This window comes from Bradyrhizobium sp. LA6.1, from assembly GCF_040547805.1.
GTDB classification, from domain to species: Bacteria; Pseudomonadota; Alphaproteobacteria; order Rhizobiales; family Xanthobacteraceae; genus Bradyrhizobium; species Bradyrhizobium barranii.
This window is the reverse complement of sequence record NZ_JBEPQK010000007.1, coordinates 284,689-342,237: the sequence shown is the minus strand read 5'-3', so window position 1 is coordinate 342,237 and position 57,549 is coordinate 284,689. Positions and strand designations below refer to the sequence as shown.

General features: G+C 64.1%; 50 protein-coding genes and 1 tRNA gene (2 of these 51 cut by a window edge). 31 read left to right on the top strand and 20 right to left on the bottom strand.

Annotation, left to right across the window (positions count from 1 at the left end; all coding sequences use genetic code 11):
* The 3 genes from ABIB99_RS20695 to ABIB99_RS20685 all read right to left on the bottom strand — a co-directional run.
* On the bottom strand, positions 1-35 hold the 5' end (the start) of the coding sequence (locus tag ABIB99_RS20695) for a sulfate transporter family protein (RefSeq protein ID WP_063980234.1). Its footprint begins 706 nt before the window's first position; only the first 35 of its 741 coding nucleotides appear in the window; its start codon is at positions 33-35; its stop codon lies beyond the left edge, outside the window.
* A 191-nt stretch (positions 36-226) separates the two neighbouring features.
* Complete coding sequence (locus tag ABIB99_RS20690; protein WP_354177355.1) at positions 227-2,254, bottom strand: S8 family serine peptidase; 2,028 nt, start codon at positions 2,252-2,254, stop codon at positions 227-229.
* Between the two features lie 63 nt (positions 2,255-2,317).
* On the bottom strand, positions 2,318-3,490 hold the full coding sequence (locus ABIB99_RS20685; protein ID WP_354177353.1) for a phosphorylase family protein: 1,173 nt from the start codon (positions 3,488-3,490) through the stop codon (positions 2,318-2,320).
* Between the two features lie 287 nt (positions 3,491-3,777).
* Here ABIB99_RS20685 and ABIB99_RS20680 point away from each other — a divergent pair, with 287 nt between their 5' ends.
* Complete coding sequence (locus tag ABIB99_RS20680) at positions 3,778-5,421, top strand: S53 family peptidase (protein WP_354177351.1); 1,644 nt, start codon at positions 3,778-3,780, stop codon at positions 5,419-5,421.
* A 173-nt stretch (positions 5,422-5,594) separates the two neighbouring features.
* Here the strand turns inward: ABIB99_RS20680 and nikR are convergent, their stop codons facing one another.
* Together nikR and ABIB99_RS20670 are read right to left on the bottom strand one after the other, a co-directional pair.
* Positions 5,595-6,041: a nickel-responsive transcriptional regulator NikR gene (nikR, locus tag ABIB99_RS20675; RefSeq protein ID WP_166347220.1), complete on the bottom strand. Its 447-nt coding sequence runs from the start codon at positions 6,039-6,041 to the stop codon at positions 5,595-5,597.
* A 57-nt stretch (positions 6,042-6,098) separates the two neighbouring features.
* A complete protein-coding gene (locus ABIB99_RS20670; protein ID WP_354177350.1) occupies positions 6,099-8,564 on the bottom strand; it encodes a heavy metal translocating P-type ATPase in 2,466 nt (821 codons plus the stop codon).
* Positions 8,565-8,614: 50 nt separating this feature from the next.
* Here ABIB99_RS20670 and ABIB99_RS20665 point away from each other — a divergent pair, with 50 nt between their 5' ends.
* Positions 8,615-8,890, top strand: coding sequence for a metal-sensitive transcriptional regulator (locus ABIB99_RS20665; protein ID WP_007598521.1), 276 nt, complete (start codon positions 8,615-8,617; stop codon positions 8,888-8,890).
* Between the two features lie 157 nt (positions 8,891-9,047).
* Here ABIB99_RS20665 and ABIB99_RS20660 read toward each other — a convergent pair whose 3' ends face one another.
* Entirely contained in the window at positions 9,048-10,019 is a 972-nt protein-coding gene (locus ABIB99_RS20660) for a YiiX/YebB-like N1pC/P60 family cysteine hydrolase (RefSeq protein WP_354177348.1), read from the bottom strand.
* 192 nt (positions 10,020-10,211) lie between these two features.
* Here ABIB99_RS20660 and ABIB99_RS20655 point away from each other — a divergent pair, with 192 nt between their 5' ends.
* A complete protein-coding gene (locus ABIB99_RS20655; protein WP_354177346.1) occupies positions 10,212-11,600 on the top strand; it encodes a flavin monoamine oxidase family protein in 1,389 nt (462 codons plus the stop codon).
* A gap of 178 nt (positions 11,601-11,778) precedes the next feature.
* Here the strand turns inward: ABIB99_RS20655 and ABIB99_RS20650 are convergent, their stop codons facing one another.
* Genes ABIB99_RS20650 through pheS form a run of 3 tightly spaced genes read right to left on the bottom strand, consistent with a single transcriptional unit; the run spans position 11,779 to position 16,033 of the window.
* The gene (locus ABIB99_RS20650) at positions 11,779-12,549 is read right to left on the bottom strand and encodes a sulfite exporter TauE/SafE family protein (RefSeq protein WP_354177345.1); all 771 of its coding nucleotides are present in this window, start codon (positions 12,547-12,549) and stop codon (positions 11,779-11,781) included.
* Complete coding sequence (pheT, locus tag ABIB99_RS20645) at positions 12,546-14,954, bottom strand: phenylalanine--tRNA ligase subunit beta (protein ID WP_354177343.1); 2,409 nt, start codon at positions 14,952-14,954, stop codon at positions 12,546-12,548. Before pheT ends, ABIB99_RS20650 begins: the two co-directional genes overlap by 4 nt.
* A complete protein-coding gene (gene pheS, locus ABIB99_RS20640) occupies positions 14,951-16,033 on the bottom strand; it encodes a phenylalanine--tRNA ligase subunit alpha (protein WP_038932708.1) in 1,083 nt (360 codons plus the stop codon). The genes pheT and pheS overlap by 4 nt, the downstream gene beginning before the upstream one ends.
* A gap of 136 nt (positions 16,034-16,169) precedes the next feature.
* On the opposite strand from pheS, the gene ABIB99_RS20635 reads away from it, so the two are divergent.
* Complete coding sequence (locus tag ABIB99_RS20635; protein WP_028148823.1) at positions 16,170-16,577, top strand: hypothetical protein; 408 nt, start codon at positions 16,170-16,172, stop codon at positions 16,575-16,577.
* Between the two features lie 26 nt (positions 16,578-16,603).
* On the opposite strand, the gene rplT is transcribed toward ABIB99_RS20635, so the two are convergent.
* Together rplT and rpmI are read right to left on the bottom strand one after the other, a co-directional pair.
* Entirely contained in the window at positions 16,604-16,963 is a 360-nt protein-coding gene (gene rplT, locus ABIB99_RS20630; protein WP_014490867.1) for a 50S ribosomal protein L20, read from the bottom strand.
* Positions 16,964-17,051: 88 nt separating this feature from the next.
* Positions 17,052-17,252: a 50S ribosomal protein L35 gene (gene rpmI / locus ABIB99_RS20625; protein WP_008539890.1), complete on the bottom strand. Its 201-nt coding sequence runs from the start codon at positions 17,250-17,252 to the stop codon at positions 17,052-17,054.
* Positions 17,253-17,523: 271 nt separating this feature from the next.
* Between rpmI and ABIB99_RS20620 the strand changes: the two genes are divergently transcribed.
* On the top strand, positions 17,524-17,928 hold the full coding sequence (locus ABIB99_RS20620) for a hypothetical protein (protein ID WP_085404991.1): 405 nt from the start codon (positions 17,524-17,526) through the stop codon (positions 17,926-17,928).
* 63 nt (positions 17,929-17,991) lie between these two features.
* Here ABIB99_RS20620 and infC read toward each other — a convergent pair whose 3' ends face one another.
* A complete protein-coding gene (gene infC, locus ABIB99_RS20615; protein ID WP_071917037.1) occupies positions 17,992-18,531 on the bottom strand; it encodes a translation initiation factor IF-3 in 540 nt (179 codons plus the stop codon).
* A gap of 248 nt (positions 18,532-18,779) precedes the next feature.
* On the opposite strand from infC, the gene ABIB99_RS20610 reads away from it, so the two are divergent.
* The gene (locus ABIB99_RS20610) at positions 18,780-19,580 is read left to right on the top strand and encodes an alpha/beta hydrolase (RefSeq protein WP_354177340.1); all 801 of its coding nucleotides are present in this window, start codon (positions 18,780-18,782) and stop codon (positions 19,578-19,580) included.
* 150 nt (positions 19,581-19,730) lie between these two features.
* Positions 19,731-20,198, top strand: a complete 468-nt coding sequence (locus ABIB99_RS20605) for a nuclear transport factor 2 family protein (RefSeq protein WP_014490871.1) — start codon at positions 19,731-19,733, stop codon at positions 20,196-20,198.
* 148 nt (positions 20,199-20,346) lie between these two features.
* Here the strand turns inward: ABIB99_RS20605 and ABIB99_RS20600 are convergent, their stop codons facing one another.
* From ABIB99_RS20600 to ABIB99_RS20590, 3 genes are all read right to left on the bottom strand, one after another.
* Positions 20,347-21,144 carry an acyl-CoA thioesterase domain-containing protein gene (locus tag ABIB99_RS20600; RefSeq protein ID WP_354177338.1) on the bottom strand — a complete coding sequence of 266 codons (798 nt, stop codon included), beginning with the start codon at positions 21,142-21,144 and terminating at the stop codon, positions 20,347-20,349.
* Positions 21,145-21,288: 144 nt separating this feature from the next.
* Entirely contained in the window at positions 21,289-22,524 is a 1,236-nt protein-coding gene (gene queG, locus ABIB99_RS20595; protein WP_354177336.1) for a tRNA epoxyqueuosine(34) reductase QueG, read from the bottom strand.
* Positions 22,473-23,165 carry a glutathione S-transferase family protein gene (locus tag ABIB99_RS20590; protein ID WP_063980220.1) on the bottom strand — a complete coding sequence of 231 codons (693 nt, stop codon included), beginning with the start codon at positions 23,163-23,165 and terminating at the stop codon, positions 22,473-22,475. Before ABIB99_RS20590 ends, queG begins: the two co-directional genes overlap by 52 nt.
* 169 nt (positions 23,166-23,334) lie before the next feature.
* On the opposite strand from ABIB99_RS20590, the gene ABIB99_RS20585 reads away from it, so the two are divergent.
* The 3 genes from ABIB99_RS20585 (at position 23,335) to ABIB99_RS20575 (ending at position 26,312) form a co-directional block, all read left to right on the top strand.
* Positions 23,335-24,141, top strand: coding sequence for an undecaprenyl-diphosphate phosphatase (locus ABIB99_RS20585; protein WP_354113198.1), 807 nt, complete (start codon positions 23,335-23,337; stop codon positions 24,139-24,141).
* A gap of 101 nt (positions 24,142-24,242) precedes the next feature.
* The gene (locus ABIB99_RS20580; protein WP_354177334.1) at positions 24,243-25,568 is read left to right on the top strand and encodes an FAD-binding oxidoreductase; all 1,326 of its coding nucleotides are present in this window, start codon (positions 24,243-24,245) and stop codon (positions 25,566-25,568) included.
* Between the two features lie 3 nt (positions 25,569-25,571).
* Positions 25,572-26,312, top strand: a complete 741-nt coding sequence (locus ABIB99_RS20575; protein WP_354177333.1) for an SDR family oxidoreductase — start codon at positions 25,572-25,574, stop codon at positions 26,310-26,312.
* A gap of 185 nt (positions 26,313-26,497) precedes the next feature.
* On the opposite strand, the gene ABIB99_RS20570 is transcribed toward ABIB99_RS20575, so the two are convergent.
* A complete protein-coding gene (locus ABIB99_RS20570) occupies positions 26,498-27,463 on the bottom strand; it encodes a complex I NDUFA9 subunit family protein (RefSeq protein WP_063985966.1) in 966 nt (321 codons plus the stop codon).
* Positions 27,464-27,626: 163 nt separating this feature from the next.
* On the opposite strand from ABIB99_RS20570, the gene ABIB99_RS20565 reads away from it, so the two are divergent.
* A tRNA-Leu gene (locus tag ABIB99_RS20565) sits at positions 27,627-27,713 on the top strand.
* Positions 27,714-27,845: 132 nt separating this feature from the next.
* Here ABIB99_RS20565 and ABIB99_RS20560 read toward each other — a convergent pair.
* Positions 27,846-28,976 (bottom strand): PepSY-associated TM helix domain-containing protein, encoded by a 1,131-nt coding sequence (locus ABIB99_RS20560; RefSeq protein ID WP_354177331.1) that lies wholly within the window; start codon positions 28,974-28,976, stop codon positions 27,846-27,848.
* Positions 28,977-29,607: 631 nt separating this feature from the next.
* Here ABIB99_RS20560 and ABIB99_RS20555 point away from each other — a divergent pair.
* The 4 genes from ABIB99_RS20555 to ABIB99_RS20540 all read left to right on the top strand — a co-directional run bounded on the left by ABIB99_RS20555 (position 29,608) and on the right by ABIB99_RS20540 (position 37,066).
* On the top strand, positions 29,608-31,647 hold the full coding sequence (locus ABIB99_RS20555; protein ID WP_354177330.1) for a TonB-dependent receptor: 2,040 nt from the start codon (positions 29,608-29,610) through the stop codon (positions 31,645-31,647).
* Positions 31,648-32,448: 801 nt separating this feature from the next.
* Positions 32,449-35,403: a formate dehydrogenase subunit alpha gene (locus tag ABIB99_RS20550; RefSeq protein ID WP_354177328.1), complete on the top strand. Its 2,955-nt coding sequence runs from the start codon at positions 32,449-32,451 to the stop codon at positions 35,401-35,403.
* 12 nt (positions 35,404-35,415) lie between these two features.
* Entirely contained in the window at positions 35,416-36,018 is a 603-nt protein-coding gene (gene fdh3B, locus ABIB99_RS20545) for a formate dehydrogenase FDH3 subunit beta (RefSeq protein ID WP_063980201.1), read from the top strand.
* Positions 36,019-36,067: 49 nt separating this feature from the next.
* A complete protein-coding gene (locus tag ABIB99_RS20540; RefSeq protein ID WP_354177327.1) occupies positions 36,068-37,066 on the top strand; it encodes a formate dehydrogenase subunit gamma in 999 nt (332 codons plus the stop codon).
* 35 nt (positions 37,067-37,101) lie between these two features.
* On the opposite strand, the gene ABIB99_RS20535 is transcribed toward ABIB99_RS20540, so the two are convergent.
* Positions 37,102-39,087: a 4Fe-4S binding protein gene (locus ABIB99_RS20535; RefSeq protein ID WP_354177326.1), complete on the bottom strand. Its 1,986-nt coding sequence runs from the start codon at positions 39,085-39,087 to the stop codon at positions 37,102-37,104.
* 247 nt (positions 39,088-39,334) lie between these two features.
* Here ABIB99_RS20535 and ABIB99_RS20530 point away from each other — a divergent pair, with 247 nt between their 5' ends.
* The 5 genes from ABIB99_RS20530 to ABIB99_RS20510 all read left to right on the top strand — a co-directional run bounded on the left by ABIB99_RS20530 (position 39,335) and on the right by ABIB99_RS20510 (position 41,566).
* Positions 39,335-39,796, top strand: coding sequence for a DUF3305 domain-containing protein (locus tag ABIB99_RS20530; protein ID WP_354177325.1), 462 nt, complete (start codon positions 39,335-39,337; stop codon positions 39,794-39,796).
* A gap of 20 nt (positions 39,797-39,816) precedes the next feature.
* Positions 39,817-40,452, top strand: coding sequence for a DUF3306 domain-containing protein (locus ABIB99_RS20525; RefSeq protein WP_354177324.1), 636 nt, complete (start codon positions 39,817-39,819; stop codon positions 40,450-40,452).
* 66 nt (positions 40,453-40,518) lie between these two features.
* A complete protein-coding gene (locus ABIB99_RS20520) occupies positions 40,519-41,100 on the top strand; it encodes a TorD/DmsD family molecular chaperone (RefSeq protein ID WP_354177322.1) in 582 nt (193 codons plus the stop codon).
* Between the two features lie 74 nt (positions 41,101-41,174).
* Entirely contained in the window at positions 41,175-41,300 is a 126-nt protein-coding gene (locus ABIB99_RS20515) for a hypothetical protein (RefSeq protein ID WP_256376444.1), read from the top strand.
* 56 nt (positions 41,301-41,356) lie between these two features.
* Complete coding sequence (locus tag ABIB99_RS20510; RefSeq protein ID WP_063980195.1) at positions 41,357-41,566, top strand: hypothetical protein; 210 nt, start codon at positions 41,357-41,359, stop codon at positions 41,564-41,566.
* Between the two features lie 32 nt (positions 41,567-41,598).
* On the opposite strand, the gene ABIB99_RS20505 is transcribed toward ABIB99_RS20510, so the two are convergent.
* The gene (locus ABIB99_RS20505; RefSeq protein ID WP_354177320.1) at positions 41,599-42,768 is read right to left on the bottom strand and encodes a GAF domain-containing sensor histidine kinase; all 1,170 of its coding nucleotides are present in this window, start codon (positions 42,766-42,768) and stop codon (positions 41,599-41,601) included.
* Between the two features lie 103 nt (positions 42,769-42,871).
* Between ABIB99_RS20505 and ABIB99_RS20500 the strand changes: the two genes are divergently transcribed.
* Positions 42,872-43,255, top strand: a complete 384-nt coding sequence (locus ABIB99_RS20500; protein WP_354177318.1) for a response regulator — start codon at positions 42,872-42,874, stop codon at positions 43,253-43,255.
* A 22-nt stretch (positions 43,256-43,277) separates the two neighbouring features.
* Here the strand turns inward: ABIB99_RS20500 and ABIB99_RS20495 are convergent, their stop codons facing one another.
* Positions 43,278-44,549, bottom strand: a complete 1,272-nt coding sequence (locus tag ABIB99_RS20495) for an MFS transporter (RefSeq protein ID WP_354177316.1) — start codon at positions 44,547-44,549, stop codon at positions 43,278-43,280.
* A 300-nt stretch (positions 44,550-44,849) separates the two neighbouring features.
* On the opposite strand from ABIB99_RS20495, the gene ABIB99_RS20490 reads away from it, so the two are divergent.
* The 10 genes from ABIB99_RS20490 to ABIB99_RS20445 all read left to right on the top strand — a co-directional run.
* Entirely contained in the window at positions 44,850-46,175 is a 1,326-nt protein-coding gene (locus ABIB99_RS20490) for a UbiA family prenyltransferase (RefSeq protein ID WP_354177314.1), read from the top strand.
* Between the two features lie 117 nt (positions 46,176-46,292).
* Positions 46,293-46,907, top strand: a complete 615-nt coding sequence (locus ABIB99_RS20485) for a ribonuclease D (RefSeq protein ID WP_071908880.1) — start codon at positions 46,293-46,295, stop codon at positions 46,905-46,907.
* Positions 46,908-47,053: 146 nt separating this feature from the next.
* Positions 47,054-47,785, top strand: coding sequence for an LPS export ABC transporter periplasmic protein LptC (gene lptC, locus ABIB99_RS20480; RefSeq protein ID WP_063985962.1), 732 nt, complete (start codon positions 47,054-47,056; stop codon positions 47,783-47,785).
* A 5-nt stretch (positions 47,786-47,790) separates the two neighbouring features.
* Positions 47,791-48,507: an LptA/OstA family protein gene (locus ABIB99_RS20475; RefSeq protein WP_167767942.1), complete on the top strand. Its 717-nt coding sequence runs from the start codon at positions 47,791-47,793 to the stop codon at positions 48,505-48,507.
* Between the two features lie 246 nt (positions 48,508-48,753).
* Positions 48,754-49,764 (top strand): LPS export ABC transporter ATP-binding protein, encoded by a 1,011-nt coding sequence (gene lptB, locus ABIB99_RS20470; RefSeq protein WP_354177312.1) that lies wholly within the window; start codon positions 48,754-48,756, stop codon positions 49,762-49,764.
* A gap of 90 nt (positions 49,765-49,854) precedes the next feature.
* Positions 49,855-51,468: an RNA polymerase factor sigma-54 gene (gene rpoN, locus ABIB99_RS20465; protein WP_063980190.1), complete on the top strand. Its 1,614-nt coding sequence runs from the start codon at positions 49,855-49,857 to the stop codon at positions 51,466-51,468.
* Positions 51,469-51,552: 84 nt separating this feature from the next.
* Complete coding sequence (gene hpf / locus ABIB99_RS20460) at positions 51,553-52,152, top strand: ribosome hibernation-promoting factor, HPF/YfiA family (protein ID WP_028149778.1); 600 nt, start codon at positions 51,553-51,555, stop codon at positions 52,150-52,152.
* 221 nt (positions 52,153-52,373) lie between these two features.
* A complete protein-coding gene (gene ptsN / locus ABIB99_RS20455; RefSeq protein WP_008141251.1) occupies positions 52,374-52,835 on the top strand; it encodes a PTS IIA-like nitrogen regulatory protein PtsN in 462 nt (153 codons plus the stop codon).
* 323 nt (positions 52,836-53,158) lie between these two features.
* Positions 53,159-54,847 (top strand): ShlB/FhaC/HecB family hemolysin secretion/activation protein, encoded by a 1,689-nt coding sequence (locus ABIB99_RS20450; protein ID WP_354177309.1) that lies wholly within the window; start codon positions 53,159-53,161, stop codon positions 54,845-54,847.
* Between the two features lie 19 nt (positions 54,848-54,866).
* On the top strand, positions 54,867-57,549 hold the 5' portion of the coding sequence (locus ABIB99_RS20445; protein ID WP_354177308.1) for a two-partner secretion domain-containing protein. 830 nt of this gene lie beyond the right edge of the window; 2,683 of the gene's 3,513 nt are visible here — the first part of the coding sequence; it begins with the start codon at positions 54,867-54,869; the stop codon falls past the right edge of the window.

The following is a 57,549-nucleotide window of genomic DNA, read 5'->3' as shown; positions in this document are numbered from 1 at the left end:
AATTGCGACAGCGCCTTTACGGCGGCATCCAGCATCGGAGTACCTCTCAGCAAAACCACCCGCGAGAGGTAGACATGCGCGGAAGGTTCGACAAGAGGTCGAGCTTTCCGGGACAGATTGCCGCGCCTGGAGCTTGGGTTCTGAGTGAATCAGAACGGAAGCTCAAGGCGCTTGTTTTGACGCGTTTTCTTCGCGCGAGCCGGCAGCCACTTCGCTTGAAGACGCTCTAGCTCACCCTGATGACGAGGGCATAGTTCTGCGGCGCGACCGCGATGGAATGAGCGATGACCGATATCACCGCTTCGCCGGCCGGCAGATTCGCGAAGATGACCTGCTCGACATTGTTCCTGCGGTCGAAGTCCTTCGAACCGGCCGGCATGTTGCCATGGCGTTCCTGCTTGTTGGCCACCACGACGAGATCGAGGTCGCTTTGCAGGCCTTCGCCGGGCGGATCGGTCCAGACCAGCGTGACCTTCAGGCGGCTGCTTCCCGCCGGTATCGTGACCGTGCGGTCTTCGCGTTCGCCTGCTTCGAGCTTCTTCTTCTCGTCGAAGAACTGCAAGGCTTCCTTCGCAGCAAGGGGGCCGACCACGGCCTGGACGTCGACTCGGCCGAAACCCTGACTGTTGTTTGCGACAGAGCCCGCCTCCGAGGGAATGTATTGGCCAGCAATGCTACGAGCTCCGTTGATGATGAGTGCCTTCAGCAGTGCGGCGCTCGGCGACTTCAGCCCGTGGCTCTTCCTCAGGAACGACCGGACCACCGCGACGCATCCGGCCACCAGCGGCGTGGCCATGCTGGTACCGCCTTCGAACATGTAGAGCGGGTCCTTCGAGAGCTTCCATCCCTTCGATTTCGTGACGCGGGAGCGCGTCGACAGGATGAAGGATCCTGGCGCCACGACGTCGGGCTTGATGCGATCGTCGTTGGTGGGTCCCCGGCTGCTGAACGCCACCATCCCTTCGGGATCGTTGGCGACGGGATCGGGGTTGATGGGAATGGCCGGAAAATCGCGCGGCCAGGCCTCTCCGTAGGTCATGGGCTCGTTGGGGCGATTGTTCTCGCATGCGCCGATGGTGAGGCAGTTCTTGGCCGTACCAGGCGGCGTCACGGAGTTGGGGTCGACCTGGCCATTGCCATCCTTGTCGCTGCCTTCATTTCCCGCGGCAAAGCAGATCAGCATGTCGCGATGCGCGTAGACGAACGTGTCGAGCTCGTTGGCCTGGGAGTCATACACGCCGAAATTTCCGACGCTGCCCCAGGAGTTGGAATGAATTCGTGCCTTGTCCGTCTTATAGGGCGGGCCGAACAGCGCATCGAGGCTGTCGGGCAGGCCGCCGAGATTGCCGCCGCTGTCGAGCACGGATTGCAGAACCAGCTTGGCGCCGGGAGCCGTGCCGCGGATCGGGCCGTCGCTTTTCGATACGCCGTCGCCGAGGGCAGAACCCGCGACATGGGTGCCGTGACCATCAGGATCGTCTTTGCGTCCCGGCCGGCCGAGCGCGTAGAGCTTCTTGACGCGCCCCTTGAAGGCCGGGTGCGTGTTCGTGGTCGATCCCTTGTCGAAACCGGTATCGGCGATCGCGATGATCTCGCCCGCGCCTTCGCCGCCATTGCTCGGCGTCGCCGCGGGAACGCGAAGAATGCCCCGCGCGATGTTGTTGAGCAGCTTGCGTGGAAAGACCTTCTCGACGCTGCGCACCTCGTCGAGCGCCGCGACGTCGGCAAGACGGCGCATCTTCAGCGTCACACGCACCTTGGCCGTGCCCGGAACGACGTCGTCGAGCTGCACATGCGCCGCTTCCGCGATCTTCTTTGCAGCGGCCTTCACGCCGACATTGCGGTGGAGCATGACGTCGACGGTCACGCTGGTGCGGTCGAGCGCCGCCGGCTTTGCCGCAAGCGCGCGCGCCGCAGCAACGCCTCCGGGTTGGGTGTCAAGGTTGCGCAGTGCCGGCGCGATCTTCACGATGCCCGGGTAGAGGTCTGCCCATGTCACGAACGGCAGTTTCCGCACCTTGTCGAGCCCGGCTGCCGGAAAGTGACAGATGACGGCGCTGCCCGGGACGGCTTCCAGGATCTCGGCGCCGGCCTTGGCGAGCTGCCCTCTGCGCTCGGCGTTGAGCGGCTGGTTGGTCTGCACGATGATGTAGTCGGATTCCTTCGCATTCGCATGATCCAGCGACAGCGCGGCGCGTTCCGCGTGCGGAGCCGAAGGATCGATCGTGATGCCGTTGATCGTGATCTGCGCCATGGCCGTTCCACTTTCCCTGATTGATCGCCCGTCCTTTGTCGTCTGCGCTGGCCGGATCGCTCGCTACGGCTCCGCCGCGATGCTGGCCCAGCAGGTGATGGCGCTACAGACCGTGCTCCAGCGGCCGAACCCCTTGTAGATCTGGGCGGCGATCTGCTCCTGCTGCTGCAGGGTGCCTTCGGCCTTGACCTGCGGATCGGAGACGTTGCGGATCGCGAGCCAGCGCGGCGCCTTGTCGCCCATCTCCTGCGCGACTAGGCCAAGGATGGCATCGCCCATTTCGGAGACGTCGCCGAGCCCCTGGAGATGAAAGTGGTCGTCCGAGGTGTCGAATCCGAAGAAGTCGGTGGTGACCACGGAGGAGGACAGGCCGCTCGGCTTCACGACGAAGATCTTCGGCGCCCTTGTATTGTCCCTCGGCAATTGCCCGGCATTGGCCTTGAACAGCGTCTTGGCCTGCGCGAATTTCTTCGTCACCGCGAATCTGCTGGAAAAATGCTCCTGCGCGAACGGCTGCTTCTTGAACTTCGACAGGCAGTCGAAGCGAACGATCGGGCTGACGACGACGTCGCCGACCTCGAATTCCTTGCCGATGCCGCCGGCCGTGCCCGTGGTGATGACGAGCGTCGGCTGCACCTCGGTGATGATCTGGCGCCAGACGTCGATGTTCGGCAGCTGCGGGCCGTCCTGCGACATGTGCGAATCGGATTTGAAGATCACGACCTTCTTCTTGCCGATCGTGGTGGTCCAGTAGGTGCCGAGCCGTTTCAGCTCCTTGGCCGGACACCCGTTGCGCATCTTCTTGGAGATGGCCGCGTAATTGTGCGTGTAGGGTACGTAATCGTTGCGGGAGTCCTTGCCCGGCGTCAGCACGCGGCTGAGGGCGTGCCCCTCGTCGACGGTCCAGGTCACGACCAGCACGTCGGCGCGCGGCAACGGTCCCTTGCCGTTGTCCTTCGGCTTCGGCCCGGTTTGCGGCGCCAGCCCCTTCGGCCAGGCAATGTCGGTGAAGCGCGACAGCCCGGTCGAGGTCGAGAAGGCCATGAACTCGCGGCCCTCGCTCGACTCGGAATCGAAATCGATGATCTCGCGCCGAAAGTCTTCGGTCGTGACCTTCGCGGATTTCTTCACCGCGCCCTTGGCCACGCGTTTCACCACGAAGGTGTCGGGCGGGGGCGGCGTCGTGATCGGATCGAAACCGAGATTTCTCTCAACCCATTTGCGGTCAGCACGCATCGCATTGTCTCCGCCAAATTGATTTTCAAACGTCTGATTTCGACAAACGTCTTCCGTTGGTCGGCCAGACAAGCCAACGGTTGCAATTTTAAATCGAAATCCTTGTCGTCGAATGGTCGTGAATATTGACCGATTCCGTGCCGATCTGAGCCAGTCGGATGTTGCCCCTGCCAAACAAGAGGTTTTCTGAAAAAATATCGCTCAAATGCCTGAACCAATTTGGGTTTGAGATTACACCTATAGTTGAGGTGCGACAATCTGCCTTCCAATCACAAACGGAGGAAGTCATGGCAAGCTCGACCACGCGCGTGACGCTGGCGAACAGCGCACGGAAATTGCCGAAGGGGGCCAAGCTCGTCGGCGCGGCCGATCCCAAGCAGGAAATCGAGATCAGCGTTCGCCTGCGCGCGAAGCGTGCCGACGATGAGCAGGTGATGACGCTCGGCGCGCAACCGCCGCGCGAGCGGCAGTATCTCTCGCGTGCCGAGTTCGGCGCAGAGATGGGCGGGGACCCCGCCGACGTCGCCAAGATCGACGATTTCGCGCATCACCACGATCTCAACGTCAAGAGCGTGCATCTGGCGTCCCGCACCGTGAAGCTGACCGGGACGGTGAAGGCCATGAGCGCAGCCTTCGGCGTCAAGCTCAACAAGGTCAGATACGAGGGCGCGACCCATCGCATGCGTAAAGGTAGCGTGCAGATCCCGGCCGAGCTCGCAGGTATCGTGGTCGGCGTGCACGGCCTGGACAACCGGCCGGTGGCGCAACCTCACTTCCGCCGCAAGCTGCCGCAGAAGGGCGCAGCCGCACGCGCCGCGCAGGGCGGCAGCTTCTCGGTCGATCAGATCGCCCAGCTCTACAATTTCCCCGGCGGCGAGACCGGCGCCGGCCAGTGCATCGCCATCATCGAGCTCAACGACATCGACCAGAAGGGCCATCCCACGGGCGCCGGCTACAAAACGTCAGACCTGCGCACCTTCTTCAAGAAGGCGGGCATCCCGATGCCGAAGATCGCACCCGCGAGCGTCGACGGCGGCGCCAACAAGCCCGGCCATTCGGACGCCGACGGCGAGGTCGTGCTCGACATCGAGGTGGCCGGTGCGATCGCGCCCGGCGCCAGGATCGTGGTCTATTTCGCGCCCAACACCACCAACGGCTTCATCGATGCGGTCAAGGCCGCTGTCCACGACACCGCGCGAAAACCTTCGGTGATCTCGATCAGCTGGGGCGGGCCGGAAGACCAGGAAGGCTCGCAGCAATTCGTCGACGGCCTGAACGAGGCGATCCGCGACGCCGCCGCGATGGGCGTCACCGTCTGCGTTGCCTCCGGCGACAATGGTTCGGCTGACATGGGTGCGGACTGGGACGGCAAGCCACATGCAGATTTCCCGGCCTCGAGCCCGTTTGCACTCGCCTGCGGCGGCACCAATCTGAAGGCGCCGAACGGCCAGATCAACGAGGTGGTCTGGAACGGCGGGCCGCAGGGCGGCGCAGGCGGCGGCGGCGTCAGCGTCGTGTTCCCGCGGCCGCAATACCAGGCCCAGGCCCATGTGCCGAAATCACCGACGCATCACAACGGCCGCGGGGTGCCCGATGTTGCCGGCGATGCCGATCCTGCGACCGGCTACCAGATCTTCCTCAACGGCGTCGGCACCACCATCGGTGGCACAAGTGCCGTGGCGCCGCTGATGGCGGGGTTGATCGCCCGCATCAACGAGGCGACGACGAAGAAATTCGGCAAGACCGTCGGCTTCATCAACCCGCTGATCTACGCCGCGCACACGCAAGGTGTGTTCCGCGACATCACGGTCGGCAACAATGACATCACCGGCGATCTGCACGGCATGTACAAGGCCGGCCCCGGCTGGGACGCCTGCTCCGGCCTCGGCGTCCCCAACGGCGAAGCGCTGCAGAACTTGCTCTCGGCGTGAGCTTGTCTCTTCCTTCTCCCCATGTGGGAGAAGGTGGCGCGAAGCGCCGGATGAGGGGTATGCTTCCGCGAGTACAGAATTCGCGGAGAAATACCCCTCACCCGTCTCACCGCTGCGCGGTGAGCCACCCTCTCCCACAAGGGGAGAGGGTTAAGCGCGTGTGCGACTCGCTCCTACTCGTGCCGGTGCCCGTGCTTGCGCGCCTTCGCCTGCTTCCCTTCACCGGTCGGGATCATCACCACGCGGCCGTAGCGGACGCCGCGTTCGGCGATGATGTGGTCGGCGAAATGCCTGACCTCGCCGGCGTCGCCGCGCAGCGCCGTCATCTCCATGCAATTGTTGTCGTCGAGATGGACGTGCAGGGTGGCCAGCGCGAGCTCGTGGTGGCCGTGGAATTCCTGCACCAGGCGTTTCGAGAGATCGCGCGCGGCGTGGTCGTAGACGTAGACGAGGCCGGCGACGCAGGGGCCGGTCTGCGCGGTGTCCTCGGTGCTCTGTTGCAGGCCGGCGCGCGCGAGGTCGCGGATGATCTCGGAGCGGTTCTGGTAGCCGCGCGCTTCCGCCGCCGCGTCGATCTCCGCCAAAAGATCGTCCTCGATCGTGATCGTAATCCGCTGCATCAGGTCCTCTCCGCGCGTACCGCCGAATGGACCTGTTCTACACGGATTTCACGGCGCTCACAGCCGGGTCCCGCGCAGCCGCAGCGCATTCCCGACCACGCTCACCGAGGACAGCGCCATCGCCGCCGCGGCGATGATCGGGGACAGCAGGATGCCGAACGCCGGGTAGAGGATGCCGGCCGCGATCGGAATGCCGGCGGCGTTGTAGATGAAGGCGAAGAACAGGTTTTGCCGGATATTGCTCATGGTCGCCTGCGACAGTCTTCGCGCACGCACGATGCCGGTGAGATCACCGCCCAACAGGGTGACGCCGGCGCTCTCCATCGCCACGTCCGTGCCGGTGCCCATGGCGATGCCGACCTCGGCGGCCGCCAGTGCGGGCGCGTCGTTGACGCCGTCGCCCGCCATCGCGACGCTGCGCCCGGCCTTTTGCAGCTTCGTCACCACCGCGCTCTTCTGGTCGGGCAGAACCTCGGCCTCGACCTCGGCGATACCGAGCCGGCGCGCCACCGCTTCCGCCGTCGTGCGATTGTCGCCGGTCAGCATGATGACCTTGATGCCTTCATCGGCCAGCGCCCTCAGCGCTTCCGGGGTCGAGGCCTTGACCGGATCGGCGATCGCGAACAGGCCGGCCAGCTTGCCGTCGACGGCCATGTTGATCACGGTGGCACCGTCCTGGCGCATCCGTTCGGCCTCGGCATCGAGCGCCCTGGTGTCGATACCGATCGACCCCAGGTATCTTGCGTTGCCGAGCACGATGCTCCTGCCGTCGATTTTTCCGGTCGCGCCCTTGCCCGTCGGCGAGTCGAACTGTTCGACCTGAGCGAGGGTGAGTTGCTTCTCCTTCGCGGCGCGCACGATGGCGTCGGCGAGGGGATGCTCGCTGGCGCGCTCGACGCTGGCCGCAATACGGAGGATGTCGTCTTCCGCAAAGTCGGCAGCCGGAACGATCGCGACCACCTTCGGCTTGCCCTCGGTCAGCGTGCCGGTCTTGTCGACCACCAGCGTGTCGATCTTCTCCATCCGCTCCAGCGCCTCGGCGTTCTTGATCAGGACGCCCGCCTGCGCGCCGCGGCCGACGCCGACCATGATCGACATCGGAGTCGCCAGGCCGAGCGCACAGGGGCAGGCGATGATCAGCACGCTGACGGCGGCAACGAGGCCGAACGCCAGCCGCGGCTCCGGTCCGAACCAGGCCCAGGCGGCAAAGGCGGCGATGGCGACGGCGATCACGGTCGGCACGAACCAGCCAGCGACCTGGTCGGCCAGCCGCTGGATCGGCGCGCGCGAGCGCTGCGCGTCGGCGACCATCTGCACGATCTGCGACAGCAGCGTCTCGCGCCCGACCTTGTCGGCGCGCATGATGAAGCCGCCCGACTGGTTGAGCGTCCCGGCGATGACTTTCGCACCGGGCTCCTTGGTGACCGGCATGGATTCGCCGGTGACGAGGGATTCGTCGAGCGCGGAGCGTCCCTCGAGGATAATTCCGTCGACGGGCACCTTCTCGCCGGGACGGACTCGCAAATGGTCGCCGGCGTGGAGCGCATCGATCTCGACCTCGTGCTCGCCGCCATCGGCATCGACGCGGCGCGCGGTCTTCGGCGCAAGCTGCAACAGCGCCTTGATCGCACCCGACGTCGCGTCGCGGGCGCGCAGCTCCAGCACCTGCCCGAGCAGCACCAGCACGGTGATCACAGCGGCGGGCTCGAAATAGACGGCAACGGCGCCATCATGACTGCGGAAGGTCGTCGGGAAAATCTGCGGCGCGACAGTCGCGACGACGCTGTAGACATAGGCGACGCCTGTGCCCATCGCGATCAGCGTGAACATGTTGAGGTTGCGGGTGACCAGAGACTGCCAACCTCGGACGAAGAACGGCCAGCCGGCCCACAGCACGGCGGGCGTGGTGACGACGAGCTGGATCCAGTTCGACAGCGCCGGATCGATCCAGTCGTGAGGGCCGGCGAGATGGCCGCCCATCTCCAGCACCACCGCCGGCAGCGCCAGCGCGCCACCAATCCAGAACCGCCGCGTCATGTCGGCGAGCTCCGGATTGGGGCCGGTGTCCAGGCTCGCGACCTCCGGCTCCAGCGCCATGCCGCAGATCGGGCAGCTGCCGGGTCCGACCTGGCGGATCTCCGGATGCATCGGGCAGGTGTAGATCGTGCCCGCGGGCATCTCCGGTTCGGGCGCCTTCTCTTTGGCGAGATACTTTGCGGGATCGGCGGCGAATTTGGTGCGGCAGCCGGCCGAGCAGAAATGGAAGGTCTCGCCGTGATGTGGGTGGTGATGCTTCGAGGTCGCGGGATCGACCGTCATGCCGCAGACGGGATCGAGGACTTTTGTCGCGGCTGCGCCATGGTCATGCGCGTGATCGCCGTGCCCGCCGCAGCAGGAGGACGCCGCAGGCTTGTTGGCTGGCGGGGCGGCCTCGGGAGCAGCCTTGGGGGTGGCCTTGGCGGAACAGCCGCATCCGGACGGTGTTTCCGACGTGTGATGGTGCCCGTTTTCGGCGTCGTTCATTGCCATGCTCCGGCCTTGCAACATATACCCTAGGGGGGTATATAGAACGCATGCGCAAGGACATCAAGGCATCCGTCGGAAAACGTCTTGGCCGGATCGAGGGTCAGGTTCGCGGCCTCTCGAAGATGGTCGAGGAGGACCGCTACTGCATCGACATCGTGACGCAGATCTCGGCCGTGCGTGCCGCGCTGCGCCGGGTCGAGGAAGAGGTTCTGAAAGATCACGTCGCCCATTGCGTCGAGCACGCGATCGCGAGCGGCGACAAGGCCGATCAGCGCGAGAAGATCGCGGAGCTGATGGCGGTGATCGGGCGGGCGGAACGGTAGGCTCTCGCCATCGTCATTGCGAGGAGCGCAGCGACGAAGCAATCCAGATTGCCTCCGCCGAGGGACTCTGGATTGCTTCGCTACGCTCGCAATGACGGTGGAAAGAGCGGTGCAACGTCTCTCCCGGCCTTTGCCGGAACGACGGCAGGCGCGATGCTTACGCCGCCATCTCCTGCGCGCGTCCCCGCGCGCGGTACATCGCCAGTTCGTTCAGCAGCACAAAATGCTCGGAGCAGATGGCGCCCATCTCCGCGGGCTGCGCGCTCACTTCTTCAGCCGGAACTTCAGTCGGCGCTTCTTCGTCAACCGTCTCAGGAACGAGCGGCGGCGCACTGAGCGTTTCTGGAAACACACTGAATGTGCCCGCTACCTCCTCGAGCGGCTTCTGCTTGTCGGCCCAGTGCAGCGCGGTGTAGTCGAAGCCGTGCACGATGGTGGGTTTGACGACTTCGAAATAGGGCGAGATGTCGAAGTCGCGGGGCATGTAGAGCGAGGAATCGCGGATGTGCAGGATCTCGCGGCGGGCGGCGCGGCTGCCAGCCTTGGTGATCTTCGGCAGGATCGGATAGCGCACGGCGTCGAACGCCTGCGCGATCAGCGCCGAGCAGATGATTTTTGTCGGATCGCCCGAACCGATCGAGATCATGCGCCGCCGCCAGCGTTGCGGGATCGGCAACGGGAACAGGAAGCGCATCAGGTCGACGATGTTCTTGGTGTCATAGCCGAAGCCGATGCGGTTGATCGCATAGCGGCAGACCGTGGTGCGGTCCTCATAGGACAGCCCGACCGGGCGGCAGACACGGGTGTGATACGGGAAATATTTCGACAGCGGCGCCGAGGTGACGCCCTCGCCGATATTGGCCTCGATCAGCACATGCGGCTCGCCGTTGGGCTCCACGGCGCCCTCGACCGGACCGACATAGAGCGCGGCATGGGACCAGGTCGACTGCGTCAGATATTTGATGATGCCGGAGATGCGGTTGTTGCCCTCGACCAGCAGCACGTCGCCGGGCTCGATGACGCCGCGCAGGTGCTCCGGGTCGCTCGGCGTGAACGGCTCGTAGCCCGGCACCTCCTTCGAGAGGTACGCGGCAATCAACTTGCCGACTGAGTCCAGAACCGTCCCCATTTCAAACTCCCCCCACGGCCTTTTCCGGCCGTCTTTTTCCCTTCTCTATCATGGTCGAAACGTGTTGCAATTCGGTTCATCACTCTGTGAGATCAAGCACGATTGATTCACCATGATGGTTGCCGTGCAACACCAGATGCAGCAAGGTTCGCGGGCTGTTCCCGTTCGCCGCAAGTTCCCGGAAACCATGACATGACAATCACGCGCCGCAGCTTCCTATCGGCGTCGGCGGCCCTTGCCGCGATGCCGGTCCTGCGCGCGACTGCCGCACCCCTGCCGCGCGAGGCCGACATCGTCGTGATCGGCGCGGGGGCGGCCGGAATTGCCGCGGCGCGGCGCATCATGGCGGCCAACCGCAAGGTCGTGGTCGTGGAAGCGGCATCCCAGATCGGTGGCCGCTGTATCACGGACAGCACGACCTTCGACGTGGCGTTCGATCGCGGCGCGCGCTGGATGCACAATCCCGAGACCAATCCGATGATCCGGCTGGCGCGCAGTGCCGGGCTCGACGTGCTGCCGGCACCGACCGGCCAGAAGATGCGTATCGGCCGCCGCAATGCGCGCGCGGGCGAGACCGAACAGTTCCTGGCGGCGCTGGTGCGCGCCAACCGCGCCATCGACGAGGCCGGGCGCGGCAAGCTCGATACGGCCTGCGCCTCGGTGCTGCCGAAGGATCTCGGCGACTGGGCCGGTGCGGCCGAATTCGTGCTCGGTGCGAGCTTTGCGGGCAAAGACCTCAAGGAGCTGTCGGCGATCGACAAGGCGCGTGCGCAGGACCGCAACACCGCGATCGCCTGCCGCCAGGGCCTGGGGACCCTGATCACCAGGCTCGGCGAACAGGCGCCGGTGGCGCTGGCGACGCCGGTGAGCAGGATTGTCTGGAGCAATCGCGATGTCAGCGTGGAGACGCCATCCGGCAGGATCGCCGCACGCGCCGCCATCGTCACGGTCTCGACCAATGTGCTGACGTCGGGCGCGATCAAGTTCGGGCCTGATATTCCCAAGCGCACGCTCGATGCCGCGTCGAAGCTCACGCTCGGCAGCTACGATCGCGTCGTGCTGCAACTGCCGGGTAATCCGCTGGGGCTCTCGCGCGATGACATCCTCATCGAGCAGAGCAATTCGACGCGCACGGCGCTGATGCTCGCCAATATCGGCGGCTCCTCACTGTGTTCGATCGATGTCGGCGGCTCGTTCGGCCGCGATCTCTCCGAGCAGGGCGAGAAGGCGATGGTCGCCTTCGCCAGGGAATGGATCACGAAGCTGTTCGGCAGCGAGGCTGCGGCCGCCGTGCAGAAGACCACCGCGACGCGCTGGAACGCCTCGCCTTTCGTGATGGGCGCGATGTCGGCGTCCTCGCCCGGCGGGCAGCTCTCGCGAAAGATACTGACCGAGCCGATCGGCAACCTGTTCCTCGCCGGCGAAGCCACGCACGAGACGCTGTGGGGCACCGTCGACGGCGCCTGGGAAAGCGGTGAGCGCGCGGCGGATGCGGCCTTGCGCAAGATCGGCGCGCTCAAGGACGAGTCGGCCGACGTGCCGACGCAGTCGACGAAGAAGCGCCGCGGGCCGCGACAATAGGGCAATTAAGTCGCCAAACACTCCGCTGTCGTCCCTGCGAACGCAGGGACCCATAACCACAGGGAGTGGTTTGGCGAAAGCTAGCAGTTAGGGGTCCTTGGTCGGTACTGCCACCTGCGCTTATCGACAAATCACGCGGTATGGGTCCCTGCTTTCGCAGGGACGACAGCGGAGATTGTTACCGCAGAATCCCGTCCAGCACCGGCAGCCCCGCGATCACCGCCATCGCGATCAGAACGTAGCAAATCGCGCGAAACACTTTTTCGCTGGCGCGGCCGAACAGCGACGCACCGAACGCGACGCCTATCGCATAGACCGGGCCGACGATCAGCGAAAGCACCAGCGATTCGCGTGAGATCAGGCCGGTCGTCGCGTAGCTGACCATCGAGAAGAAATCCGACGCGCCGAAGAACAGCACGATATTGGCGCGCGCGACGGTCGGCGCGATGGGGCGGCCGAGCCAGTAGCCGACGATCGGCGGGCCGCCGGTCTGCGCCAGACCGCTACAGAAGCCCGAGAGGCCGCCGATGCCGACCGAGAGCCAGGCGTGGTCCTTGCCGCGATAGCGCCAGCCGGACAGCAGCAGCAGCAACAGCGCGGCGACGAAGCAGGAGATGATCCAGCGCGTCGTGACGGGCTCGAGCACGCTGAGGAAATAGGTGCCCACCGGCACGCCGACCAGCGCGCCCAGCACGATTACCGCAGTGGCCTTGCGGTCCGCCTTCCGCCACGCGTCGGGCAGCAGCGGCAGGGCCGCGACGAAATCGATCACGAGGAGCAGCGCGGCAACGAGACGCGGCGCCGCGATGCTGCTCGCCAGCGGCATGAAGATCAGCGCCGAGCCGAAGCCGGAGAACCCGCGCGCGGTGCCCGAAACGAAAGCGACGGCGCAGAGCGCCATCGCAATGGTGAGGCTGACGTCCTTCGGAAGAACATCCGCAAGGGTCATCCGCGCAAGACGCCGCCGGTCTTCTTCGTGACTTCCGCCACGATCTTCCCGGCGACGGCCTCGATCTCCTGATCGGTCAGCGTCTTCTCGCGCGGCTGGATCGTCACGGCGATCGCAATCGACTTCTTGCCGTCATCGATGCCCTTGCCCTCGTAGACGTCGAAGACATTCACGCCGGTGATCAGCTTCTTGTCGACGCCTTGGGCGGCGCGAACGATGTCGCCGGCCTTGACCGTGCGGTCGACAATGAAGGCGAAATCGCGCGACACAGGCTGGAAGGCCGACAGCTCGATCAGGGGCTTGGCGCGGGTCGGCTTCTTCTTCGCCTCGGGGATGCGGTCGAGGATCACCTCGAACACCATCAGCGGGCCGTCGGCGCCGAGCGCCTCGAGCGCGCGGGGATGCATCTCGCCGAAATAGCCGAGCACGTTCTGCGGGCCGATCTGGATCGTGCCCGAGCGACCCGGATGCAGCCAGGTTGGTCCGCCGGCAACGATCTGCAGCGCCTGCATCGGTGCACCGGCAACGGCAAGCACCGCGAGCGCGTCGGCCTTGGCGTCGAACAGTTCGGCCTGCGCCGAACCCGACCAATGCCGTCCCAGACCTTCGGACGAAGCAAAGCCGCGGCGCACGCCGCTGGCCGCCATGAACTGATCCTGCGGGCGGTCGCCTTTGAACAGCTGGCCGACCTCGAACAGCGCGACATCGCCGAAGCCGCGATCGGCGTTGGACTGCGCCGCTGCGATCAGGCCCGCCAACAGGGTCGGCCGCATGTCGGAGAGATCCGAGGCGATCGGGTTGGCGACTTCGAGCTCGCGCTGGCCGCCGCCGAACAGGGTTGCCGCAGACTTCGTGATGAAGGACCAGGTCACCGCTTCGATGATGCCGCGGCTCGCGAGTGCGCGCCTGGCGCGGCGGGTGCGGAGCTGCAGCGGCGTCAGCACCGGCTTGCGCGCGTCCTCGCCGCGCTCGAACGGCGTCATCGGCACCTTGTCGACGCCGTAGATGCGCACGATCTCCTCGACGATGTCGGCCTTGCCATGCACATCGGTGCGCCACGAGGGCACCGCGACCTTCACCACCGGACCCGGGCCGGCCATCATGAAGCCGAGATGGGTCAGGATGCGCTTCATCTCCGGCTGCGGCACCTCGATGCCGGACAGCCGCTTGACCTCAGTAACAGGAAAATCGATCACGCGGTCGTCGCCGAAAGCCTTGCCGACCACGACGTTCTCCGACGGCGCGCCGTCGCACATCTCCATCACGAGCTTGGTCGCGAGCTCCAGCCCCGGCACCATGAAGGCCGGATCAACGCCGCGCTCGAAGCGGTAGCGCGCGTCCGAATTGATGCCGAGCTTGCGGCCGGTCTGGGCGATGTTGATCTCGTTCCACAGCGCCGATTCGATCAGCACGTCGGTGGTGTTCTCGTCGCAGCCCGAGGCTTCGCCGCCCATGATGCCGGCGAGCGATTCGACGCCGTGTCCGTCCGCGATCACGCAGATGGCGGGATCGAGATTGTAGGTGCGGCCGTCGAGCGCCAGCAGCGTCTCGCCGTCGCGGGCGCGGCGCACCACGAGATTGCCCTTCACCTTCTTGGCGTCGAACACGTGCAGCGGGCGAGCGCGGTCGTAGGTCATGAAGTTGGTGATGTCGACCAGCGCATTGATCGGCCGCAGCCCGATCGCGGTCAGCCGCTTCTGCAGCCATTCCGGCGACGGCCCGTTCTTCACCCCGCGCACGAGGCGCAGCGCGAAACCCGGACACAGCGTGGCGTCCTCGACCGTGACCTTCACGGGGCACGGGAATTCGCCTTTGATCGGCTTGATCGTGGGGTCCTTGAACTTGCCCATGTCCGCGGCGGCGAGATCGCGCGCAATGCCGTGCACGCCGGTGCAGTCCTGCCGGTTCGGCGTCAGATTGATCTCGACCACGGGATCGCCGAGACCCGCCCATGCGGCGTATGCCGCGCCGATCGGCGCATCCGCCGCCAATTCCATGATGCCGTCATGGTCGTTGGAGATCTGGAGTTCGGCCGCCGAGCACAGCATGCCGCGGCTCTCGACGCCGCGGATGGTGCCGACACCGAGCGTGATGTCCTTGCCGGGAATGTAGGTCCCCGGCGGCGAGAACACGCTGACCAGGCCCGTGCGCGCATTCGGCGCGCCGCACACGACCTGCACCGGTGCGCCACCATCGCCGGTATCGACCATGCAGACGCGCAGGCGATCCGCATTCGGATGCTGCTCGGCCGAGATCACCTTCGCGATGGTGAACGGCTTCAGCGCCTTCGCCTTGTCCTCGATGTTCTCGACCTCGAGCCCGATCATGGTCAGCTTGTCGGCGAGCTTTTCCAGGGGCTCGTCGGTGTCGAGATGATCCTTCAGCCAGGAGAGGGTGAATTTCACGAGCTCAGTCCTCCCGCAAGCGTCGGCACTTCGAGCGGCTTGAAGCCGTAATGGGACAGCCAGCGGACGTCGCTGTCGAACAGCTGGCGCAAATCGGCGATGCCGTATTTCAGCATGGCGATGCGGTCGATGCCCATGCCCCAGGCAAAGCCCTGGTACTCGTCGGGATCGATGCCGCAGGCGCGCAGCACGTTCGGATGCACCATGCCGCAGCCGAGAATCTCGAGCCAGTCCTCGCCCTCGCCGAAGCGGATCTCGCCCTTGTCGCGGCGGCACTGGATGTCGACTTCCAGCGACGGCTCGGTGAACGGGAAGAACGACGGCCGGAAGCGCATGTTGATGTGGTCGACCTCGAAGAACGCCTTGCAGAACTCGTGCAGGATCCATTTGAGGTGGCCGAGATGCGAGTGCTTGTCGATGACGAGGCCTTCGACCTGGTGGAATTGCGGTGTGTGGGTCGCGTCCGAATCGATGCGGTAGGTGCGGCCCGGGCAAATCACGCGGATCGGCGGCTTCTGGCTCAGCATGGTGCGCACCTGCACCGGCGAGGTGTGGGTTCGCAGCAGCATGCGCGAGCCGTCCTCCTTCGGATGGAAGAAGAAGGTGTCGTGCATCTCGCGGGCGGGATGGCCTTCCGGGAAATTCAGCTTGGTGAAGTTGTAGTCGTCGGTCTCGATGTCGGGGCCTTCCGCGACCGAGAATCCCATGTCGGCGAAGATTGTCGTCAACTCGTCCCAGACCTGGCTCAGCGGATGGATGCGGCCGGCTTCAGTCGGCGCATCGCGCAGCGGCAGGGTGACGTCGATGGTCTCGGATGCGAGCCGCGCATCGAGCGCCGCCGACTTCAGCACGTCGCGCCGCGCGGCGAGGGCCTGGGTGACCTCGTCCTTGGCCTGGTTGATCGCGGCGCCTTGCGTCTTGCGCTCGTCCGGCGACATCTTGCCGAGCGTTGCAAGCAAGGCCGAGATCGAGCCCTTCTTGCCGAGGGAGGCAACGCGGACGGCTTCGAGGGCGGCTTCGTCCCCGGCAGCACTGATCTGCGCGAGGATGGATTGGACGAGACTGGCGAGGTCGGACACGGTCGGATCCTTTCAAAACGCTGCCGGTTGTGGCCGCAGCCGGGCCGGAACGTCAAGCCGTATAGCCGTCGTAAATGCAGGGCATTTGAACCCTATAGGCATGGCTGGCACCAACCTGAAGTCGAGGGAGAAGACGATGCGTTTACGATCCTGGGTGGTCGGCTTGAGCTTGGTTCTTTTGGGGAGCGCGGCTCACGCCGCGGAGGAATGCCCGGCCAAATCGACGTCGATGGATGACATCATCGCGGTCCTGAACGCGGCGCCGAGCTGCGACCGTGCCATGACGCTGTTCGATGCTTGCGCATACGGCGCCAGCGGCGACGTGCAATTCGGCGAAGCAGTCGAGAAGAAGTGCGAGGCCGATTTTGTCGGCCGGCTGAGAACGCCGCAGAAGCTCAGCTATCAGCGCGAGTTGCGGGTCTGCGACCGGAAGTACCGGAACAAGTCCGGCACCATGTATATCTCGGCCACGGCCTTCTGCCGGGCGGAGGTCGCCCAGCGTTACTCGCGACGCGCGCTGAAGGCCGGCGGAGCCGGCCGTTAGTGCTGGGCTTGCGCTGAAGCAGCCGCTTAGGCGGCCAGCGCAGCCTTGGCCTTCTCGGCGATCGCCTGGAACGACGCAGGCTCGTGGATCGCGAGATCCGACAGCACCTTGCGGTCCACGGTGATGCCCGACTTGGCGAGACCGTCGATAAATCGGCTGTAGGTCAGGCCGAACGGACGCACAGCGGCGTTGAGACGCTGGATCCAGAGCGCGCGGAAAGTCCGCTTCTTGCGCTTGCGATCACGGAACGCGTACTGCTGGGCCTTTTCCACGGCCGGCTTGGCGGCGCGGATGGTGTTCTTGCGGCGGCCGTAGAAACCCTTGGCGGCCTTGTAGACTTTCTTGTGCTTGGCGTGGGCGGTCACACCGCGTTTGACGCGAGACATGACAAAATCCTTCAGAGATGACTTGGTTTTCGGATCGCCGCGCGAGCGCGGCGGAGGTGGCAATGATCTTCGACGATCTTGGACGCGATCAGGCGTTCGGCAAGAAGTACTTCTTGACGTTGTCGCCGTCGGTCTTGAACAGCACGCGAGTGCCGCGCAGCTGACGGATCTGCTTCTTCGTCCGCTTGATCATGCCGTGACGCTTGCCGCGCTGGGCGTGCATCACTTTGCCGGTAGCAGTCACCTTGAAGCGCTTTTTAGCGCCCGATTTGGTCTTCAGCTTGGGCATTTGGCTCTCCTAATGGCCACAGAAATCCGCCCGCGAAGGCGGCTGGCCGTCAAAAATGCTCGTTAGAGCGTTGATTGTGCTCAGGTTTTACGAACAAGCGCGAAACCCGCACGGACACCGCCACGGCAGCCCTTAATCAGCCGGGCGATGAAGGCTGGGCTTATGACAGAGGACAAGCCAAATGGCAACGCTGAACCGCCGAAACCTGCCCGGCGACTATTCGGAGTTACCACCCATATGTCCAAGCCATGTCGCCTGGAGCAAGACCAAAATGGCCCATTTTCCCCGATCGCTTTCGTCCTTGACGGACCTCGCCCGCCCGCGCCGCCTGGCGCTGCTTGCCGTGCTGGCCACGGCCATGCTGCCCTCGACCGCCGACGCCCGTATCGGCAGCTATGACGGCATCTGGAATGTCACTTTCGCCACCACGCGGGGCAATTGCAGTTCCGGCTACAGCGTCCCCTTCACCGTCACCGGCGGCCGGGTGTCATCCGCCGGCGGCGGCCGGGTCTCCGGCACGGTTCGTCGCGGCGGCGCCGTCGCGGTCCAGGTCTCGGTCGGCGCGTCCCACGCCAGTGGAGGCGGCCGGCTCGGCGGCGTGGCCGGTGCAGGCTCCTGGAACGGCATCATTTCCGGCGACCGCTGCAGCGGCATCTGGCATGCGACCCGGTCCTGATACACAAACGGCCCGCCGGAAATCCGGACGGGCCGTTGAACTCTCAGTCCTGAAAAACGGACGTCAGCGCGGCGCCAGCACCATGACGACCTGACGGCCCTCGAACCTGGCGTCCTGCTCGACCTTGGCGAGCTCGGCGACATCGTTCTTGATCTTGTCCAGAAGCTTGGTGCCGATCTCCTGGTGCGCCATTTCGCGGCCGCGATAGCGCAACGTGATCTTGACCTTGTCGCCCTCTTCGAAGAACCGCTGCATCGCGCGCATCTTCACGTCGTAATCGTGGTCGTCGATCATCGGGCGGAGCTTGATCTCCTTGATCTCGACGATCTTCTGCCGCTTGCGGGCTTCGGCGGCCTTTTTCTGGGCGGAATACTTGTACTTCCCGTAGTCCATGATCTTGCAGACGGGAGGGCTGACATTCGGCGAAATCTCGACCAGATCCATGCCAGCTTCCTGGGCCATGCGGATGGCCATGACGGTTTCGACCGTGCCCTTGTTGTCACCGGTCTGATCAATCAGCTGGATTTGCGCATTGCGAATATCATCATTGATGCGCGGCCCGTCTTTGCTGGCAACGGGCGGGGCTTTATTGGGACGGCGAATGGGTGGTTCTCCAAAATTGTGAAAGAGGCGGCTAGTCTGAAGGAAGATGCGTTTGCGGGCAAGCAAGTCGCGTGCGGGAGGCGAAAAAGCCTCAAATGCGAGGCATTTTGGTCACGCCCATGGGCACGCTGCAGGACATAGACACCTTGCTTCTGTTCCGCAAGCGTCCCAAAGGGCAATAGCGATGCTGGGCTGGGCCTCGGAACGCATCCAGACAGCTCAAACCGAACAACCAGAGTAAACGTTCCATGAGCAATGCAATTCCCGAAGCCGTGCTCGGCTTCATCAATGTGGGCGAGGGCCCGTCCGCACGCAGGATCGCGGTGCGCAGCCGCGCAGGCCAAGAATCTGGTCGCGGGCCCGGACTGGTCTGGCTCGGCGGGTTCAAGTCGGACATGCAGGGCAGCAAGGCCGTGGCGCTGGATGCCTGGGCCGCGGACCATGGCCGCGCCGCGGTCCGGTTCGATTACTCCGGCCATGGCGAATCCGGCGGCGATTTCGCCGATGGAACCATCGGAAGCTGGCTCGAGGACAGCGTGGCGGTGTTCGAGCGGTTCTGCGACGGCCCGCAGGTTCTGATCGGTTCCTCCATGGGCGGCTGGATGGCGCTGCTGCTCGCGCGCGAGATCAGGAAGCGGGCCAGTAAAGCGTCGCTTGCGGGCCTGGTGCTGATCGCTCCGGCGCCCGACTTCACCGAGGAGCTGATGTGGAAGAATTTTTCGCCCGCGGTGAAGAAAGAAATCGAGACCAAGGGCTTCTGGCTGCGGCCGTCGGACTATGGCGATGGCTCGCCCTATCCGATCACGCGGAATCTGATCGAGGAAGGCCGCAATCATTTGCTGCTCGGCAGCGCCATCGATCTCGGCTGTCCCGTCCGCATCCTCCAGGGCGCGCAGGATCCGGATGTGCCCTGGCAGCACGCCTTCGCGCTGACGCATCGCCTGCCCGCCGACGACGTGGTGCTCACCATGATCCAGGACGGCGATCACCGCCTCTCCCGTCCGCAAGATATCGCCCGCATTCTTGCCGCGGTGGCCGAGATCGGGTGAGACTGCCGCCCAACATTCGGTGTCATCGCCCGACTTGATCGGGCGATCCAGTATTCCAGAGGCCATCGTGCTTTAGCCGAGAAGCCGCGGCGTACTGGATGCCCCGGTCAAGCCGGGGCATGACGAAGAGCGAGAATGGGAGAAATGCCAATGACCGCCACTGCCATGCTACGCACCTTTTGCGACGCCGTCGAACAGCGTAACGGAAAAGCCTTCGCGGATCTCTTCACCGAGGACGGCGTCTATCACGACGTCTTCTACGGCGCCTTCGAAGGCCGCGAAAAGATCGCAGCGATGGTCGACGACTGGTTCTATCGCACGGCGACCGATTTCCGCTGGGACATGCATGATCCCGTCACCGACGGCACCACGCTCTATGCGCGCTACACCTTCAGCTATCGCTCGACCTTGGCCGAAGCGAACGGCGCGCGGGCGATGTTCGAGGGCGTCGCGATCATGACGCTACGCGACGGCAGGATCGTGAGCTATCACGAGGTCGCCAACACCGCGCCGGCGTTCGTCGATCTGAAGTTTGCGCCGGAACGGATTGCGAAGATCGTCGGCAAGCAGGGCGCCGAGCTGAAAGCGCGGCCGGAGATGAAGCGGCATCTGGCGTAGGCGCGCCGCTCTCTCTCCTTTCGTCATTCCGGGGCGCGCCACATGGCGCGAGCTATGGTGCGCAATTGCGCACCTGAGAATCCATACTCCCGATCGTGGTTATGGATTCCGGGCTCGCGCTACGCGCGCCCCGGAATGACAGTAACGACTACCGCTTCGACGGATTCGCCATCGGCTTGCGCTGCGCCAGTGCTGCGACCGTGGCGGTGCCGATCGGGCCTTGCTCGTCGTAGAGCCAGCATTCGCCGATCGCGACACCGTCGGTGGCCTGGTGATTGACCACGTCGAAGCCGATCCAGTTCGTCACCGGCAGCCGGTGCAGATAGATCGTCACGTCGCTGTTGATGTAGCCGAGCCCCTTGTCGCCGGCGTTGGCAAAGGGGCTGGCGAAATCCGCGCCGACAGCGACATGCACGAACGGCGTCATCGGCACGCCGGCCACGAGCTCGCGCACCTCGCTCATCCAGAGCCGGCGCGGACCGAGCGAGCCCATATGGCCGACGATCGGCCGCGTCGTCCATTTGCCGTTCATGCCGAGCCTGGGATCGGTGGGCTTGGGAATGTCATCCGGCTTCGGCACATCCCAGTTCGGCGGCGACCAGACGTTGCCGTCCGGATTCTGCGTTTTGCGCAGCAGCTGGCACGAGGCACGCGCCATGCTGACGCCGCCGGAGACAAATTCGGCCTCGACCACGCGAATGCGTAGTCCGTCGCGCACCAGCCGCGTCGTTACCTCGATCGGCTTGTCGATGGTCGGCAGCCGAAACATGTCGACCGTGAGCCGCGCCGGGACGAATTCCGGGCCGGAATGACGCTCCTCGATGGCGAAGCCGAGCAGGCCGACGATGACGCGTCCGTGCAGCGATTTCGGATCCCAGGGACCGTTGGCCACTTCCGTCGGATGGAATGTATCGCCGTTGCGGGTGAAGAAAGGCATGTTTGTCATGACGCGCGACTTTGAGGAAAGCTGCGGGGAAATCAAGGTCCCCCAATCCTCAGGGTGAGGGTCAGAAGCAGAGCGCTGTCGCCACAACAACGCTGTCATCGCCCGACTTGATCGGGCGATCCAGTACTCCGAGACGATTGTGGTTCAATCGAGAGGCCGCGGCGTACTGGATGCCCCGCCTTCGCGGGGCATGACAGTGGAGAGTTGGGAAGCGGCTTGCCACTCCTCACGCACGCTTTCGTCACGCTCGTTGCTCGCCGCCGCAGACCTCATCGCCTCAAACTCTCCGCGCGACACCAGCTGCTCCAGCGCCCACACCGCAGCGCCACGCACCAACGCGCTCTCATCGCCAAGCAATCGCCGGGCCTCCGTCGCCAGCGCCGTATCGCCGGAGTTACCAATCGCGACCAGCACGTTCCGCAAAAAGCGGTCGCGGCCGATGCGCTTCACCGGCGACTTCGTGAACAGCGCGCGAAACGATGCATCGTCGAGCCGTGCGAGTTCGGCAAGCGACGGCGCGCGCAATTCGTCGCGCGCGGCGAGCTTTGCCTCGCGTCCCTCCTGCGCGAACTTGTTCCAGGGACAGGCCGCAAGGCAATCGTCGCAGCCATAGATGCGGTTGCCGATGGCTTTGCGAAACTCGCGCGGGATCGGTCCCTTGTTCTCGATGGTCAGATACGAGATGCAGCGCCGCGCATCGAGCTTGTAGGGCGCCGGAAACGCCGCGGTCGGGCAGATGTCGAGGCACGCCTGGCACGAGCCGCAATGATCGATCTCGGCGTCGTCGCGCGGCAGCTCGAGCGTCGTGTAGATTGCGCCGAGGAATAGCCAGGAGCCGAACTCGCGCGAGACGAGATTGGTGTGCTTGCCCTGCCAGCCGAGATGCGCGGCTTGCGCCAACGGCTTCTCCATCACCGCCGCGGTGTCGACGAACACCTTTACGTCCGATGGCGCGGTCGCCACCAGCCAGCGCGCCAATGCCTTCAGACGCTTCTTGATGAGATCGTGATAGTCGTCGCCCTGCGCATAGGCCGAGATCGCCGCGCGCGTGCGCTGCTGCAGGATCGCGAGCGGATCCTGGTCGGGCCCGTAATTGACGCCGAGCATGATGACGCTGCGCACGTCCTGCCATAGCCCGCGCGGATCGACGCGGCGCTCGGGGTGTGCTGCAAGCCAGTCCATGTCGCCATGGCCGCCCGAGGCGATGAATTCGAGAAAATGCTTCCCGGCGTTCTCGATCGTGCCGGAAGCGGTGATGCCGATGCAATCGAAGCCGAGCGCGCGTGCCTCGTTTGCAAGCGCCGCCTTCAGTTCGGTCGGATCGAAGTTCAGAAGTCGAGGTCCACGTAGGTCCGCGATGCCGGCACGCCCGCCAGCCATTCGCTCAGCAGCGGACGGAACGACGGGCGGGATTTCACCCGCGCGTACCACGCCTTTGCTGCGTCGTCCTCGCTCCATGGCACGTCGCCCAGATAGTCGATCGCCGAGAGATGCGCCGCGGCGGCGAGATCCGCGTAGGTGAGCCGGTCGCCGGCGAGGAAGTTCCGCGTCTGCGCCAGCCAGCCGATATAGGCCAGATGATAGCGCACGTTGGCCTTGGCGGCTCGCATCACGTCGGCCGAGGGCGCGCCGCCGCCGTTCTCCTCGCTCATGAAGCGCTTGTAGATGCGCTCGGTGACCAGAGGATGCGAGACCTCCTCGAAGAATTTCTCGTTGAACCAGGCCATCAGCCGGCGCACCTCGACGCGCTCGGCGACCGTTTCCGGCATCAGGCGCTTCGGTCCCATGTCGGCGCCATAGGCTTCATCGACATATTCGGCGATGATCGCCGCGCCCGGTATGGGCGATTGTTCCTTGTCCACCAGGACGGGCGTGGTGCCGGCCGCATTGAGCAGCAAAAATGCCTCACGCCGCTCCCAGCTGCGTTCTTCGACCAGCCGCAATTCGAGCCCGTATTCTCCCGCGATCAGGCGGATGAAACGCGAATGCGGGCAGAACGGATGATGAAACAGCGTAAACATGAAGCCTTTGACTATTTGATGGTGATTAAGAATCCATCAATGTTTGTGCGGCGCCACACTAGTCCTTCAAAACCGCGAGGCAAGGGTGCGATGCCGCATTTTGCGATTGCGAGAGCAGGACGAATAGGCGAGAAGAGCCCCGCTTTTCCAGCGGAAATGGACCGTAAATATGTCAGACGCAATACGGGCAGTGATCCTCGGCATCATCGAGGGTGTGACCGAGTTCCTTCCTGTGTCCTCGACCGGCCACCTTCTGCTCGCGGAGCGCTTCTTCCATCTCGGCGAAGGCGCGTTCTGGGATTCGTTTACCGTTCTGATCCAGCTCGGCGCCATCCTTGCGATCGTCGTGCTGTACTTCAAGAAATTGTGGGACGTCGCGATCGGCATGTTCACCGGCGACGCCTATGCGCGCCGCTTCGTGATCGGCGTGCTGGTGGCGTTCCTGCCCGCGGTCATCGTCGGTCTCGTTGCCGGCAAATACATCAAGACCCTGCTGTTCAATCCGTGGGTCGTGTGCTTCTCGCTGATCGTCGGCGGCGCCATCTTGTTGTGGGTCGATCGGCTCGATCTCAAGGCGCGCGAGCATGACGCCACCCGCTTTCCGCTGCTGATGTATCTCTATATCGGCATCGCGCAGTGCATCGCGATGATCCCGGGCGTGTCGCGCTCCGGCGCCAGCATCGTCGCCGCGATGTTTCTGGGCGCCGACAAGCGCGCGGCGGCGGAGTTCTCGTTCTTCCTCGCCATTCCCACCATGATCGGCGCGTTCGCCTACGATTTCTACAAGAACCGCTCCGAGATGACGATGGACCACATGGGCATCGTCGCGATCGGCTTCGTGGTGTCGTTCATCACCGCGATCATCGTGGTGAAGACGTTCTTGAGCTACGTCACCCGCCACGGCTTCGCGGTGTTTGCCTGGTGGCGCGTGATCGTCGGCACGCTCGGCCTGATCGCACTGGCGCTCGGCCGTTAACCTCTCGAAAACTCACTGACGCGCCTCAACGCAATATAAGCTTTTGATCGGTAGGCAGTTTCCAGAGCAGGGCGGCGCGCGCCCGGCACAGGAGCTGAACTATGACCCTCGTCAGCGGCTGGGGGCGTTTCCCGGTCGTCGATAGCGAGCTGCTGCGGCCGCGGTCGTTCGAGGCCGTGGGCGAAGCCGTGGTGACGGGCTCCGTGGCTCGGGGCAATGGCCGCGCCTATGGCGATGCCGCGATCGGCGCCGTCAGAACCATCGCGATGACGGGGTTCGACCGGGTCCGGTCGTTCGATCCCGTGACCGGGCGCATCCGGCTCGAAGCCGGCGTGCTGCTGTCGGACCTGATCGACACTTTTGGCCCGCGCGGCTTCCTGCCCTTCGTCGTGCCGGGTACGCGCTTCGTCTCGGTTGGCGGCGCCATTGCCGCCGATGTCCACGGCAAGAACCATCATTGCGAGGGCGGTTTCGGCCGCTATGTCGACAGCATCCTGCTGCGTACCGGGCAGGGCGAGACCATCGAGGCCTCGCGCGAACAGAATTCCGATGCCTTCTTCGCGACCGTCGGCGGCATGGGCCTCACCGGGGTGATCCTCGAGGCGACGATGCGGCTACGACCGGTCGAAACGGGGTGGATCCGCGAGCGGGTGATCTCCGCATCCGATCTCGACTCCGCGATGCGCGCGCTCGATGCGGGCGATTCCGCGACCTATTCGGTGGCCTGGATCGATTGTGCCGCGCGCGGCAGTGAACTCGGCCGCTCGCTGATCTATCTCGGCGAGCACGCAGGGACAGACGAACTTGCCGACGGCGCCGGTGCATTTCCCGTCGGCAAAAATCCCGGCCTCGCGGTGCCCGTCGACCTGCCGTCGATGACGCTGAACCGCTACAACATCCGCGCCTTCAACGAGCTCTACTACCGCATGGGTGCAAGGCGCGCCGGGGGCAGCCATGTGGTCTCGCTCTATCCGTATTTCTTCCCGCTCGACAGCCTCAGTGACTGGAACCGCATCTACGGCCGGCGCGGCTTCCTCCAGCATCAATGCGTGATCCCGGAGCTGGGCGCCCGCGCCGTGCTCGGCGAGATCCTCGATCGCGTCGCCCGGCGCGGCGATGCCTCCTTCCTCGCGGTGCTCAAGAAACTTGGCCAGGGCGACGGCATCCTGTCGTTCCCGCTGCCCGGCTACACGCTGGCGCTGGATTTCCCGGTGAAGGGCGACATCCTGAATTTCCTCGACGAGATCGATCGCCTGGTCGTCGCCGCCGGTGGCCGGCTTTATCTGGCCAAGGATGCACGCCAGTCGCGCGCCACGTTCGAAGCCGGCTATCCGGCCTTGCGGCGCTTCAACGCGATCCGCAAATCGCTCGATCCCGCCGGGACCATCCGCTCAAAACTTTCACAACGCCTGTTCGATGAGGTTTAAGCCGTGACGTCACGCAAGTCCGCAATTGTGCTCGGTGGCTCCTCCGATATCGGCCGCGCCGCCGCGCGCGCCTTTGCCAAGGCCGGATACGATGTCGCCCTCGCGGGCCGTGACGTCGCCGCACTGGAGCCTGACGCCGCCGATCTGCGCGCGCGCTACAATGTCGAGGTTGGCCTCCACACATTCGATGTGCTCGATACCGCTTCGTTCGAGGGCTTTGTGAGCGGCCTTGCTGCGTTGCCTGATGTCGTCATCTCGATCGTCGGCCTCCTGGGCGTGCAGCAAAATGCCGAGAGCGATCTCGCGCACGCCACCACGATCATGCGCTCGAACTACGAGGGCCCCTCGCTGATTCTCGGCCTGTTCGCGGAGAAATTCTTGGCACGCGGCAGTGGTACGCTCGTCGGCGTCTCGTCCGTCGCCGGCGATCGCGGCCGTGCCTCCAATTATGTCTACGGCTCGGCGAAGGCAGGCTTCTCCGCCTTCCTGTCGGGCCTGCGCGCCCGCGCCAGCCGCAGCGGCGTCCATGTCGTCACGGTGAAGCCCGGCTTCGTCCGCACGAAAATGACGGAAGGCATGAAGCTGATCGGCCCGCTCACCGTCGAAGCGCCGGTCGTCGGCGATGCGATCCTCAACGCCGTCGAGAAGAAGACCGACGTCGTCTACGTCAGCGGCAAATGGCGTCTCGTGATGCTGATCATCAAGACGCTGCCGGAAGCGGTGTTCAAGAAGCTGAAGTTTTGAGGCTTGAAGGAATTGCGCAGCTGCCGCGCCGGCAGTGCGCCCCCTCGCCCCGTTCTTACGGGGAGAGGGTTGGGGTGAGGGGCCTCTCTCCGCGCATACAACTGCCGAGGGACCTGTACCCCCTCACCCGGATCGCAAGAGCGATCCGACCTCTCCCCGCAGGCGGGGCGAGGTGAAGAAAAACCTCAAACGCTCATTCGCTGGAACTGCCCGGCCGCGCGAAAACGCCAGAGATATTGCGGGGCGATGGCCTCCAGCGAATCCGCGGCAATGCCGAGGCCTTCCAGCGTCAGCCCCGCCGCCTTGGCCGCCTCCGACACGACATTGTCGTGCTCGAGCAGCGTGACCTGGTCCGGCGTAAGCTTCAGCGCACCCGGCGCGAATTGCAGGAAGTTGGCCTGGAAGCGAGCAAGGCCGAACGACAGCGGGACCAGCGCCCGCTTGCGGTCGGTGATGGCCAAAATGGCCTCGATGATCTCGCGCATGGTCAGCACTTCCGGCCCGCCGAGCTCGTAGGTCGCGCCCGCCTTGGCCTTGCCGTCGACGGCATCCGCGATCGCGGTGGCGACGTCGCCGACATAGACCGGCTGCATCCTGGTCTCGGCGCCGATCAGCGGCAGCACCGGCGACATCCGCGCCAGCGCGGCAAAACGGTTGGTGAACTGGTCCTCGGGGCCGAACATCACGGAGGGACGGAAGATGGTGGCCGAGGGCACCGCGGCCAGCACCGCCGCTTCGCCGGCCGCCTTGGCCTTGGCATAGCGCGAGGGCGATTCCGCATCGGCGCCGATCGCGGAGACATGCACTAAACGCGCGCCAGCGGCGGCGGCCGCCTTGGCGACGGTCTCGGCGCCCCTGGCCTGGACGGCGTCAAAGCTCTGCGCGCCGCCCTCGGTGAGGATGCCGACCAGATTGATCACGACATGCGAATCACGCAGCGCCGCCTCGACCGACGCCGGATAGCGCAGATTCGCCTGCACGGTGTGGACCTGCCCGACCTTGCCGGACGGCTGGAGGTACCCGGCCAGTTCCGGCCGCCGCACCGCGACGCGGACCCGGTAGTCCCGCCGGCACAGCGCGCGGACGACATTCCGGCCCAAAAACCCCGATCCGCCGAAAACCGTGACGAGAGTTTCCAGATTCGATGCCATGGGATCCATTCCTGGGGTCCATTCCTGCGGAAAGAGTGCGTGTTATCAGGCTTGTATCGGGCCGGTTTGCGATGCGCAATCGGCATCCCCGCGCAGGTGCCAAGCAGCATTTGACAACCGCGTCACCGAACCGTAGTAACCGCCTCCGTGCCCCAAACGGCATGCCCAGGTGGTGGAATTGGTAGACGCGCTGGCTTCAGGTGCCAGTGGCTTAACGGCCGTGAAGGTTCGAGTCCTTTCCTGGGCACCATACAATTCTGGAAAATGAGCAATTCCAGTTAGTTGAGCCCCATCTGCGTGCTTGGACGGCTCTCTTGGCCACGGGTGGTTTTGTCTCGCCCGGCTTGCAAGAATACGCTCGCCGTGCCGGCACCGGCGCTTCCTATTTCGCAGAGCGTTTGCGCTGGATGCGACCGCCCGGTTTGCTGGCCCACAAATACAAACCGCTCACCAGCACCATGATCGTCACGATGTCGAAAAACGCCCAGACGAGCTTGGGCGCCAGGCCGGGAAACGTCGTCGGAAAATGCAACGGCTCGGCGATCAGCAGCGCCTTCGTGACACCCGTCGGCTCGAATACGTCCGACGCGCCACCGGTATGGGCGTCGATGAGCACCGCGTAGAAGAGCTCCTGTGTCATCATTTGTCCGTCCTTCATCAGAACCACGTAGTGGTTGGACGGACTGATCTCAGCGTTCGGGAACAACAACGACATCACTCGCGCTGCTGGCACCTTGCCGCGGGCAGCAGCAATCGCAGCTTCGATTGACCCAGGCCGATCGACCTCTTCCATTCGCCCTGCCTGGGTCATGACGACCCGCCGCCGAATCTCGTCGGACATGGCTGTCCTTACCGAAGTGGAAACGGGGCCATGCAGGGTGTTGATTGCTCCGGTCGTGGCAACGAGGAGCAGCCATGCCATCGTAATGATGCCCGTCAGATTGTGCAGGTCGAGCCACAATAGTTTTCGGCTCTTGTTCGTGCGAACCGTGCCAAATCCAAATCGGCGGACGAATGGCGGATAGAGTATCAAGCCCGAGACGACAGAGGCGATGACGACGAGTGCCATGCCGGCAAGGAACAAGCCGCCGGGCAGCCCCAGATACAAATCCGCGTGCAGCGTGTGCAGGAATTGCATCACGGGACTACGCCGTTGCGGCATCGTTGTGAGCTGACCGGTGCGAAGGTCGATCGCCTCGCGGTGGATCCGGGTGGGTCCGCCATCCGGAGTTGGCGCCGAGCGCGTCTCCACGATTGGCCACCGCTTTGCAAATTCGAGTGAGATCATCGTATCGCCGGGGTGTCGCGCCAGCGCTGCCGAGACGATGGAATCAAGCGTTGGCGCGCCGCTGCTTTCCGGGACTTCGGCCAACGTTCCCGACGAACCAAACGCCTCGTCGATCTCCTTTTGAAATATCAGCGGCAAGCCCGTCAGGGAGAGGATCAGCAGGAACAGCGTCGAGATGATGCTCGTCCAGCGGTGGATGCCGGCCCACGTCCGCAGCGATCGCATGTTGGGTCGCTTCCGCGCGGCGGTGTGCGATGCATTTACCAGTAGCGATGTCATGTCGGGTCTTGAGTCCCCAGCAATTGCGCGTCTGTGACAATTGACCGCGGTGGTTTCGCGCGGTCTGCCTTATGGCTCGTCGCGATTCCATCCGGCGCGTTGCGGTCTTACGAATTTTTTCGAATCGTGCGTTCGGGCGGCAGCAAAAGGCTTTCGCGCTTACCAACAATCGATGCGATGTGAAATCGAAACGTAGAGCGGCGCGCCAGGATCAATTGGAAGCTTAGACGCCTTCTAGTTGGCATGGATTTTCCCGAATGCTTAGTCGCTCTCGTCCCAAGCGATTCGTGTCTGGGACGGGGCATCAAGAAGAAAAGACTCCGGGGACTGCATGCTTAACGACGTGACCTTCTCGCGCGCATTCGGGCTTGCGTGCGTGTCAGTGTTTTTGACCACGACCTCATCCGTCGCACAGCAGTCGGGCCGCCAACAATCGGCGACGTCCGGACAGTCACTCCCTCCCGTGACCGTCGTCGCGCCTGAGCAGCGAGCCTCTCTCGCGCGGCGACAGCGGTCATCCAATACATCGCGCGCTGCGACGACGCGGCGGGCAGAGCGACGTGAGAACGCGCCCGTGATGAGCGCGCCTGCCACGCTTGGAGCAAAACAGGCAGCGTTGCCGGTGCCGTATGTTGGAGGGCAAGTCGCAAGGGGCGGACAGGTCGGCCTGCTCGGCAACAGGGATTATATGGAAACGCCATATAGCCTCACGAGCTACACGGAAAAGACCATCCGCGATCAGCAGGCGACCAGTGTCGCCGAGGTCCTGACCAATTCCGATTCGTCGGTACGGGCGGCGATCGGTAGCAGCAATCGCTATGACGCGCTGACCATTCGCGGCTTCCGGGTCGAGAACAGCGAGATCGCGCTGAATGGGCTGTACGGCCTCGTGCCGGCTTACCGGATCAACCCTGCGCCGATCGAGCGCATCGAGCTGCTCAAGGGACCCGGGGCGTTCCTCAATGGCATGGCTCCGTCCGGCAGCATCGGCGGCAGCGTCAATGTCGTGACCAAACGGGCAAACGAGGACCTGACGCGTCTGACTGCCGGCTACATCTCGAACGCGCGGTTTGGCACGGAGATCGACGTGGCGCGCCGTTACGGCGAACAGCGGGAATGGGGCGTTCGTTTCAACGGCGGGATCGATGGCGGCAATACGACGATCGACCGTCAGTCGGTACGCGACGGAGTCGGTTCGCTTGGCGTTGACTATCGGGGCGAGCGCTTCAGGTGGTCCGCCGATGTCATCTATCAGGACGACTGGATGAAAGCGGCAGCTCGCGGCTACACGCCCGTCACTGGCATCGCGGTGCCGAATGCTCCGGACCCCCGCATCAACCTCGCCCAGCCGTTCGACTATGCCCGCGCGAAGAGCCTCACCGGGCTTACGCGCGCCGAATATGATGTGTCGAATAATGTCACCGTGTTCGGCGCAATCGGCGCCAACCAATTCACCTTCGACAAGCAGGAAGCCCCCGGCGCCACCATTCTAAACACGGCAGGCGATGCCCTCTCGACCTCTCGCTTCCAGACCGGCAAAAACGACGGCGTATCGGGCGAAGCCGGCGTGCGGGCGCGTTTCGACACAGGTCCGGTTGGTCATGAGGTCGTTGTCAGCGGCAGCGCCATGAACCGCACTGACTGGCTCGGTCAGACCAATTACGGAAACTATCTTACCAACATCTACACGCCGACCCTGCTGGCGAGTCCGGGCACCCCGGTGTTTTCATTCCCTGAGGGGAAGTCGGATTTCCTCGGTCTGAGAAGTGTCGGCGTTGCCGATACGCTCTCGATGATGAACGGGATGCTTCAGGTGATCGTCGGAGCGCGACAGCAGCAGGTTATCGCGAACAGCTATGCCCCCGTGAGCGGCCTGGAAACGACCCACTACGATCAGAGCGCCACGTCGCCTTCCGTGGCGCTGGTGGTTCGGCCGATCAAGGAGCTGTCCTTCTACGCCAACTACATCGAAGGCCTCACGCCTGGACCAACGCCGCCGTCCGGCGCCGCCAACACCAATGCGGTGTTCGCGCCCTTCAAGACAAAGCAGTATGAAGTCGGAACCAAGCTTGATCTCGGAGGCTTCGGCGCGAGCCTCGCGGCATTCCAGATCAGCCTGCCGAGCGGCGCGACCGATCCGGTTACCAGGATCTTCAGTCTCGATGGTGAGCAAAGGAACCGGGGCATCGAGTTCAATACGTTCGGTGAAGTCGGGCCCGGGATCCGCGTCCTGGGAGGGGTGACTTACCTTGACGCGCGGCTGACAAAGACTGAAGGGCACCTCCATGATGGCAACCGTGCCATCGGCGCTCCGGAATGGCAGAGCAATCTCGGTGTCGAGTGGGACACTCCGTTCCTGCCCGGGCTGACCACGACGGCACGTACCATCTACACCAGCCAGGCCTATGTCAGCGCTGACAACATCCAAAGTGTTCCGGCCTGGATGACGTTCGACATTGGTGCACGTTACGCAACCCAACTGGCGGGACGACCCACCACGTTCCGTGCTTCTCTCACGAACCTCTTCGACAAGCGCTATTGGATTGGCAATCCGACCGGTTATGTGATCAGCGGCATGCCGCGTACGGTGTGGTTGTCAATGACGGTTGATTTCTGACGCTGCCAGAGAGGCGCATATTCCTGCGCCAAGCGCGTCACCGAACCGTGGTAACCGCCTCCGTGCCCCAGACGGCGCGCGCAGGTGGGTGGAATTGGTAGACGCTCTGGCTTCAGGTGCCTTCGCGGCCGTGAAGGTTCGAGTCCTTTCCTGGGCGCCAGCTTTTTCTGGATACCCAGCATTTCCAGATAGATAAATCGCATCCTTGTGTTGCGTGATCTCAAACGCGCAACGAAGGGGCGCGGCCCCGCCGACCCGACGCGGATTTCCGCGATCGCTCACGATGTCGACGTATCATTCGTATCGATCGCGAGTTCGTCACTCGCGACGCGTGTGACCTCACCCGTCCGGCAATCATCTGCTCGATGTTTCGGCGTTTCCAATTCGCACGACAATCTGCAGAGCCGAACGGCTGATAACAATGATGTTGACGGCGATTGACCGCTTGTTGCGGTAACACCAGCGCAAAGCTGCGTGCACGGCCGCTCCTGCAGATTATGCAACGCAGGTCTGTGATTGATGTCCGGCGCAAAACTCGGATAGCCTTCGGGAAGGCCTGACCCCGACAGGGAGTGTGCTTCGTTGAAGAATGATCAAGCGCCAAAGCTTCTTCGACGCGACTTGCTTCGGCTGACGATTGTCGGTGCCGGTGCGTTGGGTGCCGGCCAATTGTTGCCGGCGGCGGCTTCCGCAAAGCCCGTTGATCTCGATCAGAAGCGGAAGGCTCGCTATCGACCTGACTCCCAGGAAGTCAGGAATTTCTATCGCGTCAACAGCTATCCCGCTCGATAGGAGACTTCCGTGCTGATCAGGAAGTCCGATCGTCGTCCGGAGCGTGCCAGGCTTTTCGATGCGGCGGCCGACGAAGCATCGGCGAAACTGGACCGGCGAACGTTCCTGAAGCGCTCTGGAGTCACGGCCGGTGCATTGGCCGCGGTGGGTGAGCTCGCGCTGCACAGCGTGCGCAAGGCCGAAGCCGGTCCGCCGCCACCTGTCGGCGCAACGGTCACGACCCGCAAGAACGTCTGCACGCACTGCTCGGTCGGTTGCTCGGTGATTGCCAAGGTCGCCAACGGCGTATGGATCGGGCAGGAGCCCGACTACGACAGTCCGATCAATCGCGGCTCGCATTGCTGCAAGGGTGCGGCAGTTCGCGACGACGTGTTGAACGAACGACGCCTGCGTTACCCCGTGAAGCTCGTCAACGGACAGTGGACGCGCATCTCCTGGGAGACGGCGATCGACGAGATCGGCGACAAGCTGCTGGATATCCGCCAGAAGGCGGGGCCCGACTCGGTCTATTGGCTTGGCTCCGCCAAGTTCACCAACGAGGCCGCTTATCTCAATCGCAAGCTTGCGGCGTTCTGGGGCACCAATAATTCCGATCATCAGGCGCGGATCTGCCACTCCACGACGGTCACCGGTGTAGCCAATACCTGGGGCTACGGCGCGATGACCAACAGCTACAACGACATCCGCAACGCCAAGACCATCCTGCTGATGGGTGGCAATCCAGCCGAGGCCCATCCGGTTTCGCTGCAGCACATTCTTGAAGGCAAGGAGCTCAACCGCGCCAACATGATCGTGGTCGATCCCCGGATGACGCGGACCGCTGCACACGCGACCGAATATGTCCGGGTTCGCCCCGGCACGCATATCGCCACGATCTACGGCATGCTGTGGCACATTTTCGAGAATGGCTGGGAGGACAAGGAATTCCTCGCTCAGCGCGTCTATGGCCTGGATGAGGTCCGGAAGCAGGTTGCGAAGTGGCCGCCCAAGGAGGTCGAGCGCGTGACCGGCTTGCCGGAGGCGCAGGTCAAGCACGTCGCCGAACTGTTCGCCAAACAGAAGCCGTCCACCCTGATCTGGGCGATGGGGCAGACCCAGTTCACCACCGGCACCGCCAATGTCCGCGCCAGCTGCCTGTTGCTGCTCGCCACCGGCAACATGGGACTGCCCGGCGCAGGCGCCAACATTTTCCGCGGCCACACCAACGTGCAGGGTGCAACCGATCTCGGTCTCGATGTCACGTCGCTGCCGCTGTACTACGGTCTTGCCGAGGAGGCCTGGCGGCATTGGTGCCGGGTATGGGAGGTCGACTACGACTGGATGAAGTCGCGCTTCCCCGACAAGAAGCTGATGGAAACGCCTGGCATTCCCAGCACGCGCTGGTTCGACGCAACCCTGCTCCCGAAGAATCAGATCAGCCAGCCCAATCCGGTGCAGGCCATGTTCATCATGGGCCATGGCGTCAACACCATCACGCGGATGCCGGAGGCCGTGAAGGGCATCGAGAAGCTCGAACTTCTGGTGGTCTGCGATCCCTATCCGACCGCCTGGTCGGTGCTGTCGGAGCGCAAGAACGGTACCTACCTCCTGCCGGCCTGCACGAGTTTCGAGATGGAAGGTTCGCGCACCAACTCGAACCGCTCCCTGCAATGGGGCGAAAAGATCGTCGATCCGGTCTTCGAATCGAAGAACGACTACGACACCATGTACCTGTTCGCCCGCAAGTTCGGATTTGCCGACCTGATGTTCAAGAACATCAAGGTCGAGAACGGCGCAGTCTCGGCGGAGGACATCCTGCGCGAGATCAACCGCGGCGGCTGGTCGACCGGCTATTGCGGCCAGTCGCCGGAGCGGCTCAAGGCCCACATGAGAAACCAGCACAAGTTCGATCTGGTGACGCTGCGGGCGCCGAAGGACGATCCGGAGGTTGGTGGAGATTATTACGGCCTGCCATGGCCGTGCTGGGGCACGCCCGAGTACAGGCATCCGGGCACGCCGATCCTCTACAACACCAATCTTTCGGTGAAAGAGGGCGGCGGCACCTTCCGCGCGCGGTTCGGAGTCGAGCGCGTCGTGAAGCGCAAGGTGATGGAGAACGGGCAGGAGGTGGAGCGGGAAGATCACGATAATCTTCTTGCCGAAGGCTCGTACTCCGTTGGTTCGGAGATCAAGGACGGTTATCCCGAGTTCACCCTTGGCGTGCTGAAGAAACTCGGCTGGGACAAGGACCTCACGACGCAAGAACGCGAGGTGATCGAGCGCATCAATCCGGCCGATCCCGACAAGGTGTCATGGTCGACCGATCTGTCCGGCGGCATCCAGCGGGTCGCGATCGAACACGGGTGTTCGCCTTACGGAAACGCCAAGGCACGCATGATCGCGTGGAATCTTCCCGATCCGGTTCCGGTGCATCGCGAGCCGATCTACACGCCGCGTCCCGACCTCGTCGCCGACTATCCGACCTTGCCGGACGCGAAGCAATTCCGCGTGCCCAATATCGGCTTCTCCGTGCAGAAGGCCGCCGTCGATCGCGCGATCTCGAAGCAGTTCCCGCTGATCCTGAGCTCGGGCCGTCTGGTTGAATACGAAGGCGGTGGCGAGGAAACGCGGTCCAACAGATGGCTCGCCGAACTGAAGCAGCACATGTACGTCGAGATCAATCCGGCGGACGCAGCCGAGCGCGGCATCGTCGATGGCGGCTGGGTCTGGGTGACCGGCGCAGAGAACAGCTCGCGAGCCCGGATGAAGGCGCAGGTGACCGAACGCGTCGGCAAGGGCGTTGCCTGGATGCCGTTCCATTTCGCCGGCTGGTACGAGGGCGCCGATCTCCGGGCGAAATATCCGGCGGGAGCCGATCCCATCGTGCTCGGCGAGAGCAACAACACGCTGACGACCTATGGCTATGATCCTGCCACCGGCATGCAGGAGCCGAAAGCCACGCTGTGTCAGATCAGGGCCGCATGAGAGGTTAGACCAATGGCACGCATGAAATTCCTGTGCGATGCGGACCGTTGCATCGACTGCAATGCCTGTGTGACCGCCTGCAAGAACGAGAACGAAGTGCCTTGGGGCATCAATCGGCGGCGCGTCGTCACGATCAATGACGGCAAGCCCGGCGAGCGGTCGGTGTCGATGGCCTGCATGCACTGTACCGATGCGCCTTGCGCGTCGGTGTGTCCGGTCAAGTGCATCTATCCGACCGAAGACGGCATCGTCCTGCACGACAAGGATTTGTGCATCGGCTGCGGCTATTGCTTCTACGCCTGCCCGTTCGGAGCGCCGCAATATCCCCAGGTCGGGAATTTCGGCTCGCGCGGCAAGATGGACAAGTGCACCTATTGCGCGGGCGGCGGCGGACCGGAGGCACCGGGCAGCGCCGAAGAATATGCGAAATACGGATCGAACCGGTTCGGCGAAGGCAAGTTGCCGTTGTGCGCCGAGATGTGCTCGACCAAGTCGCTGCTCGCAGGCGATGGCGACATCATCGCCCAGATCTACGAGGAGCGCGTCGAGAAGCGCGGCTACGGCTCCGGAGCCTGGGGCTGGACAACCGCCTATCACGAGGACGTCAAGTCATAAGGGACCTGCGCTTACCGCGACGATTAGGGACGAAGATTGGGTATCCGTCATGACGGCTTTCGCACGCATTCGCTTCGTAGCGCTGTTGTTGATGCTGTTCGGTCTCACGACAGCCCCGGTGCTCGCCCAGAAGCTCGGTCCCGACGGGGCGCCCAATCCGACCGCCAGTGTGGCCAATCAGAAGACGCTTCTCGAGCAGGCGCCGCGCATCCAGGGCCGGATCGACATTCCAGATGTCAAAGCCAGCGTGCTGATGCAGCCGGCGGGACGGACCTGGGATTATTTCCACGAGGTCCTGCTGCACTGGGGTGGGGCGGTGGTGATCGTCGGCATGCTTGCCGTGCTCGCGCTTGCCTATCTGATCATGGGCCGGCTTCGCATCGAAGCGGGGCGCTCCGGGCAAACGATCGTCCGCTTCAAGGCTTTCGAGCGGTTCGCGCATTGGCTGACGGCGGTTTCGTTCGTGCTGCTCGGATTGACCGGCCTGAACATCACCTTCGGCAAGGTCCTGCTGCGGCCGCTCGTCGGCCCGGAACTATTCTCGGACATCTCCCAGGTCGCCAAGTACGTGCACAATTTCACGAGCTTCGCCTTCGTGGCGGGCCTCGTTCTGATCACGGTGCTTTTCTTCCGGGACAATCTGTTCAAGCGAGTCGATATTGACTGGGTCAAGCAGGGTGGCGGCTTCATCAAGTCGAAGCATGCGCCTGCAGGCCGTTTCAATCTCGGTGAGAAATTGGTCTATTGGCTGTCGGTCGCGGCCGGCCTCCTGGTCTCCGCATCGGGGTTCGTGCTGCTGTTTCCCTTCTACGGGACCAACATTGCGGACATGCAGATCGCCCAGGTCGCGCACGCCGTCATCGCGATCCTTTTCATCGCGCTGATCCTGGGACACATCTATATCGGCACGCTCGGCATGGAAGGCGCGTTTGAAGCCATGGGTACGGGCGAGGTCGATATCAATTGGGCGAGAGAGCATCACGACCGCTGGCTCGCCGAAAAGCTCGAAGCGGAAGGCCGGCAACCCTCGGCCACGCCGGCTGAATAGCGCGATGGCGCTCGGACCAACCTGAACCGGGCAATTCAGCCGGAGCGGCCGTCCGGGTCTCGCTTCCCGTCCCGGTCACGCAGGTAATCGTCGGTGGTGCGGACGGTCGGGCCAGTTGCGCCATAAGATTCAAAACCCTGTTCGGCGACGAAGCCGACGCGGCAGTCGCCGCACATCTTGATGGCGTCGAGCCGCTGCGCCGAGCCCGAATACATCCAGTGCTGGCCTTCGAGCTTCGCCACCACACGCTCGATGCTGCTCTTGACGCCGAACGGCTTGCCGCAGCGGATACAGCAAAACGGCTCCTCTTCCTTGAGAACCCGGGTTGGCGCGCGGCTGGCGCGGAAGTCGATCTGCGGAACCAGGGTGATGACGTTTTCCGGGCACGTCGTCCGGCACAGGCCGCACTGAACGCAGGAGTCTTCGACAAAACGCAATGCCGGGCGCTCGGGGTCGTCGCGCAGGGCACTCGTCGGACAGACCGACACGCAGGACAGGCAAAGTGTGCAGCCGGCCGCATCGATCTCGACGGCCCCGAACGGCGCGCCTTCGGGCAACGGAATGACATCGACGGGTGCAGGCGCCGCGCGGTGCAGTTCGGCCAGCGCAAAGCGCAGCACGTCGCGCTTGCCGCCTACGGCGCGGAAGCTCGCAGGGCGCGGAGTGGGTGCGTCGGCCGGCGCGGTACGGAGCGCTTCGATCAAATGGTCCGGATCGTCGGTCGCGATGATGGAAAGCCGGGCCGGGCCGAAGCCGAGCCCGGCAAGGATCGGATCGGCGAGCGCGACCGTCCGCGTCAATCCGGAGACGTCATGGCGCGGCTTGGCCCGTAGCAGGAAACGTACCGCCGACACGCCATAGGCAAAAGCCGCGATGATGCTCTCCAACCCGATTTGCGTGACCTCGTTGACCGCAAACGGCAGCGCGTTCGCGGGCAAGCCGTCGCCGAACCGCGACAGCGCGTCGATCAGCGGCGCGCCGTGGCTTTCATCATGGACGAGGACAACGGCCCGCTCGCCGCCCGCCTGACGGTATGCGAGCAGCATGGCACGCAGCTTTCTGACCAGCGCGTCTTCCGCCGGCAGCGCATAGGACGCGGCGCCGGTGGGACAGGCCGTCGCGCATTGGCCGCAGCCCGCGCAGATGTTGGCGTCGATCGCCACATGGTTGCCGGCAGGTGTGATCGCGCCGGCCGGGCAGGAATCGAGACAGCGGGTGCAGCCGGTCCGCTTCGAGCGCGAATGTGCGCAAAGCCCGGCGTCGAAGGTGATGTAGCGTGGCTTCTCGAAGGTCCCGACGAGGTCGCGCGCTTTCAGCACGGCCTGGAGGATTGCTGCGGGACTGCCGGGATCCGCACGCAGATAGCCGTCGCGCAAGTCGGCAGGAACCAGCGCCGGCCCGCCGGTCAAGTCGAGGACGATGTCGCAGCTCGAACGGGCGTTGTTGCGCGACGCGCCGAACGTCAGGGCGCGACGCGAGGACGGTGCGGCTTCGGCGAAATCGTCGACCACCACATCGAACGCGCCTAGGTGTCCCTTGACGCTCGTTATCCGGCCCTTGGCAATCGGATAGTCGGCGTTACGTGGCGGTGCGATCGCGGCTGGCGGCGCAATCAGCACGGTGACGTCGAGATGCTCCTTCAGCAAGTCGCCAGCCTCGATCGCGGCCTCGTCGCGGCCGTAGATCAGGATGACTCCGCTGCTTTCCAGCTGGACCGTCGGCGTGGGTGCGGCGACTTCGGCCGCGGCGGCCAGCAGCGCGGCCATCTTCGGTCCGGCGCGGTCGGCATCGCCAGACCATCCGGCGGTCTCGCGGATGTTGGCAAACTGTATCGAATTCGCACGATTATTTTCGGCCGCAACCTGCGAAAACAGCGCCGCCTGCTGCGTGCAGGCCACCGTGAGCGGACCATCTTCGGCGGCGACTGCCTTGAATCGGCCGAGTTCGGCGCCGCAGAGCTGCGTCGCTGCCGTCACTTCACCGCGGCAGCCGCGGCGAATTGCGTCTGCATCGAGCGGCATCGTCCCTTCGCACGAGCAGATCAGGAGGCGCCTGCCGGTGTCAGATATGACGGTCACAATATCTCGCGGCTCCCAAAATAGAGCGGCCACCTACTGGCCCGTTCACCCCCGAAGTATATACTCCGCGTATCCGAAAAGACGACGCCCGTATCATGAGCGCACGATTATCGCTCTCGCCGGGCGCGAGCGCAGCTTCGCTGGATTGACTTCGGAAGCGGGAACCACATCTCGATCTCGAGAGGGCACATTGATATCGACAAGTCTTGCACGCATTGCTGTCGGTGTCGCAATCGAACGGCGCAAGGCGAAGAGTGCGTGGGCCGATTTTCTGTGGCGGCCCGTCTCGGTATTCGCGGGAGAGCCGACTGCGAAGCCGTGGACTCCGATTGGTGGCGAAGGCGAGGTCACGTTGTTCTATGCAGGTGATGCCGTGATCGAGCTGCACCGGACCGAAACCACCAACTATCGCGAAAATCTCGCGTCAGGCTCGCCGACGCTGTGGGTCAATTTGCGTCCGACCGGTTCCGAGCCGCCCTACGAGCTGCTCGCGGTCACGGCCGATCCGGCGGAGGGCGAGGCGTTTACCGATGCAGGCAGCAATCTGGTCGAAGCCGTGCCGATGCCACCAGGCATCTCCGAGATCGTCGGCCGGTTCGTCGCCCAGCATCATGTCGAACGACCATTCGTCAAACGGCAGCGCAATCGTTAGCAGCGGCATGAGAGAGATCGATGTCAGAGACTAACGTCTTCGTTCGCTGGGCGCGGCTCAAGCAAGCCTCGAAAAGCCAAAACGCTGAACTTGCCCCGGTTGACAATGAGCAGGCTGCTGAGCCGTCCGTGGCGAATGACAGGAACGACCAGCCTTTCGATCTCGCCAGTTTGCCGTCGATCGAATCTATCAGCGCTCACACCGACATTGCGGCGTTCCTGCAGACGGGCGTTCCGGCAGAACTGACGCGCCTGGCATTGCGCCGTGCCTGGGCGGCCGACCCTGCGATCCGCGACTTCATCGGGATCGCGGAGAACCAGTGGGATTTCAACGATCCCAACGCAATTCCAGGATTTGGCCCGCTCGATCCGGCGGACAACGTCGCCGATCTCGTTGCGCAGATGTCGAAGGGGCTGGAGCAGGTGGGTGACGCGCTTGCGGATGTGCCACCGCCAACCGAGCTCATTCCGCAAGGGCAGGCCGATGTCGAACAGCCCATCCTCGAACCGACGACATTGGCAGCTCAATCGCCGCCCGATGATGCCACGGCACGACCGGACCAGGACCGAAGTGAGAGCATGCAGTCCGTCAGTCCTGCCGCCGGAGCGCTGCCCTCCCGGCGAACACGACGTCATGGCAGTGCATTACCACGGTAGCAACCGGCAGGATTGTATGTCTTGCGCGATCGAACAATGATGGATCCAGCCTCGGGGACCGCTTCAGTGCGTATCGTCGATGAATTCGACCTCGCCCGGGCGCAGGAATATGCGCTGTTGGCGACGTTGCTGACGCGCAGCCCGGACACGCATCTGCTGCGCCGGATCTCTGCATTGCACGGCGATGCAAGTGCAATGGGCGTGGGACACATGGCGCTGGCGGATGCAGCGCGCCGGACCAACGAGCAGGCCGCATCGCGCGAGTTCTTCGCCCTCTTTGCGGGGTTGGGCAAGGGGGCGCTGCTGCCTTATGCATCACACTACCTGTCCGATACCCTGTATGGCCGTCCACTCGCGCGGTTGCGGGAAACCCTCGGGGATCTCGGCCTCGAAAAGGCCCCGGAGCGTACGGAGCCCGAGGATCACGCCGGATTTCTCTGTGAGATCATGGCAGGCTTCGCCGGCGGGAGCATTCCAGCGCCAGCGGATGCCGAGCGCATTTTCTTTGATCAGCATGTTGCACGCTGGATGAGGCGCTTTTTCGCGGATCTCGAGCGGGCGAGTTCGGCGGACTTCTATGCGGCGGTCGGCGCGCTCGGACGGACGTTCATCGATATCGAGGCGGAGGCCTTCGCACTTCCAGGTTGAACACAGCGTTTTGTACGGCTGCTGCACAAATCCGTTTGGAAGCGTGCTAGGTTGCAGGGGTAGGGATCAACAGGATGCGCGTTTTCATCATTGCCTGTCTGTTCGCCGCTGTCGTCGCACTCGGTGCCGCCGGCATCCTTGATCATTTCGTGCAGGAGTCCGCGACGACGGCGTTTGCTGAGTCGAGCGCCCGCGTTTAGCGGTCATTATTGTTTGTTAGGCTTTCTGTTCTCCACATAGACGTGGGAGACGCCATATGCGCCGGTCGCTGATCGCTTGTTTCGTCGTTGCAGCTCTGATCGCCGCTTCTGCCCTGATCTTCAGGACGCAACCTCGCTCGATAGAGCTATCCGCAGCGGCCATGCCGCCCTTGGTCGAGCTGCACGCCATGGCGGGCGTCCATCAGCTCCCGGATCAGGAGATCGATGATCAGTCGCTCATTTTCCCGGCCAGCGTAAAGCAATAACCTGGCTCCAGACGATCCTGCTCCCGGCCCGTCTAGATCGGCATCTCGAACGAGAACGTCGTTTCGCGTCCGGTCGATATCGCACTCAATTTGCCGCCATGGGCCTGGGCGATCTGCGAAGCAATGTAGAGACCGAGTCCCAGGCCCTGCTGACTGGGCCGGTCGCCTCGCGTGTATGGCTTGAAGAGGTTCGCCAGCGCTTTTTCGGAGATTGGCGGGCCTTCGTTGGACACCGTCAGATCGAACGTTCCGTCCAAGGTTCTGGCTACGACGTGGATCGGCCTACTTTGGTCACCGTACGTAATTGCATTCCCGAGCAGGTTCGAGAAAAGTTGGCCCATCTTGCTCCGATCGCAGCTGATGGGCACTTCGATCTGGACCGATGAACTGATCGTCACGGTCGGCCAGGCCGTCCTGAACTCCGCGATGATTTGCTCCAGCACCGGCGCCAAAGGCAGCGTCGCATCTCGCTTGATCGTAAGGCCTCCGCCAAGTCGGCCTCGCGCGAAGTCCATGACGTTTTCGACGATGCCGGCCATGCGATAGACGGCTTTTTGAACGCCGAGCGCGATTTCGGGCGCCCGCCCGGTGTCGAGGTTCTTCAGCAGCACGCGCATTCCCGCATCGACGGCTGCGAGGGGATTGCGAAGATCGTGCCCCAATACGCCGATGAACTGCTCGCGAAGCTCTGCCGTTTTTCGCTCGTCGATGAGATCGGCCTGGCTCCGCTCCAGACGTTGATTGAGTTCGAGCTGTGCGGCGATTAGTTCCGCCAACAGCTGAAACGTGTCGAGGATTTCCGGCGTACGAAGTTGTCGAGGCGTGGGGTCGATGGCGCACAGCGTTCCCCAAACGGTTCCGTCGATCAGGACGATGGGCGCTGAGATGTAGCTGCGAAATCCATACATGGCCGGTGTCGGATGATTGCAGAAGACGTCGTCCGTCTGCACATCGTTGATGACCACCGTGTTGCCGTGCTGCCGTATCTCGTTGCAGATGGTCGTCTCGACGAGGAGTTCCCCGCCCGGCCCAAGGCCAAAGTCGATGCTGTCCCGAACGGCGCAGCAAATCCATTGATCTGAAGTTACGCGAGCTATGGCGACGAAGCCCATGCCCGTTATGCGTGCGGCCAAATCCAGAACTTTGGGAACTGCCCCAATCTGCTGGACGGCATCCACGTCCGCCTTGATGTCAATTACCATGGTGAACCCTAACGCCCTACTCTAACAAACGCGATCCTTTGCAAGACGTTCGGTGGAACAAAGAAGCCGTTCAAACCTTATGCTCGGTTATGCCGGAGCATAAGTGTCCAATCTCAGCCAGCATAGGGACGTGATCCTCATCGTGGAAGATGACTTCCTCATCCGCGTGAACGCGGCTGACATGGTGCGGGATATGGGCTTCGATGTCTTCGAGGCGGCCGACGCAGACGAGGCTGTCAATCTGCTGGAGACGGAACCGGCGATCACCGTCGTCTTCACAGACATTCAGATGCCGGGCTCGATGGATGGCCTTCGGCTGGCGGCGGTGATCAGAGACCGATGGCCGCCCGTGCGGCTTCTCATTACGTCCGGCCAAGTCAGCCCGGCAGCGGATGACATCCCACTCGGGGCGAGGTTCATCCCCAAGCCGTATCTTCCTGCGCAGCTTCACGACCAGCTTGAAAGGCTGGCCGGCGGGCGGGCATAGCGGGCTTTTTCAAGTCGAGCCCTCAGACCACCCGTCTCCCGGTCCGCTCCGCCACTGCCTTCTGCACAAAGTACATCGCCACCAGCGAGACGATTGCCGACGCGACGACGACGTAGCCGATCCGGTCGAAATGGAGCAGCGAACCATCCGGTTGTTGCGCGATGATGGCGGCGGCGAGGACCGAACCGAGCCCCCCGGAGAGCTGCTGAAGCGACGCGCTGACCGCGCTGAACGAGCCGCGCTGGCTGGGGTCGGGGATCGCCGACATCAGCGCCTGCGACGGGATCATGCGCGAGAAGATGCCGACGAACATCAGCACGTTGACGAGGATCGCGGTCGCGAGCGAGACGTGGCCGAGATGGGTGTAGATCAGCACCATGATGACAGACACCACGCTGCCGAAGACGAAGGTCGGGTACTTGCCGAACGCGTCGCTCGCCCTGCCGACCAGCGGTCCCGTGACGATGCTGAACAGGCCGGAGACGAGGTAGATCGTCGGCAGATGCGTGATGTCGATGCCGAGATTATGCACGGTGAAGGCGCTGGAGAACGGCATCAGCATGTACCCGCCCGTCGCCAGCAACGTCGTGACGGCGAAGGCCAGCGTATAGCGCGGCTGTCCGATGGTCGCGATCAGATGGCGGAACGGGTTTCTGTCCTGCTTCAGTTTCAGATGCGCGTCGACCGGCTCCATCGCGAAGGCGATGACGGCGATCGCAACGATCGACAGGCCGACGATCGCAACGAAGCAGACGTGCCAGTTCCAGTGATTGGCGAGAAACAGCCCGGCGGGAATGCCGAGCACCTGGCTCGCGGCGAACGCCGTCTGGACGAAGCCCATCACGCGGCCGCGCAGGTGCAGCGGAAACAGGTCGGTGATGATGGCGAGCACGACCGAGCCGATCACGCCGCCGAACAATCCGGTCACGATCCTGCCGAGCAGCAGCACATGGTAAGTCTGCGCCGCGGCACAGAGCAGGGTCCCGAGCGTGAAGCCGACATAGAAGAACAGCAGCAGGCGCTTGCGGTCGAAGCGATCGGCAAAGCCGGCGGCCAGGATCCCCGACAGTCCCGCGCTGAACGCGTAGGCCGACACCGCGACGCCGAATTGCCCGGCCGTGATGTCGAGCGCCGGCATCAGGATGGCGCCGAGCGGCGACATGATGATGAAATCGAGAATGATCGTGAACTGCGTGAACGCGAGCAGTGCGATCAGGAGCGCCTGGTAGCGCGTAAAGCCGCGCTGGCGTTCCTGTTGGTCGTCGATAGGCGCAGCGAGCGTCTGTTCGGTCATGACACCTGATTTCATTGTGGGCGGGGCGGGCAAGCGCGCGAAACTCGCAGATGGGGTCGGCCGGGAGGATTTTCACGGGGCGCGCGGCAAAAGCCCTGCCGGAACATGAAGCTGGCGCCGGGTTGTGGGATCCATGCAACAGCAGGGTGCATGGTTGGGGCCCGGCATCCCCCAGGGGCCGCCGGCCCTTCTCCCCCGGTTAAGTCGCCCTTAGCGAATGCCCCCTAGGCTCTCGGCCGTCCATTTCCCTGCTCCCCGGCCTCAGGGCCGGTCATGTTGCGGCCAATAGAGCGTTTTCGGATGGAGCAGCCTGCCTGGCACTACGATTTGGGCGTCCCCACACCGTCGGCGGTCCCCGCCGCGGCGCGGACGCTTGTCATCGATCTCGAGGGTGCCCTGCTGCGTTCCGAGCTGCTGCTGGAAGCGCTGTTCTCCAGCCCCGGCCGCCTGCTGGCCCGCTTCGGCGCGGGCGGACGCCCGGGCATGACGGCGCTCACGGATATCCTGGCGCAGGCCGAGCTCGACTACGCCCATCTGCCCTATGATGCCGACGTGCTGAACCAGGCGCTGGCGGCGCGGGCGCGGGGCGAGACAATCTATCTGGTGGCCGGCCGGTTTGCGCACCATGCGGCGGGCATTGCCGCGCATCTCGGGTTCGATGGCGTCGTTGCGCCGGCCGATCTCGTGGCGGGTGACCGGCTGCCGTTCGACCGCGCCTCCGTGGAGCGCATCGAGACGCGCGGCAGCAGCCGTGCCAGCCTTAAGACCTGGGCGCAGGCGCTGCGCGTCTATCAATACGCCAAGAACACGCTGGTATTCGTGCCGGCGATCACGGCGCATCAGATGAATCTTGCGACGCTCGGCTACGCGTTGCTGGCGTTCCTGGCGTTCTCGGCCTGCGCGTCGGGCGCTTACCTGATGAACGATCTGCTCGATCTCTCAGCCGACCGGCAGCATCCGACCAAGCGCCATCGCGCGCTCGCGGCAGGTCGACTGCCGATGTCCTCTGCGCTGCTTGCGATTCCCGCGCTGTGGCTGCTCGCGGTCGCCGCCAGCCTCTGCATCTCGCCTCTGTTCCTCGGCGTGCTCGGTGGCTATCTCGCCACCACGATCGCCTATTCGCTCGTGCTCAAGCGCAAGATGCTGGTCGACGTCGTGACGCTCGCCGGTCTCTACACGCTACGCATCATCGCCGGCGCGGTCGGCGTCGGCGTCGTGCTGTCGGAATGGCTCTTGATCTTCTCGCTGTTCGTTTTCACCTCGCTCGCCCTGATCAAGCGCTTCAGCGAGCTCAGCATGCGCGAGAGCGCCGGCCTCGCCGATCCCTCCAACCGCGATTACAGGATCACCGACCTGCACATCATCGGCGCGATGGCGGCGGCAAGCGCCATGAACGCGGTGACCGTGTTCTCGCTCTACGTCTCCTCCTCCGCGGTGACGCCGCTCTACAGCCGTCCCTGGATGTTGTGGCTGCTCAACCCGCTGCTGCTCTACTGGTTCGGTCGCGCCCTGATGATGGCCCATCGCCGCGAGATGCCCGACGATCCGATTCTCTACACTTTTCGCGATGGTGCCAGCCGAACGACGGTGGCGGCGATGATCTGCATCATGCTGGCGGCGATCTGACCGCACCCCGGCGGGACCAGCTGCCGCTTGCGCGGCCCGCCGCCAGTGGCTACATCGCGGGCAATCCGATTAGCTTATGATGCCGACCGACCAATTCGATTGAGGTTTTGAAACGCCATGACCGTACGCCTGCATCGCGGCGACCTGCCCGACCTGTCCCGCTACACCGGAGCGGTGGCGATCGATACCGAGACCATGGGGCTGAACCCGCACCGCGACCGGCTCTGCGTGGTGCAGCTCTCGCCCGGCGACGGCAGCGCCGACGTGGTGCAGATCCCCAAGGGTCACACCGACGCGCCGAACCTGAAGGCTCTGCTGGCCAATCCTGGGATCACGAAGATCTTCCACTTCGCGCGGTTCGACGTCGCGGTGCTGTACCAGACGTTTGGCGTCATGACCGGCCCGATTTATTGCACCAAGATTGCCTCCCGCCTGACCCGCACCTACACCGACCGGCATGGCCTCAAGGACCTCGTGCGCGAGGTGCTCAATGTCGACCTCTCCAAGCAGCAGCAATCCAGCGACTGGGGTTCCGACAGCCTGACCGAGCCGCAGCTCGCCTACGCCGCCTCCGACGTGCTGCACCTACATGCCCTGCGCGAGCGGCTCGACGCCATGCTGGTGCGGGAGGGCCGCACCGCGCTGGCAAAAGCCTGTTTCGACTTCCTGCCGACCCGCGCTCTGCTCGATCTCCAGGGCTGGGCGGAAGAGGACATTTTCGCGCATTCCTGAGGCCTCGGGCCGCTGTTAGCTTAGGGCTGCCGCCCCGTTTCGGACACTTTCGTGCGGCCTGTCGCAGGCTGCATATTCAGGCGGCGCCGGATACAATGGCGTGCGCCCGTCAACCGGACGAGACGAGCGACACCTCGGGAGCTCAGGTGAATTCGGCCCAGAATCCAACCTACGACGCCGCGCTTGCGGCGAAGTTTGCCAGCGCGGCGCGCCACAGCCGCCTGGTGCGGATTCTGCGCATCGCGGTGCCGGTGACGGTGGCTGCGTCCATGGCCGCGATCGTCGCCGTCTCGACATTCCTCAATCCCTTCCAGATCCCCGTGAAGCTCGACTCCGGAAATCTCGTGGTGACGGGCACCAAGATCACGATGGAAACGCCGCATATGTCCGGCTTCACCCCGGACCAGCGGCCCTACGAGCTCTGGGCCAAGACCGCGACGCAGGACATCACCGACCCCGATCATGTCGATCTCAATGATTTGCGCGCAAAGGTGCTGATGGAAGACAAATCCACTTTGCTGCTCGATGCGCGCACCGGCCGCTTCGACAACAAGCAGCAGCAGCTCGACCTGCACAAGGATATCTTCCTGCGCACCTCGTCCGGCTATGAGGCGCGGCTGAACTCGGCCTTCGTCGACATGGGCAAGGGAACGGTCTCCTCGGATGAGCATGTCGACGTCAAGCTGACCAACGGAACGCTGACCGCCGACCGGCTGCGGATCACGGAAGGCGGCGACGTCATCCGCTTCGAGGGCAATGTGGTGATGCATCTGGACAAGCTGGATGACCCCGCCGCTGCCCAGCCTGCGCCGGCCGAGCAGCCCGCGCCGCCGGTGAAGACACGCACGCCTCAGAACAAGTCTGCCAATTCAAAGTGATTTTCATGGTGAGATTCTTTTCGCGCAACGAAGACAAGCGGTGCGCCATTCTCGGTGTGGCCGCGCTCGCCGTCACCGTCGCGCTGGTCGCAACCGGTGCGGCCGTCGCGCAGAGCACGATGCAAGGCGTGCCCAACGCAATGCAGGGCTTTTCGCAAAACCGCGACCAGCCGATCCAGATCGAAGCCGCCTCGCTCGAGATGCGCGACAAGAAGAAGGAGGCGACCTTCTCCGGCAATGTGAAGGTCATCCAGGGCGACACCACCATGACCTCGAAGACGCTCGTGGTGTTTTACGACTCCGGCGGCGGCGACAAGCCGGCCGCGCCGCAGCCCGCGGCGAAGGGGACCAAGGGTGCGCCGATGCAGTCGGCGCAGCCGGGGCCGGGCGGCAGCTCCTCGATCAAGCGGCTGGAAGCGCGCGGCAATGTCGTCGTCACCCAGAAGGACCAGGTGGTAACAGGCGAGACCGCCGTGTTCGACACCAAGACCAACCTCATCACCATGCTCGGCGGCGTCGTCCTCACGCAGTGCAGGAACGTGCTGCGCGGCGACCGTCTGGCGGTCGACATGACCACCGGCGTCTCGCGGGTGGAATCCGACAGCGGCAGGGTGCAGGCATTGCTGCCGCAGGGCGGCAGCAATGATTGCGGATCGGGGAGCCCGGGCAAGCCCGCCGCGGCGCCGCCTCTGCAATTGCCCGGCGCAGGCAAACAAAAGTAAATTCCTGAAGTAACTTCAAACGCTTGGGCCAGATTCTCCCGATCCGAGGTTGCAGCTTGCCCGGCGAGGCTGTATCTAGCGCGAAGGGCTTTCCAAGCGGGGTTCGCCGCTTTTCGGGCGTGTTTCACTGGGCATGAGACATCCCTTCACTCATGCTGTGCTGGCGAATCGCAAGGCCGGCGCGGCAGATCGCGGGATCAGGCGCGGATCATCGCGCAGGATTGTCGTGAAAGGCTAGAAGGCGGGATGGTCGATCTCTTCAGCATGTTCCGTCGGCGCCCCGCCAAGCGCGGCCGGCCAGGATTTGCGCGCCAGGACATCACCGCCCTCGGTGACAGCGTCGGCGGTCTCGTGCCCAGCCCGGTGCGCGATGCATCGCCGATCGCCCGTGACCAGTCGATGCGCGCGCCCGACCATTTCCAGGCCGACTACCAAGCCGACTACCAGACCGAGCCGCCGCGTGCCCAGGCGGTTCACCCTGTCAGAGCCGCCAGCAGGCCTAACGGCGCCGGCGGGCCGCAGCTTCTGAAGCGGCCGGGTTTCCTGGCTGTGCATAGCGTGGAAAAGAGTTTCGGCAGCCGCCAGGTGGTGCGCGGCGTCAGCATCTATGTGCGCCGCGGCGAAGCGGTCGGCCTGCTCGGCCCGAACGGCGCCGGCAAGACCACCGTGTTCTACATGATCACCGGCCTGATCAAGCCCGATCGCGGCGCGATCGAGCTCGACGGCCACGACGTCACCAAGCTGCCGATGTATCAGCGCGCGCGGCTCGGCATCGGCTATCTGCCGCAGGAAGCCTCGATCTTTCGCGGCCTCACCGTCGAGCAGAACATCCGCGCCGTGCTCGAAGTGGTCGAGCCCTCGCGCAAGAAGCGCGAGCAGCAGCTCGACTCGCTGCTAGACGAATTCAACATCACGCGCTTGCGGAAATCGCCGTCGATCGCGCTGTCGGGCGGCGAGCGCCGCCGCGTCGAGATTGCGCGCGCGCTGGCGACGCGTCCGAACTACATGCTGCTCGACGAGCCTTTCGCGGGCATCGATCCGATCGCGGTCGGCGACATTCAGGACCTCGTCCGCCATCTCACCAATCGCGGCATCGGCGTGCTGATCACCGACCACAATGTGCGCGAGACGCTCGGCCTGACCGATCGCGCCTATATCGTCTATGCCGGTGAAATCTTGACCGAGGGTAGCCCGGATGAGATCGTCGCCGATCCCGACGTTCGCCGGCTTTACCTTGGCGAGGAATTCCGCCTCTAGCCCTTTTTTCCCGTTCGTCAAGCCGTGTACATCGTGCCAAGACTAGGATAAGCAAAAATCGGACCAACTTTTGGGATCGGTTCTTGCTTCATGGCGCTCACGCAGAGATTAGAGTTCCGGCAATCGCAGTCGCTGGTCATGACGCCGCAGCTGATGCAGGCGATCAAGCTGCTGCAATTGTCCAATCTCGATCTCACGACCTTCGTGGAAGAGGAACTCGAGCGGAACCCCCTGCTGGAGCGGGCCAACGACGAGCCGCCCGCGGGTGAAGCCCCGGCCGAGACCGGTCAGTTCAGCGATTCCGACGGCGGCCACAACGACGAGCCGGGCGGCGGTCCGGGCGAGGCGTTCGAGCCAGGCCAGGAAGAATGGATGAGCAAGGATCTCGGCACCCGCGCCGAGATCGAGCAGACCCTGGATACGGGCCTGGACAACGTCTTCTCCGAGGAACCGGCCGAGGCCGCCGCGCGCAACGCCCAGGATGCGGCGCCGACCACCTATACCGAATGGGGCGGCGGGGCCTCCGGCGACGAGGACTACAATCTCGAAGCCTTCGTCGCCGCGGAGATCACGCTCGGCGACCATCTTGCCGAGCAGCTCTCGGTCGCCTTCACCGGCCCGGCGCAGCGCATGATCGGCCAGTACCTGATCGACCTCGTCGACGAGGCCGGCTATCTGCCGCCGGATCTCGGCCAGGCCGCCGAGCGCCTTGGCGCATCGCAAGCCGACGTCGAGGACGTCCTTGCCGTGCTGCAAAAATTCGATCCGCCCGGCGTCTGTGCGCGCAATTTGAGCGAATGCCTGGCGATCCAGCTCCGCGAGCTCGACCGCTACGATCCGGCGATGCAGGCCCTCGTCGAGCACCTCGATCTGCTGGCGAAGCGCGACATCGCTTCGCTGCGCAAGCTCTGCGGCGTCGACGACGAGGACATCGCCGACATGATCGGCGAGATCCGCCGCCTCAATCCCAAGCCCGGCATGAAGTTCGGCTCGGCGCGGCTCCAGACCATGGTGCCCGACGTCTATGTCCGCCCGGGTCCCGACGGCGGCTGGCATGTCGAGCTGAACAGCGACACCTTGCCGCGCGTGCTGGTCAACCAGACCTACTATTCGCAACTCTCGAAGAAGGTCGGCAAGGACGGCGACAAGTCCTATTTCACCGACGCGCTCCAGAACGCGACCTGGCTGGTGCGCGCGCTCGATCAGCGCGCCCGCACTATCCTGAAAGTTGCGACGGAGATCGTGCGCCAGCAGGACGGCTTCTTCACCCATGGCGTGGCGCACCTGCGGCCGCTGAATCTGAAGGCCGTTGCCGACGCCATCCAGATGCATGAATCCACAGTGTCGCGCGTCACCGCCAACAAGTACATGGCGACAAATCGCGGCACATTCGAATTGAAATATTTCTTCACGGCTTCGATCGCCTCCGCCGACGGCGGCGAGGCGCATTCCGCCGAGGCCGTGCGCCACCACATCAAGCAGCTGATCGATTCGGAAGCGCCGTCGGCGATCCTGTCGGATGACACCATCGTGGAACGCTTACGCGCCTCGGGAATTGATATTGCCCGCCGCACGGTCGCGAAGTACCGCGAAGCCATGCGCATTCCCTCTTCGGTGCAACGCCGCCGTGACAAGCAGAGCGCTCTTGGTAACGTCCTCTCCACCGCAATGCCCGATCGCTCCCGCAACACCGAGCCGGCCTGATTGCGCTGGCGCGAAATCGCGCTACTCTCGATCCCCCATCGAGACCGATCCAAGCTGGGCACTTAAAACCAAGCGAGGCATCACATGACCCTCAGAATCTCGGGAAAGAGCGTCAGCGTCGGCGACGCCCTGCGCGGCCGCGTGACCGATCGGACCGACGAGGTCCTGCGTAAATATTTCGACGGGAACTATTCCGGCCACATCACCCTGAGCAAGGATGGCTTCGGCTTCCGCACCGACTGTGCCCTGCATCTTGATACGGGAATTACGCTGGAGGCCGATTCGAACGCGCCGGATGCCTATGCCAGCGCCGACCAGGCGCTCCTGATGATCGAGAAGCGGCTCAAGCGCTACAAGAGCCGGCTCAAGGACCGCTCGGCCCGCAAGGCCCATGTCGCCTCCGCGGCGCTGGCCGCCATGGACGCCACGAGCTACGTGCTGGAGGCGCCGGGCGAGGGTGAGGACGAGGACGAGGTCACCGGCTACAGTCCCGTCATCATCGCCGAGGCCACCACCTCGCTGAAACAGCTATCGGTGAGCGAGGCGGTGATGGAGCTCGACCTCAGCGGAGCGCCCTGCCTGGTATTCCAGCACGGCTCCAGCGGCCGGGTGAACATCATTTACCGCCGGGCCGACGGCAATGTCGGCTGGATCGACCCGCCGGGGGCCAAACCGGACGGTTAAGGGCTGGAACCGGCCCCCGTACCAACCGCAGCCCTTAACAATGAGCGGGGCAAAGCCGCACGCAGCAGTTGGCACCGGGATTGCGTTGGAGTAGAAGCGCCCCACATCAGGATCGGGGCTAAGTCCCCCTCCTGCTTCACCTTCTTGATGCCGGTCAGGCATGGTTTGACCAAGCTGGCCAATTCGGAACCTGACGGTTTAATTCACCTCGGAAACCTTCCATGCCGATTACCGATCTGGTCGCACCCGAGGCGATTCTCCCGGCATTGAAGGTCAACAGCAAGAAGCAGGCGCTTCAGGAGCTCGCGGCCAAGGCCGCTGAGCTGACCGGGCAGAACGAACGCTCCGTGTTCGAGGTGCTGCTGCAGCGTGAGAAGCTCGGCACCACCGCGGTCGGTTATGGCGTCGCCATTCCGCACGGCAAGCTGCCCAAGCTGGAAAAGATCTTTGGCCTGTTCGCGCGCCTCGATCGCCCGATCGATTTCGAGGCGATGGACGGCCAGCCGGTCGATCTCGTCTTCCTGCTGCTCGCGCCCGAAGGCGCCGGCGCCGATCACCTCAAGGCGCTCGCCCGCATCGCCCGCCTCCTGCGCGACCAGGACATCGCCAAGAAGCTCCGCGCCTCGCGCGACGCCCAGGCGATCTATTCGGTGCTGGCGCTGCCGCCCGCGACCGCGGCGTAACGTCGCCTGTCCTCGTCGCCCGCTGAGAAGCGGAATCGATCCACGCAATTGCCAATGCACGCCGGCCATCTCCGTGGCACGCGCGCGGGATGTCGTGATCTCGCAATAGCCGGCAAGATAGCGCGAAAAAATTTCCCCATTTGAGACGTCCGGCACATCGCGCCATGTCGGACTCCGCTAAGGACGGCCAGGAACGCAAGTGGCGCTCAGATCGACGCGCCGTCCTGCGCTTTCGCTGATGTCGTTACCTATCGCCCGAAGGTCGGGCCCGTAGGATGAAAGTGGTTGGCGCGGTGCAGAGCAGGGCTGTTGTGGTGGGGCTAGTGATAGCAGGTACCGCAGTCCCGGCCGTCGCGCAGGATGCCGGATCGCTGCTCCGCGAGATGCAGCGGCAGCAGGAGATGCAGCGGCAGGAAAGGCTGCCGTCCCCTGACGAGATTCGACCGCAGCAGGCGCCCGCCGCCATCCCCGACCGGGGCGAGCGCATCATCGTGAAAGGCGTGCGCTTCACCGGCAAGGTGGAGCTGCTGCCACCGGCCGAGCGCGAGCAACTCGTTGCCTCGGTGCGCGGCAAGCGCCTCGGCATCAAAGGGCTCTATGCGTTGGCCGATCAGGCGACGGCCGTGCTCCAGGGCCGCGGCCGGTTGCTGGCGCGCGCGCTGCTGCCGCCTCAGGACGTCACCAACGGCATCGTCACGATCGAGATCGCCGAGGGTGCGCTCAAGACCATCACGCTCGATCGCGCCAAGGGCGTGCGCGTGCGTGAGGACCTGTTGCGCGCGATCATTGAGGGTCGTCTCAAGCCGGACGGCGTGACGCAGCAGGATCTGGAAGACGCGCTGTTGCGGATGAACGACCTGCCGGGCGTGTCGGTGCATGCCAAGCTCGCGCCGGGCGATGCGCCGAACACCAGCAAGCTCGTCGTCGGCGTCGCGCAGGCGCCCATTCTCGGGGGCGGTATCTGGGCCGATAATTACGGCAGCTCCAACGTGGGCAAGGCGCAGGGCAACGGGCTCATCTCGCTCACCGACGTGTCCGGCTACGGCGACCTGACGCGGCTCTCCGGCACGGTGTCGCAAGGGCAGGAGTACGGCTCGCTGGCGACGAGCGTGCCGCTCGGCGCCAGTGGCTTCATCGCCAATGCGAGCTACGGCTATCTCGACTACCACAATATCGACGCCATCGGCCGCGCCCTCGGTCTCACCGGTTTTGCGCATTTCGCCAATGGCGGCGTCGACTACAGCCTGATCCGCTCGCGCGATTTCAACCTCCAGCTTGGTGGCACCGTGACCTGGAAGGCGCTGGTCGACGACAGCATCGTCGGAACGCTTCAGGACAAGCGCTCGACCTCCGGCACGCTCAGCCTCAACGGCGACCGGCGCGACGCGCTGCTCGGCGGCGGCATCACCAACTGGTCGGTGAGCTGGACTTTTGGCGACCTCGATCTCGCGCGCGTGGCGAGCGCGCTCGCGGTGGACCAGGCTGGACTCCGGACGCAAGGGCCGTTCAATCGGATCAATGCCTCGGTTGCCCGGCTTCAGGCCTTGCCCGGCGACTTCGCACTGTTCGGTCGCCTCTACGGGCAATGGGCCGACAAGAACCTCGATTCTTCGGAAGATTTTGCACTGGGCGGCCCGTTCGGCGTGCGCGGCTATCCCGTCGGCGAGGCGCGCGGCGATATGGGCGTGCTCGGCACGCTGGAGCTTCGCTACAACGCGCCGCTGCCTGTGCGCTTCGGCAGCCTGCAACTCGCGAGCTTGCTGGACGGCGGCTACGTCAAGATCAACGTGTCGCCGAACGGCGTCGCGCCGGTCACGGTCTGCGGCTGCAACGATTACGGGCTCGCCAGCGCCGGCCTCGCCGCGCGCTGGACGCGCGAATGGCTGAACGTCTCGGCGAGCTGGGCCCATACGCTGGGCGACAATCCCGGCCGTTCCATCATCACCGGCGCCAATGCTGATGGCGTCAAGGCCAACGATCAGTTCTGGCTGCAAGCCGGCATTCGCTTCTGATGTTTCGAGGGGGCACGCGATGACATCGACCCTGCCGCGGATGCGACTCGCAATCGCGCTGTCCGCGACCACGATGCTGACGCCGCCGGCGCTGGCGCAGACGCTGCCGACCGGCGGCCAGGTCGTGTCGGGACAGGCCACGATCAGTCAGTCCGGCAACGCCATGACGATCAACCAGTCGAGCGACCGGATGATCGCCAACTGGCAGAGTTTTTCGATCGGCGCCGGCAGCTCCGTGACCTTCAATCAGCCCGGCGCATCCTCGGTCGCGCTGAACCGCGTCGTCGGCCAGGACCCGTCAAAAATCCTCGGCAGCCTCAGCGCCAATGGGCAAGTGTTCCTGATCAATCCGAACGGCATCGCCATCGGCAAGACCGGCAGCGTGCAGACCGGCGGCTTCGTCGCCTCCACGCTCGCCATCAGCAACGCCGATTTTCTGGCCGGCCGCTACAACTTCACCGGCAGCGGCGGCGCGATCACCAATGAGGGCAGCATCTCCGGCAAGGTGGTGGCGCTGATCTCGCCGAGCGTCAGCAATTCCGGCACCATCACCGGCAGCACGGCGCTCGCCGCCGGCACCGACGTGTTGCTCGACTTCAACGGCGACGGCCTGCTCTCGGTCGAGGTCAAGGCCTCTACCGTCAAGACCCTGGTCGAGAACAAGGGATTGATCCGCGCCGATGGTGGGCTCGCCATCCTCACCGCCAAGGGCGCGAGCGACGCCATGAAGGGCGTCGTCAACAACACCGGCGTGGTGCAGGCCGCGAGCATCGGCAGCAGGAACGGCCGCATCCTTCTGCTCGGCGATGCCAGGCACGGCGAGGTCAATGCCGGCGGCACGCTACGGGCCCGCTCGGTCGAAACCTCCGCCGCCAAGGTCAGTCTCGCCGCCGATCTGAAGGTCGATACGCTGGGCGGGCATTGGCTGATCGATCCCGTCAACATCACCATCGACGCGAACTACGCTGGCGTCTTGCAGACGGCGCTTGCGAGCGGCGACGTGACGGTGACGACCTCGGGCAGCGGCACCGATGAAGGCAACGTCACGGTCAACTCCGCCGTGACCTGGGGCTCGCATATCCTGACGCTGCGGGCCGACAACAACATCGTCACCAATGCGCCGCTGACGTCGACCGGCACGACGAGTAGTGACGGCCTGGTCCTGCAATACGCACAGACCACGGCCACCGGTGGCTACACCATCAACGCTCCGGTCAACCTGGCGGCGGGCAGCCTGTTCCAGACCCAGAAAGGAACTGATGCCGCTATCACCTATGCGGTGATCACCGATGTGAATGCCCTGCAGAACATCAACACCAACCGGTCCGGCAACTATGTGCTGGGCGCGAACATCGATGCCAGCGCGACGGCGGGTTGGAATGGTGGCGCCGGTTTCACACCGATCGGCGGCATCGGCGATATCAGCAAATATTTTTCCGGCATTTTCGACGGGCTCGGTCACCACATCAGCAACCTGACCATCAACCGGCCGTCCAGCGATAACATCGGCCTGTTCGGCTACATCGATGGCGGGACCATCCGCAATGTCGGCTTGGAAGGCGGCAGCGTGACGGGCAACAATGCCGTCGGCGGGCTGGTGGGGTCGAGCGGTCTCTGGGTCTACGGCGGCACGAGCAGCGTCGCTTACAACACCATCAGCAACGTTTACAACACCGGCAATGTGACCGGCAGCGGCGCCATGGTCGGCGGGCTGGTCGGCGACGCCTATATCACGACGATCAGCAACTCATATGCCACCGGCACGATCGCGGGCTATGGCGCCGCCGGCGGGCTGGGAGGGCGCGTCGTCGCCTCGTTCGTCTCCAACTCGTATGCGACCGGCAACGTTTCCGCTAGCTGGGACGGCGCTGGCGGGCTGATCGCGTACAATATCGGCACGTGGATGGGACCGGGCCCCGGGGATTATGCCATCGGTACGGTGAGCCACTCTTATGCCACGGGTACCGTATCCGGCGGCATCAATGTCGGTGGCTTGTTGGGATACAGCAACATCGGTCTCGTCACCGACAGTCACGCCACCGGTAATGTTTCGGGCACCGGCGCAATTGGCGGCACAGGCACATCTGCCGGCGGACTGGTGGGGTTCCAACAGTACAGTCGGGTGGAGCGATCTTACGCCACCGGCAACGTGTCCGGTGTCGATTCGGTCGGCGGGCTGGTGGGAGGCAGCTGGTACGGCGCCGTGGTAAGCCAGTCTTACGCGACCGGCAATGTGTCCGGAACGCGTTCGATTGGCGGGCTGGTCGGGCGCAGCAATGAAGCCGTTTCGGTGCTCGATTCCTACGCCACGGGAGCGGTTTCAGGAAATTCCGAGGTCGGCGGGCTGGTGGGGGTGAATCAGGAAAGCCATGTGAGCCGAAGCTACTTCGCGGGCACCGTGTCGGGAACCAGCAATGTCGGCGCGATCGTGGGGATGAATTGGGATGGCGGCGACGTCACCCAAAGCTATGCGAACAGGGAGACATCGGGGCAGAGCGCCGCCTGTGGCGCATCTTTCGGCGGCGGCATCTGCGATGGCGGCATGCTCACCACGACCCAGCTGCGCGATCCCTTCACCTTTATCAACAACGGCTATGACTTTGCCGCCGTCTGGGGCAAGTCCGTCAGCGGCGCCAACAACGGCATGCCGGTGCTGCGCGCGTTCGGCGACACCGTCTACGATGCCTATGTCAACGTCGCGG

Excerpts from the sequence above, each read along its gene's own strand:
- ABIB99_RS20690 (WP_354177355.1), bottom strand. The coding sequence starts at position 2,254 with ATGGCGCAGATCACGATCAACGGCATCACGATCGATCCTTCGGCTCCG.
- ABIB99_RS20685 (WP_354177353.1), bottom strand. The coding sequence starts at position 3,490 with ATGCGTGCTGACCGCAAATGGGTTGAGAGAAATCTCGGTTTCGATCCG.
- ABIB99_RS20680 (WP_354177351.1), top strand. The coding sequence starts at position 3,778 with ATGGCAAGCTCGACCACGCGCGTGACGCTGGCGAACAGCGCACGGAAA.
- nikR (WP_166347220.1), bottom strand. The coding sequence starts at position 6,041 with ATGCAGCGGATTACGATCACGATCGAGGACGATCTTTTGGCGGAGATC.
- ABIB99_RS20670 (WP_354177350.1), bottom strand. The coding sequence starts at position 8,564 with ATGAACGACGCCGAAAACGGGCACCATCACACGTCGGAAACACCGTCC.
- ABIB99_RS20665 (WP_007598521.1), top strand. The coding sequence starts at position 8,615 with ATGCGCAAGGACATCAAGGCATCCGTCGGAAAACGTCTTGGCCGGATC.
- ABIB99_RS20660 (WP_354177348.1), bottom strand. The coding sequence starts at position 10,019 with ATGGGGACGGTTCTGGACTCAGTCGGCAAGTTGATTGCCGCGTACCTC.
- ABIB99_RS20655 (WP_354177346.1), top strand. The coding sequence starts at position 10,212 with ATGACAATCACGCGCCGCAGCTTCCTATCGGCGTCGGCGGCCCTTGCC.
- ABIB99_RS20650 (WP_354177345.1), bottom strand. The coding sequence starts at position 12,549 with ATGACCCTTGCGGATGTTCTTCCGAAGGACGTCAGCCTCACCATTGCG.
- ABIB99_RS20635 (WP_028148823.1), top strand. The coding sequence starts at position 16,170 with ATGCGTTTACGATCCTGGGTGGTCGGCTTGAGCTTGGTTCTTTTGGGG.
- rplT (WP_014490867.1), bottom strand. The coding sequence starts at position 16,963 with ATGTCTCGCGTCAAACGCGGTGTGACCGCCCACGCCAAGCACAAGAAA.
- rpmI (WP_008539890.1), bottom strand. The coding sequence starts at position 17,252 with ATGCCCAAGCTGAAGACCAAATCGGGCGCTAAAAAGCGCTTCAAGGTG.
- ABIB99_RS20620 (WP_085404991.1), top strand. The coding sequence starts at position 17,524 with ATGGCCCATTTTCCCCGATCGCTTTCGTCCTTGACGGACCTCGCCCGC.
- ABIB99_RS20610 (WP_354177340.1), top strand. The coding sequence starts at position 18,780 with ATGAGCAATGCAATTCCCGAAGCCGTGCTCGGCTTCATCAATGTGGGC.
- ABIB99_RS20605 (WP_014490871.1), top strand. The coding sequence starts at position 19,731 with ATGACCGCCACTGCCATGCTACGCACCTTTTGCGACGCCGTCGAACAG.
- ABIB99_RS20600 (WP_354177338.1), bottom strand. The coding sequence starts at position 21,144 with ATGACAAACATGCCTTTCTTCACCCGCAACGGCGATACATTCCATCCG.
- queG (WP_354177336.1), bottom strand. The coding sequence starts at position 22,524 with ATGGCTGGCGGGCGTGCCGGCATCGCGGACCTACGTGGACCTCGACTT.
- ABIB99_RS20590 (WP_063980220.1), bottom strand. The coding sequence starts at position 23,165 with ATGTTTACGCTGTTTCATCATCCGTTCTGCCCGCATTCGCGTTTCATC.
- ABIB99_RS20585 (WP_354113198.1), top strand. The coding sequence starts at position 23,335 with ATGTCAGACGCAATACGGGCAGTGATCCTCGGCATCATCGAGGGTGTG.
- ABIB99_RS20580 (WP_354177334.1), top strand. The coding sequence starts at position 24,243 with ATGACCCTCGTCAGCGGCTGGGGGCGTTTCCCGGTCGTCGATAGCGAG.
- ABIB99_RS20570 (WP_063985966.1), bottom strand. The coding sequence starts at position 27,463 with ATGGCATCGAATCTGGAAACTCTCGTCACGGTTTTCGGCGGATCGGGG.
- ABIB99_RS20560 (WP_354177331.1), bottom strand. The coding sequence starts at position 28,976 with ATGCGATCGCTGCGGACGTGGGCCGGCATCCACCGCTGGACGAGCATC.
- ABIB99_RS20555 (WP_354177330.1), top strand. The coding sequence starts at position 29,608 with ATGAGCGCGCCTGCCACGCTTGGAGCAAAACAGGCAGCGTTGCCGGTG.
- fdh3B (WP_063980201.1), top strand. The coding sequence starts at position 35,416 with ATGGCACGCATGAAATTCCTGTGCGATGCGGACCGTTGCATCGACTGC.
- ABIB99_RS20540 (WP_354177327.1), top strand. The coding sequence starts at position 36,068 with ATGACGGCTTTCGCACGCATTCGCTTCGTAGCGCTGTTGTTGATGCTG.
- ABIB99_RS20535 (WP_354177326.1), bottom strand. The coding sequence starts at position 39,087 with ATGCCGCTCGATGCAGACGCAATTCGCCGCGGCTGCCGCGGTGAAGTG.
- ABIB99_RS20525 (WP_354177324.1), top strand. The coding sequence starts at position 39,817 with ATGTCAGAGACTAACGTCTTCGTTCGCTGGGCGCGGCTCAAGCAAGCC.
- ABIB99_RS20515 (WP_256376444.1), top strand. The coding sequence starts at position 41,175 with ATGCGCGTTTTCATCATTGCCTGTCTGTTCGCCGCTGTCGTCGCACTC.
- ABIB99_RS20510 (WP_063980195.1), top strand. The coding sequence starts at position 41,357 with ATGCGCCGGTCGCTGATCGCTTGTTTCGTCGTTGCAGCTCTGATCGCC.
- ABIB99_RS20505 (WP_354177320.1), bottom strand. The coding sequence starts at position 42,768 with ATGGTAATTGACATCAAGGCGGACGTGGATGCCGTCCAGCAGATTGGG.
- ABIB99_RS20495 (WP_354177316.1), bottom strand. The coding sequence starts at position 44,549 with ATGACCGAACAGACGCTCGCTGCGCCTATCGACGACCAACAGGAACGC.
- ABIB99_RS20490 (WP_354177314.1), top strand. The coding sequence starts at position 44,850 with ATGGAGCAGCCTGCCTGGCACTACGATTTGGGCGTCCCCACACCGTCG.
- ABIB99_RS20485 (WP_071908880.1), top strand. The coding sequence starts at position 46,293 with ATGACCGTACGCCTGCATCGCGGCGACCTGCCCGACCTGTCCCGCTAC.
- ABIB99_RS20475 (WP_167767942.1), top strand. The coding sequence starts at position 47,791 with ATGGTGAGATTCTTTTCGCGCAACGAAGACAAGCGGTGCGCCATTCTC.
- lptB (WP_354177312.1), top strand. The coding sequence starts at position 48,754 with ATGGTCGATCTCTTCAGCATGTTCCGTCGGCGCCCCGCCAAGCGCGGC.
- rpoN (WP_063980190.1), top strand. The coding sequence starts at position 49,855 with ATGGCGCTCACGCAGAGATTAGAGTTCCGGCAATCGCAGTCGCTGGTC.
- hpf (WP_028149778.1), top strand. The coding sequence starts at position 51,553 with ATGACCCTCAGAATCTCGGGAAAGAGCGTCAGCGTCGGCGACGCCCTG.
- ptsN (WP_008141251.1), top strand. The coding sequence starts at position 52,374 with ATGCCGATTACCGATCTGGTCGCACCCGAGGCGATTCTCCCGGCATTG.